Origin of the sequence: Chitinibacter sp. FCG-7 (assembly GCF_040047665.1) — a bacterium.
Classification (GTDB): domain Bacteria; phylum Pseudomonadota; class Gammaproteobacteria; order Burkholderiales; family Chitinibacteraceae; genus Chitinibacter; species Chitinibacter mangrovi.
The window spans coordinates 3,090,750-3,148,420 of record NZ_CP157355.1; the positions used below are offsets into that span (position 1 = coordinate 3,090,750).

51 protein-coding genes and 1 riboswitch (2 of these 52 cut by a window edge) are annotated in these 57,671 nt (G+C 54.6%); of the genes, 26 read left to right on the plus strand and 25 right to left on the minus strand.

Annotated features, from left to right (window positions below; genetic code table 11):
- From ABHF33_RS14590 to ABHF33_RS14605, 4 genes are all read right to left on the minus strand, one after another.
- Positions 1–919: the 5' portion of a cytochrome b gene (locus ABHF33_RS14590; RefSeq protein ID WP_348944628.1), read on the minus strand. The gene continues 440 nt to the left of window position 1, outside the view; 919 of the gene's 1,359 nt are visible here — the first part of the coding sequence; the start codon lies at positions 917–919; its stop codon lies beyond the left edge, outside the window.
- An 11-nt stretch (positions 920–930) separates the two neighbouring features.
- Positions 931–1,515 carry a ubiquinol-cytochrome c reductase iron-sulfur subunit gene (petA, locus tag ABHF33_RS14595; protein WP_348944629.1) on the minus strand — a complete coding sequence of 195 codons (585 nt, stop codon included), beginning with the start codon at positions 1,513–1,515 and terminating at the stop codon, positions 931–933.
- Between the two features lie 130 nt (positions 1,516–1,645).
- Positions 1,646–2,092 (minus strand): hypothetical protein, encoded by a 447-nt coding sequence (locus tag ABHF33_RS14600; protein ID WP_348944630.1) that lies wholly within the window; start codon positions 2,090–2,092, stop codon positions 1,646–1,648.
- Positions 2,089–2,835 carry a Nif3-like dinuclear metal center hexameric protein gene (locus tag ABHF33_RS14605; protein WP_348944631.1) on the minus strand — a complete coding sequence of 249 codons (747 nt, stop codon included), beginning with the start codon at positions 2,833–2,835 and terminating at the stop codon, positions 2,089–2,091. Before ABHF33_RS14605 ends, ABHF33_RS14600 begins: the two co-directional genes overlap by 4 nt.
- A 37-nt stretch (positions 2,836–2,872) precedes the next feature.
- Here ABHF33_RS14605 and ABHF33_RS14610 point away from each other — a divergent pair, with 37 nt between their 5' ends.
- On the plus strand, positions 2,873–4,024 hold the full coding sequence (locus ABHF33_RS14610) for a Do family serine endopeptidase (protein WP_348944632.1): 1,152 nt from the start codon (positions 2,873–2,875) through the stop codon (positions 4,022–4,024).
- Positions 4,025–4,264: 240 nt separating this feature from the next.
- On the opposite strand, the gene ABHF33_RS14615 is transcribed toward ABHF33_RS14610, so the two are convergent.
- Complete coding sequence (locus ABHF33_RS14615) at positions 4,265–6,238, minus strand: monovalent cation:proton antiporter-2 (CPA2) family protein (protein ID WP_348944633.1); 1,974 nt, start codon at positions 6,236–6,238, stop codon at positions 4,265–4,267.
- 168 nt (positions 6,239–6,406) lie between these two features.
- Between ABHF33_RS14615 and ABHF33_RS14620 the strand changes: the two genes are divergently transcribed.
- The 13 genes from ABHF33_RS14620 to ABHF33_RS14680 all read left to right on the plus strand — a co-directional run bounded on the left by ABHF33_RS14620 (position 6,407) and on the right by ABHF33_RS14680 (position 15,550).
- Positions 6,407–7,384: a KpsF/GutQ family sugar-phosphate isomerase gene (locus tag ABHF33_RS14620; protein ID WP_348944634.1), complete on the plus strand. Its 978-nt coding sequence runs from the start codon at positions 6,407–6,409 to the stop codon at positions 7,382–7,384.
- 65 nt (positions 7,385–7,449) lie between these two features.
- Complete coding sequence (kdsC, locus tag ABHF33_RS14625; protein WP_348944635.1) at positions 7,450–7,965, plus strand: 3-deoxy-manno-octulosonate-8-phosphatase KdsC; 516 nt, start codon at positions 7,450–7,452, stop codon at positions 7,963–7,965.
- Between the two features lie 10 nt (positions 7,966–7,975).
- The gene (lptC, locus tag ABHF33_RS14630) at positions 7,976–8,575 is read left to right on the plus strand and encodes an LPS export ABC transporter periplasmic protein LptC (protein ID WP_348944636.1); all 600 of its coding nucleotides are present in this window, start codon (positions 7,976–7,978) and stop codon (positions 8,573–8,575) included.
- On the plus strand, positions 8,529–9,023 hold the full coding sequence (gene lptA, locus ABHF33_RS14635) for a lipopolysaccharide transport periplasmic protein LptA (protein WP_348944637.1): 495 nt from the start codon (positions 8,529–8,531) through the stop codon (positions 9,021–9,023). Before lptC ends, lptA begins: the two co-directional genes overlap by 47 nt.
- Positions 9,020–9,742: an LPS export ABC transporter ATP-binding protein gene (gene lptB, locus ABHF33_RS14640; protein WP_157669528.1), complete on the plus strand. Its 723-nt coding sequence runs from the start codon at positions 9,020–9,022 to the stop codon at positions 9,740–9,742. Before lptA ends, lptB begins: the two co-directional genes overlap by 4 nt.
- Positions 9,743–9,765: 23 nt before the next feature.
- Positions 9,766–11,160 carry an RNA polymerase factor sigma-54 gene (locus ABHF33_RS14645; protein WP_348944638.1) on the plus strand — a complete coding sequence of 465 codons (1,395 nt, stop codon included), beginning with the start codon at positions 9,766–9,768 and terminating at the stop codon, positions 11,158–11,160.
- 30 nt (positions 11,161–11,190) lie between these two features.
- On the plus strand, positions 11,191–11,517 hold the full coding sequence (gene hpf / locus ABHF33_RS14650) for a ribosome hibernation-promoting factor, HPF/YfiA family (protein WP_157669530.1): 327 nt from the start codon (positions 11,191–11,193) through the stop codon (positions 11,515–11,517).
- A gap of 104 nt (positions 11,518–11,621) precedes the next feature.
- Positions 11,622–12,095 carry a PTS sugar transporter subunit IIA gene (locus ABHF33_RS14655; protein WP_348944639.1) on the plus strand — a complete coding sequence of 158 codons (474 nt, stop codon included), beginning with the start codon at positions 11,622–11,624 and terminating at the stop codon, positions 12,093–12,095.
- An 82-nt stretch (positions 12,096–12,177) separates the two neighbouring features.
- Entirely contained in the window at positions 12,178–13,122 is a 945-nt protein-coding gene (hprK, locus tag ABHF33_RS14660) for an HPr(Ser) kinase/phosphatase (RefSeq protein WP_348944640.1), read from the plus strand.
- On the plus strand, positions 13,123–13,977 hold the full coding sequence (gene rapZ, locus ABHF33_RS14665) for an RNase adapter RapZ (RefSeq protein WP_348944641.1): 855 nt from the start codon (positions 13,123–13,125) through the stop codon (positions 13,975–13,977). It begins immediately after the preceding gene.
- The gene (locus ABHF33_RS14670; RefSeq protein ID WP_348944642.1) at positions 13,967–14,350 is read left to right on the plus strand and encodes a NusG domain II-containing protein; all 384 of its coding nucleotides are present in this window, start codon (positions 13,967–13,969) and stop codon (positions 14,348–14,350) included. The genes rapZ and ABHF33_RS14670 overlap by 11 nt, the downstream gene beginning before the upstream one ends.
- Positions 14,331–14,921: a Gx transporter family protein gene (locus ABHF33_RS14675; RefSeq protein WP_348944643.1), complete on the plus strand. Its 591-nt coding sequence runs from the start codon at positions 14,331–14,333 to the stop codon at positions 14,919–14,921. The genes ABHF33_RS14670 and ABHF33_RS14675 overlap by 20 nt, the downstream gene beginning before the upstream one ends.
- A gap of 26 nt (positions 14,922–14,947) precedes the next feature.
- Complete coding sequence (locus tag ABHF33_RS14680; protein WP_157669535.1) at positions 14,948–15,550, plus strand: flavin prenyltransferase UbiX; 603 nt, start codon at positions 14,948–14,950, stop codon at positions 15,548–15,550.
- 62 nt (positions 15,551–15,612) lie between these two features.
- Here ABHF33_RS14680 and ABHF33_RS14685 read toward each other — a convergent pair whose 3' ends face one another.
- From ABHF33_RS14685 to ABHF33_RS14700, 4 genes are all read right to left on the minus strand, one after another.
- Positions 15,613–16,962 carry an MATE family efflux transporter gene (locus ABHF33_RS14685; protein ID WP_348944644.1) on the minus strand — a complete coding sequence of 450 codons (1,350 nt, stop codon included), beginning with the start codon at positions 16,960–16,962 and terminating at the stop codon, positions 15,613–15,615.
- Between the two features lie 6 nt (positions 16,963–16,968).
- A complete protein-coding gene (locus ABHF33_RS14690) occupies positions 16,969–17,298 on the minus strand; it encodes a hypothetical protein (RefSeq protein ID WP_348944645.1) in 330 nt (109 codons plus the stop codon).
- Positions 17,299–17,442: 144 nt separating this feature from the next.
- A riboswitch (SAM riboswitch) is annotated at positions 17,443–17,516 on the minus strand.
- Positions 17,517–17,565: 49 nt separating this feature from the next.
- Positions 17,566–18,018, minus strand: a complete 453-nt coding sequence (dtd, locus tag ABHF33_RS14695; RefSeq protein WP_348944646.1) for a D-aminoacyl-tRNA deacylase — start codon at positions 18,016–18,018, stop codon at positions 17,566–17,568.
- Positions 18,018–18,374 (minus strand): hypothetical protein, encoded by a 357-nt coding sequence (locus tag ABHF33_RS14700; RefSeq protein ID WP_348944647.1) that lies wholly within the window; start codon positions 18,372–18,374, stop codon positions 18,018–18,020. The genes dtd and ABHF33_RS14700 overlap by 1 nt, the downstream gene beginning before the upstream one ends.
- A 237-nt stretch (positions 18,375–18,611) precedes the next feature.
- Between ABHF33_RS14700 and asd the strand changes: the two genes are divergently transcribed.
- On the plus strand, positions 18,612–19,718 hold the full coding sequence (asd, locus tag ABHF33_RS14705) for an aspartate-semialdehyde dehydrogenase (protein ID WP_348944648.1): 1,107 nt from the start codon (positions 18,612–18,614) through the stop codon (positions 19,716–19,718).
- Positions 19,719–19,897: 179 nt separating this feature from the next.
- Here asd and lolD read toward each other — a convergent pair whose 3' ends face one another.
- Positions 19,898–20,593, minus strand: a complete 696-nt coding sequence (lolD, locus tag ABHF33_RS14710) for a lipoprotein-releasing ABC transporter ATP-binding protein LolD (protein ID WP_348944649.1) — start codon at positions 20,591–20,593, stop codon at positions 19,898–19,900.
- Positions 20,594–20,687: 94 nt separating this feature from the next.
- Positions 20,688–21,923: a lipoprotein-releasing ABC transporter permease subunit gene (locus ABHF33_RS14715; RefSeq protein ID WP_348944650.1), complete on the minus strand. Its 1,236-nt coding sequence runs from the start codon at positions 21,921–21,923 to the stop codon at positions 20,688–20,690.
- A 440-nt stretch (positions 21,924–22,363) separates the two neighbouring features.
- On the opposite strand from ABHF33_RS14715, the gene ABHF33_RS14720 reads away from it, so the two are divergent.
- The 8 genes from ABHF33_RS14720 to ABHF33_RS14755 all read left to right on the plus strand — a co-directional run bounded on the left by ABHF33_RS14720 (position 22,364) and on the right by ABHF33_RS14755 (position 37,728).
- On the plus strand, positions 22,364–23,014 hold the full coding sequence (locus ABHF33_RS14720; protein ID WP_348944651.1) for a TetR/AcrR family transcriptional regulator: 651 nt from the start codon (positions 22,364–22,366) through the stop codon (positions 23,012–23,014).
- Between the two features lie 9 nt (positions 23,015–23,023).
- Positions 23,024–25,480, plus strand: a complete 2,457-nt coding sequence (locus tag ABHF33_RS14725) for an acyl-CoA dehydrogenase (RefSeq protein WP_348944652.1) — start codon at positions 23,024–23,026, stop codon at positions 25,478–25,480.
- 117 nt (positions 25,481–25,597) lie between these two features.
- Positions 25,598–27,025, plus strand: a complete 1,428-nt coding sequence (locus tag ABHF33_RS14730; protein ID WP_348944653.1) for an OmpP1/FadL family transporter — start codon at positions 25,598–25,600, stop codon at positions 27,023–27,025.
- Positions 27,026–27,122: 97 nt separating this feature from the next.
- Positions 27,123–29,522, plus strand: coding sequence for a 3-hydroxyacyl-CoA dehydrogenase/enoyl-CoA hydratase family protein (locus ABHF33_RS14735; RefSeq protein WP_348944654.1), 2,400 nt, complete (start codon positions 27,123–27,125; stop codon positions 29,520–29,522).
- A gap of 13 nt (positions 29,523–29,535) precedes the next feature.
- Entirely contained in the window at positions 29,536–30,747 is a 1,212-nt protein-coding gene (locus ABHF33_RS14740) for an acetyl-CoA C-acyltransferase (RefSeq protein WP_348944655.1), read from the plus strand.
- 88 nt (positions 30,748–30,835) lie between these two features.
- Positions 30,836–31,414, plus strand: coding sequence for a chalcone isomerase family protein (locus tag ABHF33_RS14745; protein ID WP_348944656.1), 579 nt, complete (start codon positions 30,836–30,838; stop codon positions 31,412–31,414).
- A 585-nt stretch (positions 31,415–31,999) separates the two neighbouring features.
- Complete coding sequence (locus ABHF33_RS14750) at positions 32,000–33,754, plus strand: autotransporter assembly complex protein TamA (RefSeq protein ID WP_348944657.1); 1,755 nt, start codon at positions 32,000–32,002, stop codon at positions 33,752–33,754.
- Positions 33,751–37,728, plus strand: a complete 3,978-nt coding sequence (locus ABHF33_RS14755; protein WP_348944658.1) for a translocation/assembly module TamB domain-containing protein — start codon at positions 33,751–33,753, stop codon at positions 37,726–37,728. Before ABHF33_RS14750 ends, ABHF33_RS14755 begins: the two co-directional genes overlap by 4 nt.
- A gap of 19 nt (positions 37,729–37,747) precedes the next feature.
- Here the strand turns inward: ABHF33_RS14755 and ABHF33_RS14760 are convergent, their stop codons facing one another.
- Entirely contained in the window at positions 37,748–38,479 is a 732-nt protein-coding gene (locus ABHF33_RS14760; protein ID WP_348944659.1) for a ComF family protein, read from the minus strand.
- A gap of 58 nt (positions 38,480–38,537) precedes the next feature.
- Between ABHF33_RS14760 and bioB the strand changes: the two genes are divergently transcribed.
- The gene (gene bioB / locus ABHF33_RS14765) at positions 38,538–39,542 is read left to right on the plus strand and encodes a biotin synthase BioB (RefSeq protein WP_348944660.1); all 1,005 of its coding nucleotides are present in this window, start codon (positions 38,538–38,540) and stop codon (positions 39,540–39,542) included.
- A gap of 244 nt (positions 39,543–39,786) precedes the next feature.
- On the opposite strand, the gene ABHF33_RS14770 is transcribed toward bioB, so the two are convergent.
- Genes ABHF33_RS14770 through ABHF33_RS14780 form a run of 3 tightly spaced genes read right to left on the minus strand, consistent with a single transcriptional unit; the run spans position 39,787 to position 42,662 of the window.
- Entirely contained in the window at positions 39,787–40,071 is a 285-nt protein-coding gene (locus ABHF33_RS14770; RefSeq protein ID WP_157669553.1) for a metal-sensitive transcriptional regulator, read from the minus strand.
- Positions 40,055–40,276: a heavy-metal-associated domain-containing protein gene (locus ABHF33_RS14775; RefSeq protein WP_348944661.1), complete on the minus strand. Its 222-nt coding sequence runs from the start codon at positions 40,274–40,276 to the stop codon at positions 40,055–40,057. Before ABHF33_RS14775 ends, ABHF33_RS14770 begins: the two co-directional genes overlap by 17 nt.
- Positions 40,263–42,662: a heavy metal translocating P-type ATPase gene (locus tag ABHF33_RS14780; RefSeq protein ID WP_348944662.1), complete on the minus strand. Its 2,400-nt coding sequence runs from the start codon at positions 42,660–42,662 to the stop codon at positions 40,263–40,265. Before ABHF33_RS14780 ends, ABHF33_RS14775 begins: the two co-directional genes overlap by 14 nt.
- A gap of 283 nt (positions 42,663–42,945) precedes the next feature.
- Between ABHF33_RS14780 and ABHF33_RS14785 the strand changes: the two genes are divergently transcribed.
- On the plus strand, positions 42,946–45,363 hold the full coding sequence (locus tag ABHF33_RS14785) for an EAL domain-containing protein (RefSeq protein WP_348946641.1): 2,418 nt from the start codon (positions 42,946–42,948) through the stop codon (positions 45,361–45,363).
- 124 nt (positions 45,364–45,487) lie between these two features.
- On the opposite strand, the gene dnaE is transcribed toward ABHF33_RS14785, so the two are convergent.
- Complete coding sequence (gene dnaE, locus ABHF33_RS14790) at positions 45,488–48,940, minus strand: DNA polymerase III subunit alpha (protein ID WP_348944663.1); 3,453 nt, start codon at positions 48,938–48,940, stop codon at positions 45,488–45,490.
- A 105-nt stretch (positions 48,941–49,045) separates the two neighbouring features.
- Between dnaE and ABHF33_RS14795 the strand changes: the two genes are divergently transcribed.
- A complete protein-coding gene (locus ABHF33_RS14795) occupies positions 49,046–49,231 on the plus strand; it encodes a YjfB family protein (RefSeq protein WP_157669557.1) in 186 nt (61 codons plus the stop codon).
- Between the two features lie 32 nt (positions 49,232–49,263).
- Here the strand turns inward: ABHF33_RS14795 and ABHF33_RS14800 are convergent, their stop codons facing one another.
- From ABHF33_RS14800 to ABHF33_RS14840, 9 genes are all read right to left on the minus strand, one after another.
- A complete protein-coding gene (locus tag ABHF33_RS14800; protein ID WP_348944664.1) occupies positions 49,264–49,752 on the minus strand; it encodes a FixH family protein in 489 nt (162 codons plus the stop codon).
- Positions 49,752–51,197: a cytochrome c oxidase accessory protein CcoG gene (gene ccoG / locus ABHF33_RS14805; RefSeq protein ID WP_348944665.1), complete on the minus strand. Its 1,446-nt coding sequence runs from the start codon at positions 51,195–51,197 to the stop codon at positions 49,752–49,754. The genes ABHF33_RS14800 and ccoG overlap by 1 nt, the downstream gene beginning before the upstream one ends.
- A gap of 116 nt (positions 51,198–51,313) precedes the next feature.
- Positions 51,314–52,225: a cytochrome-c oxidase, cbb3-type subunit III gene (ccoP, locus tag ABHF33_RS14810; RefSeq protein ID WP_348944666.1), complete on the minus strand. Its 912-nt coding sequence runs from the start codon at positions 52,223–52,225 to the stop codon at positions 51,314–51,316.
- A 21-nt stretch (positions 52,226–52,246) separates the two neighbouring features.
- Complete coding sequence (locus tag ABHF33_RS14815) at positions 52,247–52,414, minus strand: cbb3-type cytochrome oxidase subunit 3 (protein WP_157669561.1); 168 nt, start codon at positions 52,412–52,414, stop codon at positions 52,247–52,249.
- Positions 52,415–52,419: 5 nt separating this feature from the next.
- A complete protein-coding gene (gene ccoO / locus ABHF33_RS14820; protein WP_348944667.1) occupies positions 52,420–53,034 on the minus strand; it encodes a cytochrome-c oxidase, cbb3-type subunit II in 615 nt (204 codons plus the stop codon).
- Positions 53,035–53,053: 19 nt separating this feature from the next.
- Positions 53,054–54,475 (minus strand): cytochrome-c oxidase, cbb3-type subunit I, encoded by a 1,422-nt coding sequence (gene ccoN / locus ABHF33_RS14825; RefSeq protein ID WP_157669563.1) that lies wholly within the window; start codon positions 54,473–54,475, stop codon positions 53,054–53,056.
- 244 nt (positions 54,476–54,719) lie between these two features.
- Positions 54,720–54,914, minus strand: coding sequence for a cbb3-type cytochrome oxidase assembly protein CcoS (ccoS, locus tag ABHF33_RS14830; protein ID WP_348944668.1), 195 nt, complete (start codon positions 54,912–54,914; stop codon positions 54,720–54,722).
- A gap of 5 nt (positions 54,915–54,919) precedes the next feature.
- Positions 54,920–57,361 (minus strand): heavy metal translocating P-type ATPase, encoded by a 2,442-nt coding sequence (locus ABHF33_RS14835; RefSeq protein ID WP_348944669.1) that lies wholly within the window; start codon positions 57,359–57,361, stop codon positions 54,920–54,922.
- 106 nt (positions 57,362–57,467) lie between these two features.
- Positions 57,468–57,671, minus strand: partial view of an HDOD domain-containing protein gene (locus ABHF33_RS14840; protein WP_348944670.1) — the 3' end only. 651 nt of this gene lie beyond the right edge of the window; the window shows 204 of its 855 coding nt (coding positions 652–855); its start codon lies off the right edge, out of view; it ends in the stop codon at positions 57,468–57,470.

Sequence of the window (57,671 nt, forward strand, 5' to 3'; positions counted from 1 at the left end):
CGGGTGCGATATGCGCTGGTGTTTTCAGTGCGTCAGCAGGGTCGAAATTAGGGTGTTCCAGGAAGAAGCCGCCCATTTCCGGGGCAAAGAACAGTACGCCGCAGAATACTGCCAGGAATACCGCCACGCCAAACACGTCTTTTACCGTGTAATAAGGGTGGAACGGGATACCATCGCGCGGAATGTGCGTCACCGGATCTTTGTTTTTCTTGATTTCAACGCCATCAGGGTTGTTCGAACCCACTTCGTGCAGTGCAACCAAGTGCGCAACCACCAAGGCCAGCAACACCAGCGGCACAGCAATCACATGCAGTGCAAAGAAGCGGTTCAGTGTGGCATCAGAAACCACAAAGTCACCACGAATCAGTACTGACAGATCCGGGCCGATCACCGGGATTGACGCAAACAGATTCACAATCACCTGCGCACCCCAGAATGACATCTGACCCCAAGGCAACAGGTAGCCCAGGAATGCTTCAGCCATCAAGATCAGGAAAATAAGTACGCCGAACACCCAAACCAATTCACGCGGTTGCTTGTATGAACCGTAAATCAAGCCACGGAACATATGCAGGTAAACGACGACGAAGAACATCGACGCGCCCGTTGAGTGCATGTAACGGATAATCCAGCCACCCGCCACGTCACGCATGATGTATTCAACTGATGCAAAGGCCACCGAAATATTGGTGCCCGGGATCAGGTTGCCATCGGGTTTGTAGTTCATCGTCAGGAAAATACCGGTGACGATCTGGATCACCAGCACCAACATGGCCAGCGAACCGAAGAAATACCAGAAATTGAAGTTTTTTGGTGCGTAATACTCGGAAACGTGGGCTTTCCAGGTGCTAGTGAGCGGAAAGCGCTCGTCGACCCAGTTCAATACCTTTTCCGGTACAGCGTTTAATTGAATGCTCATGACTTAGCCCCTTATTTGTCTTCGCCGACCAGAATCGTCGTGTCGGAAAGGTATTTATGCGGAGGGATAACCAAGTTGATCGGAGCTGGGACGCCAGAGAAGACGCGGCCAGCCAAGTCAAACTTGGAGCCATGACAGGGGCAATAAAAACCGCCAACCCAGTCTGCACCCAGATCGGCCGGGGCCAGATCCGGGCGGAAAGTGGGTGAACAGCCCAGGTGAGTACATACGCCTGTTGCAACCCAGATTTCCGGTTTGATCGACCGGGTTGCATTGTGGCAATACTCGGGTTGTTCGCTGGCATCCGATTTTGGATCGAGCAGCTTGGGGTCATTTTTAGGCAGGTTCTTCAGCATCTCGGGGGTGCGATTGACCACCCACACCGGTTTGCCACGCCATTCGACAGTGATCTTCTGGCCAGGTTCGAGTTTGCTAACATCGACCTCGACCGGAGCCCCGGCTGCTTTTGCACGCTCGGAAGGAAAAAAGCTGGCGACAAAAGGTATGGCTACCCCTGCCGTCGCAACCGCGCCCACTGCGCTGGAGGCAATTAATAAAAATCGCCGCTTGCTATTATCTACTTGCTGCTCACTCATAACCCAATCCCTGATTTGTAGGAACGCAATATTCTTAAACCGCCAAATTCTACCCGAAAGCAGTGCGGAACTTAAAGCTCTCTGATGCGTCTTGGCGGCGCTTTTGCAAAATAAAGTTCAAAACGCGGCTTTAATTGGTCGCGTAGCGCGCCAATTCTTCATTTAATTTGTCCTGCACATGCGCCGTTATTTCTTCGATTTTTTCTTTTTTCGTTCCCGGGTAGCTGATTTGCAGCACTTTGGCACTGAGCACCCAGCCTTGTGCGCTGCTGTTCAGTGTGTATTGGATTCGCGCTTCGGTCGGGATATTGGCCTTGCCAATTGCGGAAGAAAATTCAATATAGGTTGGCGTGCGCACCAGAATCTTCATGCCCTTGCTGCTACGATAGCTGACAATATCTTCGATAATGGCCTTGCTGCTGCGGCCAATGACCAGCACGCCTACTTTAGGGTTTGGCATTTTGGTCGTCGTGGGCGCAGGTGTGGCGCTGGGCGGCGCTACTTTGCCGGGGGAGGCGCACGCTGCCATCAGTGCGCAGCAGGTCAGCGCGATACCGTGTTGGAGTTTGATTTTCATACCGGATTGTCCAGGTCAAGATGAAGGTGTTCGAGGCCGAATTCTTCGGCCAGATGCTGGCCGAGTGCTTTGATGCCGTAGCGTTCAGTTGCATGGTGCCCAGCAGCGATATAGGCCACGCCACTTTCTCTGGCCAGATGGGTGACAAATTCGGATGCTTCGCCAGTAATAAAGCAGTCAATGTCCAGATTGCTGGCTTCCCGGAAATAGCTTTGCGCGCCGCCAGTGCACCAGGCGATGCGTTGCACGGGCTTGCTGGCCTCGCCAATCGTCAGCGGCGTGCGATTCAGTTGCAGTACAATATGCTGGCTAAAGGTATCTAGCGACATCGGGACAGGCAGCTCGCCGCGCCATGCCAGTTCCTGCTCACCAAACCGCCCAGTTGGGATCAACCCCAGTTTTTGCGCCAGCTGGGCGTTATTGCCCAAGGTTTCGTGTGCATCCAGCGGTAAGTGATAGCCAAACAGATTGATGTCATTGAGCAACAATTTGCTGATTCTCTGCTTTTTGGTGCGGGTAATGATTTGCTCTTCGCCTTTCCAGAAATAGCCGTGATGAACCAGAATTGCATCGGCGCCGTGCTCAATGGCTGCTTCAATCAGCGCAAGCGATGCGGTGACGCCGGTCACGATCTTGTGAATCTGGTCTTTGCCCTCAATTTGTAAACCATTGGGTGCGTAATCTTTGAATCGTGCCACTGCAAGCAGTTGTCCGATATAATTTTCCAGTTCTTGACGTTGCATTTATTTATTTGAACCTGCGCATAAAGATAAACGTGATATGAAAAAACTTTGGCTTATTTTCGCACAAACCACCACGATCGGTCTGGCGGTCTGGTTTTTGCTGACGCTATTAAAGCCTGAATGGCGCTTTCCGGTGGCTCCACAGACCCCGGTTGTGACGGTAAAAGAGACACTTGCCGCCGCTTCTGCGCCCGCCGAGCTTTCGTATAGCGCCGCCGCCAAAAAAGCAAAACCCTCGGTGGTGAATATCTTTACCTCGCAGCAAGCCCGCCAGCCGCGCAATCCTTTGCTGAATGATCCTTTGTTCCGGCGCTTTTTTGGCGAGCGTGGTCTGGGCGACGAAGCCCAACGGCCATCCAGCCTCGGTTCGGGCGTGCTGGTGTCCGAACAGGGCTATATCGTGACCAATAATCACGTGGTTGAAGCCGCTGATGAAATTGAAGTGGCGCTCTCTGACGGGCGAACGGCCTCAGCCAAGCTGATTGGCAGTGACCCGGATACTGATATTGCGGTGATTAAAATTGATTTACCCGATTTGCCTGCCATCAGCTTTGCCGATGCTGACAAAGTGGAAATTGGCGACGTGGTTCTGGCCATCGGTAATCCGTTTGGCGTCGGTCAGACGGTGACGATGGGGATTGTTTCGGCGCTGGGGCGCTCAGAGCTGGGCATTAATACCTTCGAGAATTTCATCCAGACTGATGCGGCGATTAATCCGGGCAACTCGGGTGGCGCGCTGATCGATACCCGTGGCGATTTGCTGGGGATCAATACGGCAATTTATTCCAAAACCGGCGGCTCGCTCGGCATTGGCTTTGCCATTCCAGCTACGACAGTCAAGCAGATTATGGAAGCGCTGATCAAGGATGGCAGTGTGACGCGCGGCTGGCTGGGCGTTGAGGTGCAGGACGTGAGTGCCGAGCTGGCTTCATCGTTTCGCTTGAAAGACACGCGCGGTGCGCTGATTGCTGGGGTGGTGCGCAATGGCCCGGCGGCGAAGGCTGGTATCAGACCGGGTGATGTTTTGCTGTCGATTGATGGCAAGGAGGTGGGTGATTCGGCCAGAATGCTCAATATCATTTCTGCGCTCAAGCCCGAGCAGGATGTGCCGCTGGTGTATGTGCGGCAGGGCGAGACGGTAGAAGCCCGTGTGCTCATCGGCAAGCGACCCAAGTTCAATCGCAACTAAGTGCTTGCTCAAATCGCGATCAGGCCTGATTGGTTTTAATCATCAGGCCTGTTTTATTGAGGGGCTTTTGTTTTTTGTTAGGGTATTGCTCTGTACATCATTCTGCATTTTGCTTGTAGCGATATACCCACGGTGGTGGTGTGTGCGGCTGCTTATGTCAATTCAGCGTTCAAACCCCTTATGCGCCAGAGTGAGGGCATCGCCATCGGAGTAGTCAATCGACTCGAAGATCAAGTAGCCTTAGCGATTACCTTGAAGCAGCAGTATTTCGGCGGCGGCCAGATTTTCGGGCACACCCAGTAGCACCATCACATCGCCGTTTTGTAGCTGGAAATCGTTGCTAGGCTCGGTAGAGGCCTGGTTTTTACGCCGGATGCTGCGCACTTCCACATGCAGCTGGTTGAGCGCCAATTCGCCGATGGTGTAACCAATCGCATGTGCGCTTTGTGTCAGCTGCACCGTATGCAGGCGGGGCTGGTGGCGATCTGAATCTTCGTTTTCTTCGTTCGAGCCGCGATAAAAGCCGCGAATCAGCTGGTAGCGCGCTTCCCGCACTTCACGAATCCGGCGCACCACCCGGTTGAGAGGTACACCCAGCAGCATCATCGTATGCGAGGCCAGCATCAGGCTGCCTTCCATGATTTCGGCGACCACTTCGGCCGCGCCGGCATTTTTAAGCAAATCAATGTCGTTATCATCCTGCGTGCGCACAATCACTGGCAGCTCAGGGCGGATCTGGTGCACCATTTCCAGTATTTTCATCGCCGAATGCGTATCGGCATACGTCACAATCAAGGCGCGGGCGCGCATCAGCCCTGCGGCAATCAGCACTTCACGCTTGGCAGCGTCGCCAAACACCACTGACTCGCCCGCTGCACCCGCTTCACGCACTTTTTCCGGGTCCAGATCGAGCGCGAAAAAATGGATATTCTCCGAGTGCAGAATCCGTCCCAAGGATTGACCGCTACGCCCATAGCCGCACAAGATGACATGCCCGGTATTGGCCATGCTGCGCACGGCGATCTGATGCAGATTGGCGGCCAGATTCATCCATTCTGAGCTGGCCAGCCGCAGTACCAATTTGTCTGAATGCTCGATCAGAAATGGCGTAATCATCATCGACAGAATGATCGCCGCCACCGTGCTTTGCAGTAGTGCGGAGGGCATGAAGTTCTGCCCGGCGGCCAGTGCCAGCAAAACAAATGCAAACTCGCCACCCTGACCCAGGGCAAACCCCGTGCGCCAGGACGTGCCGGGAGAATGATCAAACAGGCGGGCCAAGCCAGCGATAATCATGATTTTGACCGGGCCGAGCAAGACCACCAGCGCCAGAATGAGTGGCCACTGCGCCAGCAAAATTGCGAAATCGAGGTTCATTCCGACGGTGACAAAAAAGAGGCCGAGCAATAAATCTCGGAATGGGCGGATGTCGTCTTCAACCTGATAGCGATATTCGGTCTCGGCAATCAGCATGCCCGCCAGAAACGCGCCCAGCGCCAGCGAAAGCCCCGCCAGTTCGGTCAGCCAGGCAATCCCCAAAGTAATCAGCAGGATGTTGAGCATGAACAGCTCGCTCGAATGCTGTTTGGCCACCAGATTGAACCAGGGCCGCATTAGTTTTTGTCCCAGCCAGAGTAATAATGTAAGTACAACGATGATTTTAAGCGCGGCAAAGCTCAGCGAGGCGGCCAATTGCTCGGTCGGTTGACTTAGAACCGGGATCATGATCAGAAAAGGGACCACAGCCAGATCCTGAAACAGCAAAATGCCAAACGCATTCTGCCCGTGCGGCGCGTTCAATTCATTCCGATCTGAGAGTAGTTTGGACACCATGGCGGTTGATGACATCGCCATGGCTGCGCCCAAAGCCAGCCCAACCTGCCAGCTCATGCCAAACAGCATGACAATGGCGCCAACCAGCAGCAGAATGGATAGCACCTGGCTCAGACCCAGGCCAAATACCGTGCGGCGCATGGCCTTGAGTTTGGCCAGATTAAATTCCAGTCCCAGCGTAAACATCAGAAAAACCACACCAAATTCGGCTAGATGGCTGGCTTCTTCACTGGAAGGAATCATCCCCAGTGCATGAGGGCCAATCACCATGCCGATCAGCAGATAGCCCAGCATCGGCGGCAGCTTGATTTTGCGGCAGATGACCACCGTTACGACGGCAATCGCCAACAGAAGGAGCAAATTTTGCAAAATGGACGACATGCCGCTGGACGCTTCTCAGTGAGTCAGGATGAAGGAGGGATCAGCCTGTAAAAGGATTGGAAGGCCGATTTGTTTGATGTAAGTATAACTGAAGAAAATGGTATTTATAGCGTATGGCTGTCATCAAGTGCCGAGGTCTTTTATAATTCGGGCTCAAAAATTAAGGCCATGGTTGAAGTGATGCAAAATGCTTATCGTTGCGCCCGCCGGGTTTTGGCGGTGGAAGCTGCGGCAATTGAATCGATTTCCGCGCGGCTGGATGAAGCGTTGTTTAATCGTGCCTGTGAATTAATCCTGTCGATCACAGGGCGAGTTGTGGTGATGGGGATGGGCAAATCCGGCCATATTGCCCGTAAAATTGCGGCAACGATGGCCAGCACTGGCACGCCAGCAATGTTTGTTCATCCGGCGGAGGCGGCGCACGGCGATCTGGGCATGATTACCCGGCAAGATCTGGTACTGATCTTGTCCAACTCGGGCGAAAGCGACGAGTTGCTGGCTATTTTGCCCAGTTTGAAGCGTCTGGCGGTGCCGATTGTCTCGATGACCGGGCAGGCCAAATCGACATTGGCGGTGGAGGCCCAGGTACACCTGGATGTGGCGATTGCCGAGGAGGCCTGTCCGCACAATCTGGCGCCAACCGCCAGCACGACGACGGCTTTGGCGCTGGGTGATGCGCTGGCGATTGCCTTGCTGGAGGCGCGCGGTTTTCAGGCTGATGATTTTGCCTTGTCGCATCCGGGCGGCAGTCTGGGCCGTCGCCTGCTGGTGCATGTTCGCGATTTGATGCACGGTGGCGCTGCTTTACCGGTGGTGCAGGAGAATATGAGCTTGCGCGATGCCTTGCTGGAAATCAGTCGCAAAGGCATGGGCATGACGGCGGTCGTTGACGCTGCTGGCCATTTGCAAGGCATCTACACCGATGGCGATTTGCGCCGCACACTGGATCACGACTATGACTTGCGTGCCACGTCGGTTGCGACGGTAATGACGCGCAATCCTGCTACCATAGAGGCTCAGCGCCTGGCCGCCGAGGCGGCGGCCATTATGGAAGAGCGGCGCATCAACGGTTTGCTCGTTCTGGATGAGGGGCGGCTGGTCGGGGCAATCAATATGCACGACCTATTGCGTGCTCGGGTGGTTTAGCGGGGTATTGCCCTGTACCGTATTGTTCATAATGCTTTCAATGATATACCCTGAGTAAAAGAAAAATGATCGAGCAAGCCAAGCAAGTAAAATTAATGATTTTTGACGTCGATGGTGTCATGACCGATGGCGGTTTGTATTTCACCGATGCGGGCGAAGAGCTCAAGGCATTTAATTCGCTCGATGGTCATGGCCTGAAAATGCTGCAAAACAGCGGCGTTAAGCTGGCCATTATTACCGGACGGCAATCGCAGCTGGTCGCGCATCGCGCACGCAACCTGGGGATTGATTATGTTCATCAGGGGGCGCACGACAAGCTGGCGTCATTTCAGTCCCTGCTGGCCGAAGTGGGCCTTAGCGCGCAGGATTGCGGCTATATGGGCGACGACGTGATTGATCTGCCCGTGATGCGCCGTGTGGCATTTGCCGTCTCGGTCCCGGCTGCGCCAGAGCTGGTGCAACAGTACGCCCACTATGTAACCGGGCGGCAGGGCGGGCATGGCGCGGTGCGTGAAGTTTGCGAGCTGATCATGCAGAGTCAGAACACTTGGGATGCCGCCATGGCTCCTTATCTGGAATAAGGCACTCATTTTGCGCAGTTTAACCATATGGGCTTTGCCCCTGATGCTGCTGCTGCTGGTTGCGGCACTCATTTGGGGTTTGAGTCGTGCGGCCATCGACGTTGTCGCGCAAAAAGCGGTGAGCCCAGATTCGCCCGACATGATTACCCAACGTGGCGTACTGGTGCGTTTTGACGAGCAGGGTTTAAAGCGCTCCGAGTTGATCGCGGCAGAAGTAAGGCATATTCAGCAGCAAGACACCATGTTGTTTGAGCAGCCCAAACTGATTCAGACCGAGCCGGGAAAACCAGTAATCACTGTGACTGGCGAGCGTGGTAAAAGTATTTTGAAAGCATCTCAGGTCTGGTTTTATGGTCAGACCCGCTTAGAGCGCGCGCCCTTTAACGGGCAAGCGGCCTTGCTGATCCGCAGCCGGGATATCTGGCTTGATCAGGCCAGTCAGCAAGCCAGCTCAAATGCCCCGGTAGTTGCCGATATGGGCCCGCATCATGCTGAAGCTGTCGGATTTGTCGCTGACAACAATGCACAAACGCTAATTTTAAAATCTAAGGTAAAAATGACTTATGTTCCGACCGCTCGTACTGCCCTTGTTGGCACTGCTGCTCAGTAATCTGGCTGTTGCAGAAACGGCTGACCGTGACAAGCCGATGAATATCGTGGCTGATAATTGTGCGCTGGACCAGAAAACCCAGCAAAGCGTCTGCACCGGCAATGTGGTCGTCACTCAGGGAACGATGATTATGCGTGCTGACAAACTCACTACCCGTCAGGATGAACAGGGTAATCAGTACGCCAAAGGTGAGGGGCGTCCGGTACGCTTCAAGCAAAAACTCGACTCGGGTGAAATGCTCGACGCTGAAGCGCTGCGCTTTGACTATGACGGTGCCAAAGGCCTGATGGTGCTGATGGATAAAGCCTGGATCAAGCGTAATCAGGATATGGTCGTTGGCGACACCATTACCTACGATATGAATACCGAGTATTACCAAGCGCTGAGCAAGGCAGGTGGCCGCGTGAACATTACTTTGACTCCGAAAAAGAAAGACGCGTCGCAATGAGCACATTAAAAGCCCAGCATTTGCAAAAAACCTATAAAAAACGCACCGTAGTCCGCGATGTATCGCTCGAAGTCAGCCGCGGTGAAGTGGTTGGCCTGCTTGGCCCCAATGGTGCGGGCAAAACCACCAGCTTTTACATGATTGTCGGGCTGGTCAATATGGATCAGGGCTCGATTGAGCTCGATGGTGTCGATGTCAGCCGCCAGCCCATCCACAAACGTGCTCGCTTGGGGCTGGGCTATTTGCCGCAGGAAGCGTCGATTTTTCGCAAAATGACCGTGGCCGAAAATATCAAAGCCGTGCTGGAGTTGCACTATGACGACAAAGCGCAAATTGACGAGCGGCTAGATGAGTTATTGCACGATCTGCACGTCGGACATTTGCGCGACAGTAGCGCGATGAGCTTGTCGGGTGGCGAGCGCCGTCGGGTTGAAATTGCCCGTGCTCTGGCGTCCAACCCGCAGTTTGTCTTGCTCGATGAGCCCTTTGCCGGCGTTGACCCTATCGCGGTAATCGATATTCAGCGCATTATCGGTTTTCTGAAAGAGCGCGGTATCGGTGTGTTGATTACCGATCACAATGTGCGTGAAACCCTAGGGATTTGCGATCGCGCCTATATTATCTCGGAAGGTGCCGTGATGGCCGCTGGCAAACCGGCCGAGATCGTGAATAATGAAGAAGTCCGCCGCGTGTACCTGGGCGAGCATTTCCGCATGTAGTTTTTTATATTATCGCTGGATTTATGAAGCAATCACTGCAGCTGCGCATGTCGCAGCAGCTCAATCTCACGCCCCAGTTGCAGCAGTCGATCAAGCTGCTGCAACTGTCTACGCTCGATTTCAATCAGGAAATCGAACAATACCTCGCAGATAACCCTTTGCTTGAACGTGAAGACACGGCTGATCAGCCTGAAGCAGCCGAGCAGGCACCAGATACTGCCGAAACCAGTGCCGAGCAGGGCGATGATCTGGATGGTTTGCGCTGGGACGAAGTCAAAAGCGGGGCTTCTTTTGATGATGACGATGAGCATGACCCAACCTTGCGTGTCGCCATCGAGGTGACTTTACGCGACCATTTGCTGCAGCAGGCACGCCTGCTGGGTTTGTCGGCGCGTGATCATGCTTTGCTCGCTTTGCTCATTGAAGCGCTGGACGAGGATGGTTTGCTGACGCAGCAGCTGGACGAGATCTTTGCGCAATTGCCCGACGAGCTGGTGCAGGAGTTTGAACTGGAAGTTGATGAGCTGCGCACCGCCCATCAGTATCTGATGCAGCTGGAGCCACTGGGAATCGGCACGCGTTCTTTGTCCGAATGCCTGCTTTTGCAATTGAAGTCCGCACCGCACTTGCCTGAGTATGAATTGGCACGCCAGTTGATTGATGCAGGATTGGAATTGTTGGCGGTGCGTGACTTTGCACGGATTAAAAAACAGTTCCATTGTGATGAAGATCAGTTACGGCAGGCACAGCAGATTATTCGCAGCCTTAATCCGCGGCCCGCAGCCAACTGGGGTGCGGATACAACACGTTATGTGGTGCCGGATGTGCTGGTGCAAAAGTTGCGTGGCCGCTGGACTGTACGCTTGAATCAGGCCGCTCAGCCCAAAATTAAAGTCAATGAAATGTATGCGCGACTCTTGCAGGGTGAAGCTGGCGAGAGCATGGCTGGCGCTTTGCAGGAAGCTAGGTGGTTGATTAAAAGCATAGAACAGCGTGGCAGTACCATTTTGCGAGTAGCCCAAGCGATCGTCGCGCGACAGCAAGCTTTCTTCGAGCATGGCGAAGTAGCCATGAAGCCCATGGTCTTGCGTGACATTGCTGACGAGCTGGAATTACACGAATCGACAATTTCTCGTGTGACAACGCAAAAATTTATGCTGACACCGCGCGGCGTTTTGGAGTACAAATACTTCTTCGGCAGCCATGTTGAAAACGACAGCGGCGGCGAAAATTCGGCTACATCGATCAAGGCTTTGATCAAACAGCTGGTAGCGCAGGAAAATCCGAAGAAACCCCTATCGGATAGTGCTATAACTGAAGAACTCGCAAGGCAAGGTGTCGCAGTAGCGCGGCGCACCGTGGCCAAGTATCGGGAGGCGCTGAACATTGCGCCTGCCAGTCAGCGCAAAAGCCTGTAGCAGGGCGATATAAATCGAAGGAGCAATAATATGAACCTCAACATCAGCGGTCATCATCTTGAAGTTACTCCAGCTATCCGTGAGTATGTCAGCAGCAAAATCGAACGCGTAATCCGTCATTTCGACAACGTCATCGATGCGTCTGTGATTCTGACGGTAGACAAACTGCAGCACAAAGCCGAGGTCACAGTGCATGTGAGCGGCAAAGACATTCACGTTGAGGCGATTGAGGAAGATTTGTACGCCGCGATCGATGTCCTGATGGACAAGCTGGATCGTCAGGTGGTCAAACACAAAGAAAAAATGTCTTCTCATCGCAATGAAGCGATCAAACACCAAGCGGTGATTGAAGAATAATTCGTTGCGTAAGCAAGACAACGGGAACGCCGCGAGTCGTTCCCGTTTTTGTTTCTGAGCAAGGCAAGTACAATACCCAGTCCACTAGGGAATACAGACAGACCATGAGCCTGATTACCAAAATTCTGCCAACGAGCAATGTTTTTCTCGATCTAGACGTTGGTAGCAAAAAACGCGTTTTTGAGCACGTGGGCATTGTGTTTGAAAATAGCCACGGCATTGCGCGCAGCGTGATTTTTGACAGCCTGTTTGCCCGCGAAAAGCTCGGTTCTACCGGCTTGGGGCAGGGCGTGGCAATTCCGCATGGCCGGATTAAAGGCCTGAAAGAAGCCACGGGTGCTTTTGTCCGCCTGAAAGAACCCATCCCGTTTGATGCGCCCGACGGCAAGCCGGTGTCGCTGATTTTTGTCTTGCTGGTGCCTGCCAATGCCACTGATCTGCATTTGCAGATTCTGTCCGAGCTGGCACAACTCTTTTCGGACAAGCAATTGCGCGAAGAGCTCAATACCTTGCCAGAGCCGCATCTGGTGTGGGAGCGCATCGCAAACTGGCTGCCGTACGGCGCCGATTTTGCGTAACTGCATTGAGCTAGACTCCGTTTGCTTAGCTGGTTAATATCAAGACTGCATCTCATCGGTGCAGTTTTTTTTTGAGAATCGTATGCCCCAGATTACCGCCCGCCAATTATTTATTGATAACGCCGAAAAACTGCGCCTGACCTGGGTTGCGGGTCAATCTGGGGCCAATAATCTGCTCTCGAATGACGCCAGCGAGCAAAAACCGTCGCTCTCGTTAGTTGGCCATTTGAATTTTGTTCACCCGAACCGGATTCAGGTGCTGGGGATTGCCGAGATTGCCTACGTCAACAGCCTCTCGCCTGATGTACAGCTCAATAGCCTCAATCAGCTTTTTGCCAGCGAAATGGCGGCGATGATCGTGGCCAATGGGCAGGTTGTTCCTGATGCGCTGCGCGACGCGGCCGAAAGGCACCATGTTCCCTTATTGACCAGCCCGGAGCAGTCTCCGTATTTAATGGAGGTATTGCGCTACTACCTAAGCAAGGCACTGGCTGTATCGACACACCTGCATGGGGTATTTCTGGATGTGCTGGAGGTCGGCGTTTTGCTGACTGGTGAGTCATCAATGGGTAAATCCGAGCTGGCGCTGGAGCTGATTTCGCGCGGCCACGGTCTGGTGGCCGATGATGTGGTCGAGGTCTATCGGACCAACCCGGAGACGCTGGAAGGGCGCTGCCCGCCGATGTTGCGCGATTTTCTCGAAGTGCGCGGGATCGGGGTCTTGAATATCCGCACCATCTTTGGCGAAACCGCCGTGCGCCCGAAAAAAACCCTGAAGCTGATTATCCATCTGGCCAAAGCCGGTGGCGAATCGCTCGCGCCAGTCGATCGCTTGCAAATGCAGGCGGCCACGCAGGCGATTCTGGATGTACCGATCCGCAAGCTGGTGATTCCGGTGGCCGCCGGGCGTAATCTGGCGGTGCTGGTTGAATCGGCTGTGCGCAATTATATTTTGCAGCTGCGCGGGATTGATTCGACGCGCGAGTTTATCGAACGGCATCAGAAATTTATGGAAATGGGCGAATAAATGCCGACTCCACAGCAAGTCGTTCTGTTATCTGGTTTGTCCGGCGCTGGCAAATCGGTGGCTTTGCGGGCGCTGGAAGATCTGGGCTATTACTGCCTCGACAATCTGCCCGCGCCTTTGTTGCCGCAAGCGGTGTCCATGCTGGATCTGGATGGTTATCCGCGCGTGGCGATTGCGGTCGATGCCCGTAGTGCGCATAACCTGACCAGCCTGCCCGAACATCTGGATGCCTTGCTGCAGCTGAACGTGGATGTGCGCGTGCTGTTTCTGGAGGCCAATGATGAAACCATCATCAAGCGCTACTCCGAAAGTCGCCGTAGCCACCCGCTGTCCAATGGCCAGCTCACTGTGAGCGAATGCATTGGGATGGAGCGCGAAGTACTCGGTGATATTCGGGAGATGGGGCATTGTATTGATACCAGTGGTATGGCTGCGTCCAAGTTGCGGCAGTGGATCCGTGATTTTATTGTCTCGGATAAGGCCAAGCTGACGCTGATTTTTGAATCATTTGGCTTTAAGCACGGCATTCCGCTGGATGCCGATTTTGTGTTTGACGCGCGTTGTCTACCCAACCCCTATTACGACCCCGATTTGCGCCCGCTGACGGGCATGGATCAGCCGGTGGCCGATTTCCTAATGCGCCAGCCCACCGTGGGCCCGTATCTGACGCATATTCTGGGCTTTCTGGAGCGCTGGTTGCCCGAATTTGAGCGCGACCAGCGCAGCTATGTCACCGTGGCGATTGGTTGTACTGGCGGTCAACACCGCTCGGTGTATCTGGCTGAGGAGCTTAAACGGCATTTTGCCCGTTCCCGGCAGGTGATGATCCGCCACCGCGAGCAAGATGGTTATTGAAAGCTGGCGGCTGCTGAAATGGGGCGATGTGCTGTGTCTATTGCTACTGGCCGCGCTATGGGGTGTGCTGACTTATTGGAGCTGGGCGCAGCCACGGGCAACGCGGGTCCGGATTTATCAGGATGGCCAAGTGTATGCCGAGCTTGATCTGATGGCCGCCAAAACCTTGCACGTGGCCGGGCCTTTGGGTGAAACCGTGGTTGAAGTCGCGGCGGGCAAGGCGCGGATTGCCGCTGATCCTAGCCCGCGCCAGTATTGTGTGCGGGCCGGGTGGTTGCAGCAAGCCGGGCAGAGTGCAATTTGCCTGCCCAACCGAACCAGTATCGAACTCGTCGGCCATCAGCCGCGCGCTTATGACAGCCTCAGTTACTAAGCGTACTACCAACAAGCACACCACCGCGCCCAAGCGTATCCAGATTACGCCGCAGGACGCTTATATTGCGCGCCTGGCCGCGTATGCCATTGTGTTGAGTGTGCTCGAGTCGGGCATTCCATCGCCGATTCCGGGCGTGAAGCCGGGCCTGGCCAATATTGTGACGCTGATTGCACTGGAGCGTATGGGCTGGAAAGCCGCTGCCTGGGTGAGTATCCTGCGTATACTTGGGGCTAGTATTGTGCTGGGCGGCATATTTTCGCCAGGTTTCGCACTCAGCCTGGCGGGCGGTATATTGAGCTTGCTGGTGTTGGCGCTGTGCCAGTGTTTGCCCCGGCGGCATTTTGGGATGGTAAGTATTTCCTTGCTCTCCGCGCTGGCGCATACCGCAGGGCAATTGCTGCTGGCGCGGCTGTGGCTGATTCCGCACGATGGCATTATTTATTTGATCCCGCTGTTGAGCGGCATGGCGCTGGTATTTGGTTTTGTGAACGGCGTGATTGCCGAGCGTTTGCTCAGGCAATATCCGGCGCAAGCCCCGACATCAATCGCTAGCGCTCACACGCAGTAGACACACTGACCCGGACAGGATTTGGCATGAAAACGATTACTCTGGCTTTTACTGGCGCATCCGGTTTGCCTTACGGACTGCGCACGCTGGAATGCCTGCTGGCTGCAGGCTGCACAGTGCGTTTGGTGTATACCTCGGTGGCGCAGATTGTGGCCAAGCAGGAAATGAACCTGAGCTGGCCCTCGCGTGCAGCCGATCTGGCCGAGCTATTGCGCGCGCAGTACCAATTGGCCGATCCGGCGCAATTGCAGGTTTATGGCCAGCAGGAATGGTTTGCACCGATGGCTTCGGGCTCCAATCCGGGCGACGGTATGGTGGTGGTGCCGTGCACGATGGGTGCGCTCTCGGCGATTGCCAATGGCGCTTCGGATAATCTCTTGGAGCGCGCCGCCGATGTGATGATCAAGGAGCGCAAAACGTTGATCGTTGTGCCGCGCGAGACACCGTATTCGGCAATTCATCTGGAAAATATGCTTAAGCTCGCCCGGCTGGGCGTGGTGATTTTGCCGCCCAACCCAGGTTTTTATCACCATCCGACGCAGGTGTCGGATCTGGTTGATTTTGTTGTGGCGCGCATACTGGATCAGTTGCAAGTGCCGCACCAGTTGATGCAGCGCTGGGGAGAGTAGGGGGTATTGCCCTGTAGCCTATGATTAGAATTGGCCGTAGGCATATACTCTGAATTAATGTTTTAAGAGCTTGAAAGTCGGCTGAGGCTGACGCGGCGGAATAGCCAGAGTAAAGACAAGGCGGCAAAGGTTAGGGCCACCACCAGCGCCAGCCAGTAGCCTTGAGCGCCATGTGCGGTGAACGGGCCAACGCCAAAAGTGAGTGCATAGCCCAGCGGCAGGCCGATTAACCAGAAAGCCAGCAAATGCAGCATCATCGGCAGCCGGGTCGATTGGTAGCCGCGCAAGACGCCGCTGGCGACCACTTGGGTGGCATCGGAAAACTGAAATAATCCGGCAAACACCAGCAATTGCGTCGCCAGCGCCAGCACGGCGGCATCCTGGGTATAGAGCCGGGCAATCTGGCCGCCCAGTAGCATCGTCAAGCCGCCGCCCAGAGCGGCCACAATCAGGCCCAGCCGAACGCCATTCTGGCCGATCAGCCGCGCTTGGGCCCAGTCGCCAGCACCTGCCGCATGGCCTACGCGCACCGTGAGCGCTGTCCCAATCGCCATTGGAATCATAAACAGCAGTGAGGCAAAATTAAGCGCCACCTGATGCGCTGCCACCGCCGTGGTGCCAAGGCGGGCGATCAGCAGGGCAATCAGGCTGAAGGCACTGACTTCGATAAAGAACATCATCCCAATGGGTATGCCCAGCTTGGCCAATTGCCACTGGGCCTGCCAGTCAATACCCCTGAGTTTATCAAAGGGATGAGTACCCCGATATACCGGCGCATGCCGAATCCAGATCAGCCACATCAGCGCACTGACCCACATGCACAAAGCCGTGGCCCAGCCGCAACCGACTGCACCCAGCGCTGGAAAGCCAAAATAACCGTAAATCAGTACCCAGTTGGCTGGAATATTCAAGGCCAGCGCAATCAAGGCAATCACCATCATCGGTTTGGTTTGATTGAGCGCCGAGCTATAGCCATACAAGACCCGGCTGATCGCCAGCGCGGGTAGACCCCAGCTCACTGCGGCTAGAAAACGTTTGGCTTTATCGGCGACTTCGGCTGTCAAGCCGAGGTGATCAAAGACCGGCAAAACCGCATGTGCAATCAGCATGGCGATCCCACCGGCCAGAATGGCCTGATACAGGGCCTGCTGGGTTAGGCCGGGTAATTCGGCCTGGGCATTGGCCCCCACTTTTTGCGCCGCCAGCGGGCTGATGGCCAGCAATAAACCCATCAGCGTGACGATCAGCGTGGTCCAGATCGACGCCCCCACCGATACGGCGGCCAGATCAGCCGCCGAGACATGGCCAGCCATCACCGCATCGACAAACGCAGTTCCTGTTTGCGCCAGCTGGCCGACCATAATTGGCCAGGCCAGTAACCAGGTTGCTTTGGCGTCTTTTCGTAGTGACATGGTGTCCTAAGTACTGTGTGGCGTATGTCGTGCGGGTTCGTAGTGGGCCAGCAGATCGGCAAAGCGCAGCTGGAACGATAGCGCCTGATCCAGATTGAGCTTGAAAATCAGCACACTGCCATTGGGTAAATTCTGCGTGGCCAGCCCGGCGCTGAGCGCTGCGGCATACGCCAGACCAAGCTGCGCAGGCGAAGCGTCTGGTGCCAGTTTGAGCAGCAACCGCGAATGTTCCCGGTAATGCAGGTGCAATTGAAAGTGTACGCCGGATGGTAGGGTTGGTTTTGTCACTGCGGGTATGGCGCGTTTTACACTGGTATCGTCTAAACAGTCGTACATTGGGCAAACTCCTGAATGAAGTTGCCGGCAGCCTTTGCTGCCGACGCTTTAGCGGTATTTGGACCGGATTGGCCCGCGCGCCCCGCAAGTTGTCGATTAATAGGCGCAACAGCACGGCAATAAAAAAGCCACGGCTCGCGTGGCTGGATGCTATGCACGCTTTAGCAGATTATTTAAAGCGCCCTGCAAGCTGTTTTCAACTCAGCGCTGGTTTTATTCTGCCCCGCACCGCAAGCAGGGTCAAGATTAGTAGTTTCCCGTACGTGCTTAATCAGGTTGCTTCGAGTCCAGCCAGATGGTAACTGGCCCGTTATTGGTCAACGAGACCTGCATATCGGCACCAAACTGCCCGGTGGCGACGGGACGCCCCAGTTTTTGCGCCAGTGTGGCTACAAATTGCTCGAATAAAGGTTCGCTGATGGCACCCGGTGCGGCGGCACTCCAGCTGGGGCGATTGCCTTTTTTGCAGCTGGCGTACAAGGTAAATTGACTCACCGCCAGTACTTCGCCTGCGACATCAATGACCGAACGGTTCATGACCCCCTGTTCATCGTCAAAAATGCGTAAGTTACTAATTTTATTAGCCAGCAGTTCAATGTCTGCGGTGGTGTCCGTATGAGTGACGCCCAGCAGTAGTAGCAAGCCGTGGTCAATTTTGCCGATGACATGCTGTGCAACAGTAACCTGAGCCGAACTAACCCGCTGAATGAGAATACGCATTAACGTACAGCCAAAGAGGAAAGATGCGGATACTGCGATATCTTGAGCTGGCTGTCAAAAGCGTCGTGGCGTCCGTCTGGCAAGCCCTGCAAGAGGCGATCTTGCAGACTGGCGGCTTCACGCGGCGCATGTTGATGCAGTTGCCGCAAATCCTTGAGCAAATGACGCAGGAAGAACGTCAGCCCTTCGCTGTCTTCAAGAAATAGCGTCAATTGCCGCGACTGCCCCGACATCAGCGCCATTTCGATCCGGAAGGCAAGATCATCCTGATCGCGCTGGAGCTGCTGCGTGACGAGCTTTTGCTGAGCCTCGATCAACATTGGATGCTTGAATTTTCTGGGTGAAGCTTCTTGCATGTTTTGACCTCGCTCCATGTTTTTACTTACTAAATTCTTTTGAATTTTAAAATTTTATATTAATTTTAGGGTAATTTGTGAGTTGGGGAATGATTCTTGCGTTTTTCCAACTAGCCATATATACGGAATTTCTCTAATATCAAGGGCTTGCTCTGAAGCACAGACAAAAGTCTGGATTGCAGTCGCAAATCACAGATGGCAGTGCTTGGTATTTTGTTATCGGATAAGGAAAAGAACATGAAACGGGTTGGTTTAGTCGGTTGGCGCGGTATGGTGGGCTCGGTCCTGATGCAACGTATGCAGGAAGAACGCGATTTTGATGTGATTGATCCCGTCTTTTTCACCACATCGCAAGCAGGTCAGGCTGCGCCTAATTTTGGCAAAGACGCTGGCACCCTGAAAGACGCTAACGATATTGCACAATTGGCCGAGATGGACGTGATTATCTCTTGCCAAGGCGGCGACTACACGACTGCGGTATTCCCGAAATTGCGCGCGGCTGGCTGGGAAGGCTACTGGATTGATGCGGCTTCAACGCTGCGTATGGAAGAAGACGCAGTCATTATCCTTGATCCAGTGAACGACGACGTGATCCAGGGCGCTTTGGCTAAAGGCGTGAAAAACTACATCGGCGGTAACTGTACCAACTCGATCATGCTGATGGGCATGGGCGGCTTGTTTAAAGCAGGTCTGGTTGACTGGGTGTCGTCAATGACTTACCAAGCTGCTTCTGGTGGCGGTGCGAACCATATGCGTGAATTGCTCAAAGGCATGGGCGTGGTTTACAACTCGGTAGCCGATGCGTTGGCAACGCCATCGTCAGCAATTCTGGAAATCGACAAAAAAGTGGCGCATACGATTTCTAACGACGTACCAACCGAATTCTTTGGCGCGCCATTGGCGGGCGGCTTGATCCCTTGGATCGACAAACAACTCGATAACGGTCAATCAAAAGAAGAGTGGAAAGGCCAGGCTGAAGTGAACAAAATCCTCGGCACGGATGCAACGATTCCGGTTGACGGTTTGTGCGTACGTATCGGCGCGATGCGTTGCCACAGCTTGGCATTGACGATCAAACTGAAACGCGACCTGCCTTTGGCTGAAATCGAGTCGATTATCAAATCAGGTAACGATTGGGTGAAATGGGTGCCGAACGACCGCGAAGTCAGCGTGAAAGAGCTGATCCCAGCGCAAATCACCGGCAAGCTCGATATCGGTGTTGGCCGTGTACGCAAGCTGAATATGGGCCCGGAATACATCAGCGCGTTTGTGATTGGCGATCAATTGCTGTGGGGCGCTGCTGAGCCGCTGCGTCGCATGTTGCGGATTTTGCTGGCTAAGTAATTCGGCTATTTAATAAAGTCCTTTGAAGCTGCTCGTTCCCTCGATCTTTATGATTGCGGGGCGAGTAGCTTGATCGCATCCCAAGATTATTCTAGTTCTTTATGCCTTGCTCAAACTGGCTGCAGCCTAGCCAATCAGACTCACACTCTCCATATCACCAGCAATACATTCAAATCTGATTAACTGATTTCTTCTGCATCAATTCGGCCATCTGTTATTTTGCAAATGCGCTGGCAGCGCTCGGCCAGTTCAATATCGTGCGTAACGATCACGAATCCGGTACCGGTGTTCTGGGCCAATTCAATCATCAGATCAAAAACGGCCAGCGCGTTGCTGCGGTCCAGGTTGCCTGTGGGTTCATCAGCCAGCACGCAGGCGGGTTGGGTAACCAAAGCTCTAGCGATGGCAGCTCTTTGCCTTTCTCCACCCGATAGCTCGCTAGGCTTGTGTTCTAGCCGGTGTTCAAGCCCTACTTGTGTGAGCATTTTGCCCGCTTGCGCTAAGGCGGCAGCCTTGTCCATGCGTCTGATCAACAAGGGCATGGCAACATTTTCTATTGCGCTAAATTCGGGCAGCAAATGATGAAACTGATAAATAAAGCCCAGATGTGTATTGCGTAACTGGCCGCGGGCAGTTTCACCCAGTGCAAACGGATCTTGCCCCATCAGCGCTATGCTGCCGGCGCTGGGTTGATCCAGCGCGCCCAGCAAATGCAGCAAAGTTGATTTGCCCGAGCCGGACGCGCCGACCAGTGCGGTAATTTCGCCCCGGTTCAGGCTGAAATTGATGTCGTGCAGCACAGGCGTACTCAGTTTTCCGCTTTGGTAGCTTTTGCATACATTGCGGGCACTGAGAATGATGTCAGAAGTATTCATGATGAACTCATCAAAATAATAGCTAAGCAGCTCACGCAGTCAGCCCTAGTTGCGTGCGCAGCTTCGGCGCGGTGAGCGTTTTGTGCATCGAGGTCTATTCGTAGCGCAAAGCTTCGGCCGGGTTGACTCGGGAAGCACGCCAGCTTGGGTAGAGTGTGGCCAGCAGAGCCAGCAACAGTGAGATCACGCCAATGCTGATCACATCGCTGCTAATCACTTTGCTGGGCAATTCGGTAATCAGATAAACATCGGCGGACAGAATCTGGCTGCCGATCAGCCGTTCAATAAACGGGACAATCGTGCCAATATTGAGCGCAACCAGCACGCCGCCCGCTACGCCACTGGCCGTGCCTATCACGCCTGACATGGCGCCCTGAACCAGAAAGATCTTCATGATCGAGGCGGGAGAGGCACCCAATGTCCGTAGGATGGCAATGTCGGCCTGCTTGTCGGTCACAACCATCACCAGCGTGGAAACCAGATTAAACGCCGCTACCGCCACAATCAGTGTCAGGATAATAAACATCATGCGCTTTTCGATCTCAACCGCCCGGAAATAGCTGGGGTTTTCCTGGCTCCAGTCGGCAACAATCAGTTCGGGCAGGCTGCGGTTGATTTCCCTGGCCACTTGCCGTGCCTGGAATAAATCGTCCAGTTTGACCCGCACGCCAGTCACAGCATCGCCAGTGCGATAGAGCTTTTGGGCGTCCGATAGGTGAATGAGCGCTAGATTGGCGTCGTATGGGTAGTAATCAGCTTTGAAAATGCCAACGATCTCAAATTGGCGCAGGCGTGGAATCAGCCCGGCTGGCGTGACTTGGCCCTGCGGCGTAATCAGCGTGACCTTGTCGCCCATGGTTACGCCCAGCTCCTGCGCCAGATTCCAGCCCAGAATTACCGAAAACTCATTGGCGCGCAAATCGGCTGCCGAGCCCACCAGCATTTTGTCGGTGATCTCGCTGACTTTAGGTTCCTGAGCCGGCTCAATGCCTCGTACCAGTACGCCTTTCACCTGGCTGCCATTGGTAAATAATCCCTGGCCCAGTACATACGGCGCAGTTCCTTTGACATGCGGGTTCTGCTCGGCGGTTTGCGCGGCGGCTTGCCAGTTGCCCAGCGCGCTGCCTGGGCCGGTAATTGTAATGTGCGAGGCCATGCCCAGAATGCGGTTGCGCACTTCTTCCTGAAAGCCATTCATCACCGACAGCACAATAATCAGCGCGGCAACGCCCAGCCCGATGCCGGCAATCGAAATCAGCTGGATAAAGGAGATAAAGCCATTGCGGCGTTTTGCCCGTGTGTAGCGTAAGCCGATGAGTAGTTCAAACATAGCGCTTGCCAAAGTCAAAGTGGTGGCAGTTTAGCACAGGCTGCCGCATTGCCCGGCAACGCTTGTGTCGTCGGGTCGAGCCGCATCACGCAAGGCGCGCTAAATCCAGGGTGGCCAGCAGGGGGTGATTGCTTTGTGTCTGGCTTAGATTTTATATGGCAGGTATAGCTCTGTATGTATTGATAAATATGCTCTATAGATCAATACCCTAGTAGATTGATCTGTGTACGAAAAAACGGTTCTTTGTAATTGCCATGATTTGCTGACCGAGTGGTTTGGGTGTGCCGTGTGAGCTCGTGTTGGTTTTGCCACGTTCTGCTAGGCAATTACCTGTATTTAAGCGTTTGCTACTTGACAAGACTTCAGGCTGGATTTAATTTTCAAACACTTGTTTGAAATTGATTTTCGTCAACTACAAAATCTAGTCGCTGGAGCGCACGATGGATGCAGTAAAAAACCTCGATACATCGACCCGGATTTTAAATGCCGCCGAGCTGCTGTTTATCGATCATGGCTTTGATGGCACTTCAATGCGGCAAATCACTGCCGCGGCCGAAGTGAATATCGCCGCGGTCAACTATTACTTTGGTTCAAAAGATGGCCTGTTTCAGGCGGTGTTTGAACGTCGTGCCGAGCCATTTGTCCGGCTTTCGCTGGCCAAGCTGACCGAGCTGGAGTCTACCGCACAAGCCAATGATCCAATCGCGATTGCCGAATCATTTTTATCGGCAGCGCTCGAAATGGGGAGCAAGCCGGAGTACGGCGGCCTGGTATTTGTCCGGCTGCTGGCGCGCACCTACATCGAGCCGCGCGCCATTTTGAAAGAAAAAATCCCGCAGCGCTATGGTGAGTTGACTCGCCGCTATCAGCAGGCGCTAGAGCGCGCTTTGCCCGAATTATCGGCAGCAGAAGTCGCCTGGCGCTTTCACTTTATGACCAGTGCAATGTTTAACGCTTTTGCTGGCAATCATGTGCTGCGCCTGTTTACCGCCCAGCCCATGGTCAATGCGCGTGATCCGCAGCGCGTGGCGCAAATGCTGCTTCCCTTCATTTCTGCAGGCTTAACCAGCCCGGCAGCTGTTCAGGCCTAGGAGGCTATCATGACCCTCGTTATTTGCATGGCAGTTATTGTGGTTTTGCTAGGGGCGCTAGCGTACTTGCGTGCGCCGCTCTGGCTGAGCTCGGTGCTGATTCTGGTCGGTGCGGCGTATGGCACATTTGTTCAGGGCGCATCGCCAATCTGGTTTTATCTCTTACTGACCGTCGCGATCATTCTGAATCTCAAACCGCTGCGCCAGATTATTCTGACTGGCCCCTTGTTTGGCATTTTCCGCAAAATCACGCCGCCGATGTCGCAAACCGAACAGGAAGCCATCGACGCCGGTACGGTGTGGTGGGACCGTGAGTTATTTAGCGGTAAACCCGATTTTGACGAGCTGCACAGCTATCCCGAGCCCAAATTGAGCGCCGAAGAAGAGGCGTTTATTAATGGGCCAACCGAAACGCTGTGCCAGATGCTCGACGACTGGGACATCACGCAAAATCGCAAAGACCTATCGCCCGAAGTGTGGGATTTCATCAAGCAAAACGGCTTCTTGGGCATGATTATCAAGAAGGAATACGGCGGTAAACAGTTTTCCAATTACGCCCACGCGCGTGTTGTGACCAAGATCGCGACGCGTTCGGGCAGCGCCGCGGTAACGGTGATGGTGCCCAATTCGCTCGGCCCAGGCGAATTGCTGCAACACTACGGCACTGAAGCGCAGAAAAACTACTATCTGCCGCGCTTGGCCAAAGGTGAAGAAATCCCATGTTTTGCGCTGACTAGCCCAGAAGCAGGCTCGGACGCGGGCGGCATTCCCGATTATGGTGTTGTCACTCGCGGCAGTTATACCGATAAACGTACTGGCGAGCGCCATGAGAACGTCCTCGGCATCCGCCTGAGCTGGGAAAAACGCTATATCACGCTCGGCCCAGTGGCGACGATTCTGGGTATGGCGTTCAAGTTGTACGACCCCGATCATCTGATCGGCACCAAGGACGACGTGGGCATTACCTGCGCGCTAATTCCAACCAATCACGACGGCGTCAATATCGGCCGCCGCCATTATCCGGGCACCAGCACATTCCAGAATGGCCCGAACTGGGGCAAGGACGTCTTTATCCCGATGGATTGGGTGATTGGCGGACAGGATTACGTCGGTCAGGGCTGGAAAATGCTCGTTGAATGCCTGTCGGTCGGCCGCTGTATTTCGCTGCCTGCGATGTCGGTGGCATCGGGCAAGCTCGCTGCGTATACCACTGGGGCTTATGCGCGGATTCGTAGCCAGTTTGGCCTGTCGATTGGTCGCTTTGAAGGCGTCGATGAAGCTTTGGGTCGCATCGGTGGCTACACCTATCAGATGGATGCCGCGCAACGCCTGGCGCTGACCGCGCTTGATATGGGCGAAAAACCCTCGGTCTTGTCGGGGATTTTGAAGTATCACAATACCGAACGCATGCGTAAAACCATCAATGACGCGATGGACGTTCACGCCGGTAAAGCGGTATGTATCGGTCCGCGCAACTACTTGGCATTGGGCTACCAGGCTATACCCGTCGCTATTACGGTGGAAGGGGCGAATATTCTGACGCGCAGCATGATTATTTTTGGTCAGGGCGCGATCCGTTGCCATCCCTTCGTGCTCAAAGAATTGCGCGCGGCAATGAGCAAGGATTTGAACGCCTTTGACGACGCAGTGATCGGCCATATCGGCTTTGCGATTTCCAATAAAGTGCGGGCTTTCTGGTTGGGGTTAACTGGCGCACGCTTTGTTGTCTCGCCAAAAGACGGCCCGACTGCACAGAATTATCGTGACATTGTGCGTTTTTCCAGCGCTTTTGCTTTCCTTGCCGATTTGGGTATGGGGACGCTCGGCGGTAGTTTGAAATTTAAGGAAAAACTCTCTGCGCGCTTGGGCGATATGTTGTCCAACCTGTATATCGCCACCGCCGCACTGAAGAAATTTCACGACGATGGCGAGCCCAAAGAAGACCGTCCATTGGTGCGCTGGGCTGTTGAAACGGCGCTCTACGATTGTCAGGAAGCAATGAATGGCTTTCTGGCCAATCACCCGAACCGCTTTATCGCCTGGTGCGCCCGCCGGATTGTTTTTCCGTGGGGGATGAGCATGAAAGCACCAGCCGACCGCGTTGGTACACGCATCGCGCGCAATCTGATGGAGCCATGCGCGTCGCGTGATCGTCTGGTGAAATATATGTACCGCCCGAATGATGAGCACGATGCGGTCGGCGTGCTGGAGTTTGCCCTCAAAGCGGTGATCGAGACCGAAGGCGTGGAAAGCAAATTGCGCCGTGCGCAGCGTGAAGGCCAGCTCAAAGCATTCACTGGCAGCGAGCGTTTGCAGGAAGCACTCGATCAGGGCTTATTGACGCAGGAGGAATTTGCTGCGGTAACACGCGCCCGTCGCCTGAAACGCGAAGTGATTATGGTCGACGATTTTGACGCCCATTTAAGCAACCCGGACCCTGATGCCATTCGCCGGACGATCGTTTAACGACTGCGTAGCTGCGTCTTGTGCAGCGAGAGCCTTTTTAAATAAGTAACTTAATACTGAAATAAGGGCCGGCCAAAGAGCCGGCTCATTGATGCACTGCCTCTTGGAGAAACGATAATGACGCAAAGCGCTTTTTCACTCAAAACCACGGTACGTTCGCTACAAATGATAGGCCTGCTGGGCGCTTTGCTCGGCTCTGGTCAGGCGCTGGCTTCGGGCTATAACTTTGGTACGCAAAGTGCCAGCAATCAGGGCGTGGCCAATTCGGGCGCAGCGGGGATGAACGATGCCTCGGTCTTGTTCTATAACCCGGCAGGGCTGGCTCAGGTTGAAGGCACGCAAGTGGCAGGTGTGATCAATTACATCATGCCTGACGGCAAATTTAGCGATACCGGATCAACCAATGCCGCAGGCCGCCCGATTGTGGGCAGCAATGGCGGCAGCTTTGGCGTGAGCACGCCGGTGCCGCATCTGTATCTGTCGCATCAGCTGAATGATCGCCTGACCGTGGGTGCCGGGCTATTTGTGCCGTTTGGTTCGCACACCGATTACAGCAAGGACTGGGTAGGGCGCTACAACACGACCGAAAGCTCGCTGTCGACGTTTAATTTCAATCCTTCGCTGGCCTACAAAGTGAACGAGATGCTGACGATTGGTGCCGGGGTGAGCGTGCAGTATATCGACGGCAAGTTGGCCAAACAGCTGGATCTGGGCTCGTCGGCTGCACGTTCTGCGCTGACCAATGTGTGTACGCCAGCGCCATTGTCGCCACAATGTACCTCAGTGCGTGCCGCCGCGGCGCAGATTTCCAGCAATACCGCCTACGATGGTAGTAGCGAGGTGACGGGTGATGACATCGGGTATGGCTTTAACCTTGGCGCAACCATTAACTTCTCGGCCGATACCCGTATGGGTATTGCGTATCGCTCGGCGATCCGCCACAAGCTGGAGGGCAACGCCAAATTTAATGTGCCGCAAAACTTCGCCAGCAGCCCATTGGGGCCAGTGCTGGGCGGCGGCATTCAGGCTGGCCTGAATGCCCAGCTGACCAATAGCAAAGCCACTTTGCAGGTTGAAACCCCGGAGTCTTTCTCGATTAACGGCTTTCACCAGATCAACGCGCAATGGGCAGTAATGGCCGATTACACCTGGACCCGCCACTCACGCTTTCAGGAAATCCGCATTAAGCTCGATGGCAAGGCCGATTCAGTCACGCCAACCAACTGGAACAACACCAGCCGTTACTCAATTGGCGCAACGTATAAAGCCAGCGAAAAATGGCTGATCCGTACCGGTCTGGCCTACGACAATGCGCCGGAAAACGACGCTAACCGCATTGCCAGCATCCCTGACAGCGACCGGATCTGGGTGGCGCTGGGTGCCAACTACGCCATTTCGCCAAACCAGTCGATTGACGTTACCGCGATCTACGTTGATCTGGCCAAGGCCAAAGTGGCGCAAACCGACCAGAACGGCGCAACAGTACGGGGCAATTACGATGTCAGCTCCATCACTCTGGGCGCGCAGTACAACCATCGTTTCTGATTGTTAACGCCATCCGGGGCGCAGGCCGCTGGCCGCCCCCGGATCAATCAGGCAGGGCAAAGCCCTGTGTTACACAACCTCTGCCGAGGCCATCACAATGACAGTATTGAAACAACAATCAACGCCGCAGATCCGCCGTGTCGCCGTGCTGGGCGCTGGCGTGATGGGCGCGCAAATCGCCGCGCATTTATCCAATGCCGGGATTGCCACGGTGCTCTTTGATTTGCCTGCTCCGTCGGGCGAGCCCAATGGTATTGCGCTTAAAGCGATTGAAAACCTGAAAAAACTCAAACCGGCCCCGTTGATGTCGGCCAGCCGCGTCGATGGCATTACGCCCGCCAACTACGGTAGCGACTTGGCGCTGCTCGCCGATTGCGATCTGGTCATCGAAGCGATTGCCGAACGGCTCGATTGGAAGTCCGATCTGTACGCCAAAATCGCACCACATCTAGCGCCGCATGCGATTTTAGCGACCAATACCTCGGGTCTGTCGATTGAGAGCCTGGCGCAAGCCGTGCCTGCCGAGTTGCGTGAGCGTTTCTGCGGCATCCATTTTTTCAACCCGCCGCGCTATATGTATCTGGTTGAACTCATTGCTACGCAAGGCGTACACGGCGATACCCTCGATGCTTTGGAGACTTTCCTGACGCTGCGGCTGGGCAAGGGCGTCGTTCGCGCCAAAGATACGCCGAACTTTATCGCCAACCGCATCGGTGTATTTTCGATGCTGGCAACGATCAAGCATGCGCAGGATTTTGGCATCCGTTTTGATGTGGTTGATGATCTTACCGGCCCGCGCTTAGGTCGCCCTAAATCGGCCACTTTCCGTACTGCCGATGTGGTCGGCCTGGATACTTTTGCGCATGTGGTCAAAACCATGACCGATACGCTGGCGAGCGATCCATGGCACAGCCTGTTTGCTACGCCTGATTGGTTGCAAAAGCTGATCGCCGCTGGTGCTTTGGGGCAGAAAACCCGGCAAGGTATTTATAAAAAAGTCGGCAAGGATTTGCTGGTGCTTGACCCGGTTGCAGGTGATTACGTCGCTAGCGGCCAAAAGGGCAGCGATGCCGTTAAAGCCTTGCTCAAAATCACCGATCCAGCCGAACGGATTTGCGCGCTGCGCGAGTCTGAGCTGCCCGAGGCGCAATTTATCTGGGCTTGCTTGCGCGATGTGTGGCATTACATCGCCGTGCAGCTGGAGCATATTGCCGACAACGCCCGCGATGTTGATTTTGCGATTCGTTGGGGTTTTGGCTGGGCGCAAGGCCCATTTGAAATGTGGCAAGCCGCTGGCTGGAAGTCCGTTGCTGAGGCGATCAATGCCGACATTGCGGCCGGTAAAACACTGTCAGCTACGCCATTGCCTAACTGGGTAATGAACCGCGATGGTGTGCATGGCGAGCAAGGCTCATTCAATGCGGCGACTGGCGCTTTGATGGCGCGTTCAAGCCTGCCAGTTTATCAGCGCCAACTTTATCCGCCGCAAGTGCTCGGCGAAGTCGCGCCCGATTTTGGGCAAACCATTTACGAGAACGACAGCGTGCGAATGTGGCTACCGCCCGCATCAACGGGGGGTAACGATGTACCCGTGCTGTCATTCAAAACCAAAGCGCATTGCATCGGCGCTGGGGTATTGGCCGGAGTGCAAGAATCCATAAAGATTGCAGAGCAATACTATCAAGGCTTGGTGATTTGGCACCCGGAAGCGCCATTCTCGGTCGGCGCTGATTTAATGAGCATGGGCCCGGCGTTTATGACCGGCGATTTTGCCGCGATTGAAACCATGGTGGCGGAATTTCAAAACACCTCGCAAGCGATCAAGTACGCCAAAGTGCCGGTCGTTGGTGCTGCGCAAGGCTACGCCTTTGGCGGCGGTTGCGAGTTTCTGATGCATTGCGCCCGCGTGGTCGCGCACGTCGAAACTTATATCGGTCTGGTCGAAGTCGGCGTTGGCTTGTTGCCTGCTGGTGGCGGTTGCAAAGAGTTCGCGCTGCGCGCGTCCAAACTGGCCCGCAATGGCAATATTCTGGAAATCTTAAAAGATTATTACCTCGCGATGGCGACAGCCAAAGTCGGCACCAGTGCTGAAGAAGGCCAGCAGATCGGTTACTTGAAAGAGTCTGATGTGATCGTGATGAACGCCAATGAGCTGCTATTTGTCGCCCAAGCACAAGTACGCGCAATGGCGGCGACTGGTTACCGCGCGCCGGTGCCACCGAAGGCTTTTGCGGTAGCAGGGCGCTCGGGCGCAGCGACGATCCGTGGCCAGCTCGTGAATATGCTCGAAGGCGGATTTATCTCCAAATACGACTACCACATCGGCATGCAAATCGCTGACGTGGTCACCGGCGGTGACGTTGAGGCGGGTACGCTGGTTAACGAGGATTGGATCTTGAAGCTGGAGCGTGAGCGCTTTATGGGTTTGCTGAAAAAAGGCAAAACGCAAGAGCGGATCATGCACATGATCGAATTTAACAAGCCATTGCGTAATTGAGTTGGGGAACGTCATGAAACAAATTCAAGAAGCTTATGTCGTTGCCGCAGTGCGCAGCCCAGTGGGTAAGGCGCCGCGTGGCATGTTGAAAAATGTTCGCCCTGATGATCTGCTGGCGCATGTGCTGAAAGCGGCGATGGCGCAAGTGCCGGGCTTAGATCCTGCCTTGGTCGAAGACGTGGTGGTCGGCTGCGCGATGCCGGAAGGCGAGCAGGGGATGAATGTGGCGCGCATCGGCGCGCTGCTGGCGGGTCTGCCCAATACCGTTGGCGGGATCACGATTAACCGCTTCTGCTCTAGCGGTATTAACGCGGTGGCGCTGGCGGCCGACAAAATCCGTCTTGGCGAAGCCGATGTGATGATTGCGGCGGGTACTGAATCGATGTCGATGGTGCCGATGGGCGGCAATAAGCTCTCGCTTGGCAGCAGTATTTATGAGCGTGATGAAAATGTCGCCATCGCCTACGGCATGGGTTTGACGGCGGAAAAAATCGCTACCCAGTGGGGGATTAGCCGCGAAGACCAAGATGCATTTGCGCTGCAGTCGCATACCCGTGCTTTGGCTGCCGCTGCCAATGGTGCATTCAGCGATGAAATCGCACCACTGGATGTGACTTATCGCGTACCCAATTTAGCGACTGGCGAAGTTGAGCTGGTCAGCAAAACGCTGATGCAAGACGAAGGCCCGCGTGCAGACACCAGCATCGAAGGTCTGGCAAAGCTGAAAACTGTGTTTGCAGGACCGTCGAAGAATGGCTCGGTCACAGCAGGCAATAGTTCGCAAATGTCCGACGGTGCTGCCGCGCTGATTCTGGTGTCCGAGAAAATCCTTAAGCAATTCAATCTGACGCCACTGGCCAAGTACGTGACCTTTGCAGTTAAAGGCGTGCCACCCGAAATTATGGGCATCGGCCCGAAAGAAGCGATTCCGGCGGCTTTGAAACAGGCTGGTTTGGGCTTGCAAGATCTGGAGTGGATTGAGCTTAATGAAGCATTCGCCGCACAAGCGCTAGCGGTGAGCCGTGATCTGGGGTTGGACATGAGCAAGGTGAATCCAAACGGCGGTGCAATTGCCTTGGGTCATCCGCTGGGCGCTACCGGTGCGATTCGTGCCGCGACGATGATTCATGGTCTACGTCGGCAAGGCAAAACCGGTAGCTACGGCATGGTGACGATGTGTATTGGTACCGGTATGGGTGCGGCGGGGATTTTGCAGGTGCTGTAAGTTAGTGCGACTTTTTAACCTTCAACCCGCTTCGCGCGGGTTTTTTTCCGTTTTCAATGGGCTTTTGTTCTGTATTCAGGAGTGAGCAATGAAACATACATTATTGATGGCAGTGATTTTGGGCGCTTTTCAGCTGGGTGCGGTGCAACTGGCGGCTGCGGCCGAGCTTGAAGGCGTCAAGCTGGCCGATCAGCTCGAGCTGGCCGGGCAGACCTTGCAGCTCAATGGCGCAGGACTGCGCAAGAAAATGGTCTTTGATGTCTACGTTGCGGCCTTGTACGCCACCAGCAAAAGCAACGACGCCGCGCAACTGCTCAATGCCAGAACGCCAAAACGCATGCAGCTGACCTTGCTGCGCAGCGTAGAGGGCAAAGCGCTGGCCGAGGCGCTGCGTGACGGCTTGCAAGACAATCTGAGCACCAGCCAGTTTGCCGCACAGGCAGGACGGATTGCCGAGCTGGAGAAAATCCTGCTGGAAACCAAGGTGGCGAACAAAGGCGATGTAATCAATCTGGATTTTATTGCCGGGCAGGGCACACGCATCCAGTTTCGCGGCCAGCAAATTGGCAGCATTCAATCTGATGAATTTGCCCGGGATCTCTTGCTGATCTGGCTGGGCAGCAAGCCGGTTCAGGAGAATCTGAAGGCCAGATTGCTGGGGCGCTAGGCGGCATTGCGCCTAGTTTTACACGTTTTGCCGTGGTGGAAAGTATGTAGTTTAGTTACGATTCGGTTTTGGATTTGATTTGCTGTAATTACGGTTTAATGACGTATTTGCTAGTGTTTGTGCCTATCTTTGTAGTTGTTGTGAATATTTGTTACAAATATGTACGTAGCAATACTACAAAAAGACTTGCGTTAATTTCGTAGTTTTGATAAAGTTCACTCATCGAAAGAAAAGACAGCTACCTCAGTGTGAGGCGGCGCTAATGCAAGGAGATAGACCATGCGTTCAATGATGAAATTTTCCAAAACTGTAGAAGCTTTCCAGCAATTGCTCGTTAAATCGTACGGCTGGACACTGACTCTGCCTCGCTAAGCGAGTGGCAAACCGGTTTCGTAGTGTGTAGTAAATCGTAGTGTTGTAGTACCCGCGACGAAAGTTGCGTTATCGACTCCATCCTCCTGTGCCCGATTCAGTCAACATCGCAAGATGTTTGCTAATCGGGTTTTTTTTGTCCAAATAACGGCGCTTTCCATTGTGGCGAGATAGTTTTTGGTAAAGTGATGTTTTTCCCTGCGAGCTTGTTCTGTGCGATTGCTTACCCTGCTCTGTGCCATTTCGACTGCTATTTCGACAACTATCGCCGCGCCGGCGTGGGCAGAGACAGAGACTTTCCGCTATGACATCCGGCTGGAAGCGCCGTCCGCAGCACGCGATTTGTTGGTCAAACATTTGAATATCTACAAATGGCAGCAGAAAAACCGCTTTACCCCCGAGCTGTTGCAGCGTGAACTCAGCGCGCTGCCTGCCGCCGCCAGCGATCTGTTGGCTACCGAAGGCTATTTTGATGCCAAGGTGGAGGCCACACTCAATGAAGATACCGCCACGGTGTATATCAAGGTAGACCTTGGTGAGCAAACGATGGTGGGCAATACCTCTGTTGTTTTACAGGGTGCTATTGTGGATGATCCCGAACGCTACGCCACTTTGATGCAGCGCTTTAGCCGCCGTGGCGATTTGCTGGAAGACGGGCCGTTTAGCCAGTCGATCTGGGATGATTTCAAAAAGCGCGCTTTGCAAACCGTGCAGGCGCGGGACTACCCGGCGGCCAGCCTGCTCGATAGCGAGGCGGTGATTGATCCGGTACGCAAAGAAGCCCAATTCAATCTGCTGATCGATAGCGGCCCGGCCTATGTGTTTGGTCCGGCTACGATTAACGGTTTGTCGCGTTACCCCGAAGGCCTGGTGCAGGAGAGGATCAAAATTGCCGAAGGCAGCCGCTATAGCCGCTCGGCGCTCAATGAGTTGCAGGCCGATCTGCAAAGCATGCCGCACTTTGCCACCGCGCTGGTCGATGTGCAATTACCGCAACAAGCACCCTATGTGGCACCGATTCGCGTTGACGTGCAGGAAGTGCCATTCAAGCGCTGGAACGGCAGCCTGGGTTACAGCACCAATACGCGCTTCAAGTCCGAAGCTGCTTACCGCTACCATGATTTGTTCGACAAAGGCTGGGTATTTGACGGCCGCGTGCGGCTGGAGCAGCTGGAGCAGGCCGCCGAAGCCAGCGTGACTTTTCCGCGTGGCGCGAGCAATTGGGAGCATCGCGTCTGGGGCTCGGTGCTGGCGCAGGATTTGCAGGGTTTGAACTCGCATTTATATAAAACCGGCATTTCGCGTGTGCAGAAAAAGGATGAAATCGAGCGCTTTTTTGCCTTGCAGTACCAGATCGAGTCGCGCAAATTCGACGGCGGTGGCGAGGAATACCCGCAGTCATTTACGCTCAATCATGTCTGGACCCAGCGCAAGCTCGATAACCCCAATAACCCGCGCAATGGCTATCTGCTGCAGCTGGAAGCGGGTGGCGCGCTCAAGCAGATTTTGAGCGATGCCAGCTTCTTGCGGCTGTATGGCCGTGGTGTTTATTACTCGCGCATTGGCCAGCAGGGGCAGTTTATCGGGCAGGCCAGCGTAGGGCAGACGTTCTCGGGTTCGCCCGCCGGGATTACCAGTGATTGGCTATTCCGGGCTGGTGGCGCGGGCAGTGTGCGCGGCTATGATTATCAATCACTGGGTGTACAGAGTAATGGCTCAACTGTGGGCGGGCGTGTGCTGGCCACGGCCTCACTGGAATACCAGCATCCGGTGATTCGCGATTGGCGGGCAGCGGCTTTTGTCGATTACGGCGGTGCAGGCGCCGATTGGCAAAGCCTGCAGCCGGTCACTGGGCTGGGGCTGGGTGCGCGCTGGAATAGCCCGGTTGGGCAGGTGGGGATGGATCTGGCTTATGGCGTGGATTACCAGCAAATTCGTTTCCACTTTGCGATGGGGTTGGCATTTTGACGACATCCGGCCTGCCTGATCCGGCAACACCTGCTTCTGAACTGCAGGAAAACCTCACCGTGCCCGCAGCAGAGCCACAAGCTACTGGCCAAGCGGGTCAAGGCCGCAAACCTCGGTATGGCTTTGTGCGGCGTTTGCTTCGCGCCGTGTTCTGGAGCACCTTAGTTACTTTCAGCCTGATTGCCTTGCTGTTGTTTCTGGCGCTGAGCTGGTTTAATTCGGCCTCCGGCCGTTATTGGCTGACCGATGCGATCAACCGCAGCCAGATTGTCAGCGTAGCGGCGATTGAAGGCTCGTTCTGGTCCGAGCTGCAGATCAAGCAGCTTAGCGTGAAGACCGACGATCTCACTCTGGTGCTGGACTATGGGGTATTGGAGTGGGAGCCATATATGCTCTTGCTTCGCGACTTATACCTGCCTAGAGTGTCTTTGGGCGAATTATCCATTCAAACCAAAGCTGCGCCGCCCAATGCGCCACCCACGCCTGCGCCCGATAGCCTGTCGCTGCCTTTTGGCATGCATCTGGACGAGTTTTCGCTCGCCAAGCTCAATATCAATGGCAATCTAATCACCGATATTCGCGGTCGGGTATCGAGCAATGGCCGTTTTCACCGCCTGCAGCTTGAGCAGTTGCAAGTGCCACAAGGGCGTCTGGCCGCTGCGCTCAATATCACCGGCAAAAAACCGTTTCAAAGTGCGGGCTCTTTTGTTTTAAGCGGGCAGCTGGAGGGCGAAGCGATTCAGGCCGTTGGCCAGCTGGAAGGCCCATTGCGCGCGCTGATGGTGCAGGCCTCGGTGAGCCATCCACGGCTAAGCGGGAAAATCAGTGTGCAAGCCGATGTGTTTGCGCCGTACGCTTATCAGCTGGTTCGTCAGGGGCAGATCAATGTACGCGGCCTTGATCCATCGCTGTGGCAGCGCGACGCGCCGCAAGCCCGGCTGGATCTGGATGCCCGTTTTGAGCCGGTGAAAGACGGGGTGGATGGGCAGCTGACGCTGAAAAATCACCTACCGGGTGCGCTCGATCAGCATCAATTGCCGCTGCAACACGCCACGCTGCAATTTGCCCTGCGCGATCAGACGCTGAATATTGCCCGCCTTGATGTGCAGTTGCCGGGCAAAAGCAGCGTGCAGGCTCGCGGCCAGATTGCACAAGGGACGCTGGATTTGCAACTGCAAGCGCAGCAGATCGACCCGCAAACGCTGTGGTCGCCGCAGCCCAAGGGCGAAATGAACGGCAAACTGCAGCTTAAAGGCCCATGGCTGACGCCGGGTGTGCAGGGCGAGATTAGCGATGTGCAAAGGCAGGCCAAATTAAAGCTCGATATTGGCTGGATCAAGCCCGAAACCGAGCGCCGCCTGGCGATTCGCGAGCTGCAATTGAGCCGGGGTGCCAGCCAGCTGGCGGCCAAGGGCGAATTTAATCTGCAGGCGCTGCAGGATTTTGCCGCTGAGCTCACGCTGAAAAACATCAATCCGGCCGAGTTTGCCCAGATACCTGCTGGACGTATATCCGGGCAGGCCAATATCAAAGGGAAGTTGCAGCCTAAACCCCTGCTGGATCTGCAATTCCAGCTGCAGGACAGCGTATTTAACCAGCAAGCGCTGACCGGGCAGGGCCGTGTTCAACTGAGCGCAGAGCGCCTGAGCCAGAGTGATTTCTGGCTGGCGCTGGGCAATAACCGCATTAGTGCCAGCGGTGCGCTGGGCCTGCCTGCCGATCGCTTGCAGCTGGAGCTGGATGTGCCCAATCTGGCCGTGCTGGGTAGCCAATTTACTGGCCGCATCGACGGTGGCGCGACGCTCTCCGGCGCATTGCTGCATCCGCGAGTGGACGCCCAGCTGCAGATCAGGCAGCTGGCCACGCCTTTTGCCGCGAAAGTGCAGCAGGCCGATATTGATCTGGCGCTCAGCAGTGATTTGCAAGGCGCGATTCGCGTTGGTGGCAAAGTTCAGCAGCTGGTTTATGCACAAACCCGGATCGATCAGCTGACGCTGGCGATCAATGGCACGATGCAGCAGCATGATTTTAATCTGCAGGCGACTGGTAGGCAGGCGATGGCTCCGCCTGACGCTGGCAAAGCCGAATCCGGCGAAACCAAACCCGACGAGACTGTCGCGCTGGCGCTCGATTGGCAATCGCGGGGTGGTTTTGACGCGCAGCGGCGCTGGCAAGGGCAAATTCTGGCATTGTCAGGGCAGGCCGGTTTGCCGTTCAAATTGCAAAACTCACCCAAGCTGGTCTTGGCCAGCGATGAGCTGGAGCTTGACCCGGCCAGCCTCGCTATTGGGGCAAGCCAGATTCAGTTGCAGCAAACGCAGTGGAAAAAAGGCACTTTTGTCTCCAGCGGCCAATTGCGCTCGCTGGCGCTGGCTGAATGGTTGAAGTTGGGCAAAATGATTCACCCCGCCACAGCTCTGGACACGGATCTACAACTGGCAGGCGATTGGCAAATCAGGCAGAGCGGGGTTTTAAACGGCACATTCAATCTGGCGCGTGTGAGTGGCGATGTGCGCTGGCAGGATGCGCAGCGGGGAATGATCCCACTGACCTTGCGCAAGCTAAGCGCAAGTGGCCAGCTGGAGATGAACCGGCTCACTATTCAGGCGCAGCTCGAGAGCGAGAAATTTGGCCAGCTGGGTCTAACTGGCTCGGCGCTGGTCGACCTGGCGCAAGGTGGGCTAGATGCTGCAGCGCCAGTGAGCGCCAGCGTTAAGGGTACATTACCTAATTTGAGTGTGTTTGCGCCTTTTCTGGGGCCGGATACCAAGCTGGCGGGTGATGCGGTGCTTGATGTGCGCGTGAGCGGTAGCGTCAGCCAGCCCCAATTGGGCGGCAGCATCCGCGCTGCGCATCTGCTTTACGCCGACACGCAGGCCGGGATCAAGCTGCAGGACGGTGAGCTGGAGCTTGTGCTGAGTAATCAGGATGTGATTTTGAAGTCGTTCTCCGCCAAAGGCGTATCCAAAGGCGGGATCAAGGTTTCGGGCTCGCTCAGTCTGACCGGTGGTAAACCCAATGGCCAGCTCAAGCTGCAGGCCGAGCGCTTTACGCTGATCAGCAAGCCGGAAATGCTGCTGGTGCTGAGCGGGCAGGGTGGTTTGAGCGTAGCGGACGGTGTGCTCAGCGTGAACGGCAGCTTTAAGGCCGACGCGGGCGATATTCAGTATCAGTCTTCCGATGTGCCCAAGCTGTCAAATGATGTGCGCGTGATTGGCAGGGAGAATAAAACCCGCTCGGCGAATGTGATGAAGCTCAATATGCTGCTCGATTTTGACCTAGGCGATCAGTTTGTTTTCCGTGGCTACGGGCTGGAAAGCCGCTTGCTGGGTAAGCTCAGGTTAAAAGCTGTGCCCAATCAGTTATTGACAGCCTCGGGCACCATTACCACCGAGGGCGGCGAATATAAGGCCTACGGGCAAAAACTGGTGATTGAGCGCGGCATTTTGTCGTTTCAGGGCGCGGTAGATAATCCATCGCTTGATATTCTGGCCATGCGCCGTAATCAGGCGGTTGAGGCCGGCGTGCAAGTCAGCGGCAATGCCTATGCGCCACGGGTTAGCCTGTATTCGGAGCCCAATGTGCCGGACGCGGAGAAAATCTCCTGGCTGCTGTTTGGTCACGGCAGCGATAGCATGGCCAAATCCGATGGGGCGCTGGTGCTGCAGTTGCTTAACGCAATGGCGAGTAATGGCGCCAGCGGCAAAGGCCTGACCGACGAAATTCTGGGGAATTTTGGGATTGATGAAGTGGGCTACAAGTCCAAGGAAGAGGACGATGGCACGACGACGCAGGTGGTGACGGTGAGCAAGCATTTGAGCAAATCACTGCGCGTCTCGCTGGAGAAAAGCTTTAACGGGCTGAGTGATGCGGTGAGTTTTACCTTGCAGCTATCGCGCAACTGGTCGCTGGTGTCCCGCATTGGCGTGGATAATAGTGCGGTGGATGTGAAATACACGCTGACTGCAGACTAAACAACAGAGCCTAACCTGCCTACTTAAACGGCGTTCTGGCCAGCACCAGATTGATCACGCGTGCGGCTCCGGCTTGCTTTAAGGCCTTGGCCGCCGCTTGCAGGCTGGCACCGCTGGTTATTACATCGTCCACCACGATAATCACCTGCCCGCTGCAATTGCCCCGGCATGCAAAAGCGCCGCGCAGATTTTTCCAGCGCGCTTGTGCGCTCAATCTGCTTTGATGCTCGGTATCGCGCACGCGCAGCAACAGCTCGCGCCTGAGGGCAATGCCGGACAGCTGGCTGAAGGTGCGAGCAATTTCCAGCGACTGATTAAAGCCGCGCTCGCGCAAGCGCTGCCGGTGCAGCGGTAGTGGCAGCATGCAATCGGCGTTCAATCGGGCAAGTTCGTTCAATCGAGCAAGGTCAGTATCCAGCTGCCCAGCCAGCGCCGGGAAAATAGCCCACTGCCGGGCAAATTTGGCCGCATGGATCATCGATTGCAAGGGCTCGACAAACAGATACAGCGCCAGCGTCTGATCAAAAGCAGGAGGCTTGCGCAGGCAGGCCCCGCATACATGACCCTGTGTGTCGGGTCGAGCGCAGCGCGGGCAGCTCTCGGCGGCCTGCCAGCGCGGCAAAGCCTGCTGGCAGGGCTGACAAATGGCCGAGTTCGCTACTCCCGATTGCGCCTGATTGAGCAGGCCACGGCAGACCAGACATTGTGCCGGGATATAGTTGTTCAAAAAACGGCTGAATAAATTTGACAAGTTATCCTCCCGCTCGGACAATCCCTCCAGAATAGAATCTATCTGGATAATCTGCCGCATGAGCCAAGCCACCTGTACTTCAACTTCAACGCAAACGATCGAATTCAAACGCCACACGCCGCACCCCGAGCAAGATCTGTGGTCGCGCGAGGCCATTCAGGCGCTATTTGATTTACCGCTGAACGATCTGCTGTTTCAGGCGCAAGTGGTTCATCGCGAAAATTTCGATCCAAATAAGGTGCAACTATCGACGCTGCTGTCGGTAAAAACCGGCGGTTGTTCGGAAGATTGTGGCTATTGTTCACAATCCAAACGCTACGACACCGGTCTGGAAGCGCAAAAGCTGATGGATGCCGATGACGTGATCGCCGCAGCCGCGATTGCCAAAGAAAACGGCTCGTCGCGCTTCTGTATGGGTGCTGCATGGCGCGGTCCGAAAAACCGTGATCTGGAAGAAGTGAAAAAAATGATCGCCGGCGTGAAAGCGCTGGGGCTGGAAACCTGCGCGACCTTTGGCATGCTCAAAGAAGGGCAGGCCGAGCAGCTAAAAGACGCGGGTCTGGATTACTACAACCATAATCTCGACACGTCGGAAGAAAAATACAGCGACATCGTCAGTACGCACAGCTACGCCGACCGCCTCGATACCTTGGGCAAGGCGCGTAAAGCGGGCTTGAATGTGTGTTCGGGTGGGATTGTCGGCTTGGGTGAAACGCGACTGGACCGCGTGGGCTTGATCGGCCAGCTGGCCAATCTGGACCCGCAACCTGACTCGGTGCCGATCAATAATCTGGTGCAAATCGACGGCACGCCACTCGATGGCTCGGAAAAAGTCGACTGGACCGAGTTCGTGCGCACGATTGCCGTTGCGCGCATTACGATGCCCAAATCATTCGTTCGCCTGTCGGCAGGTCGTCAACAAATGCCCGAGGCGATGCAGGCTTTGTGTTTCCTCGCTGGCGCGAATTCGATTTTCTACGGCGATAAATTGCTGACGACAGGCAATCCAGAAGTGGAAGGTGATAAAGCGCTATTCAAAAAATTGAATCTGCAGCCTTTGTGATCTTTTGTATGGGGTATAGCTCTCTGAGTCAATTCAATAATGGGCTTAAGAGATATACCCAGTGCAATAAAAAACCACGCTATCCAGCGTGGTTTTTGTTTTGACATTCTCGCGAAGCGAGGCACCCTCTCAAGGAGAGGGCGGGGGAGTGGGTATAAAACATGAGGCTGCAGGGCTTGCATTTATGCCTCTAGGGCTCGGCTTTGCCGAGACCTGCGCTATAAACCACAACCGTTCGTGCAGCCTAGCCGCGTACTTTCTTGATCACTTGCAGCAATTGCTCAACCGCGTCGTCAGCTTTGCCGGATTTCAAGGCTTGGGCGATGCAGTCTTGTGTTTGCTGTTCGAGCAGGATCAGGCCCAAAGCGTCGAGCGCCGAGCGCGCAGCAGCCACTTGATTGAGCACGTCGCTGCTGGTGCGGTCTTCTTCGATCATGCGGGTGATGCCTGAAACCTGGCCGACGATGCGGTTCAGGCGTTTGATCAGTTGGTCTTTGTTTTGGCGCTCTTGCTTAAGGCTTGATGTCATATCCAGCTTCCTCTATCTTGGTTTCCAGCTCTGCGCGGCTGGTTTGCGTGGCGTCGAACACAATGCGTGCTGTGCCGGGGTTTAAGGTGACGGTGGCACTGTGCACCCCCGCAACCGCTTCCAAAACACGCGTTACCGCAGCCGAACAGCCGCCGCAACTCATGCCTTCGATTTTCAATTCAATGGTTTCTTCAATTGCTTGCATCGGATTTCTGCCATTTAAAACGTTTCAATAACAGGGCATTGCTAATTACCGAGACCGATGAGAGCGCCATGGCGGCACCAGCAATCATCGGGCTCAAGAGGCCCAATGCGGCCAGCGGAATGCCCAGAATATTGTAAATAAAAGCGAAAAACAGGTTTTGCCGGATCTTGCGCAGCGTGGCGCGCGAAAGCGCAATCGCCGCGCTGATATGGGCAATATCGTTGTGCATCAGCGTAATGTCGGCGGTTTCCAGCGCCACGCTGGCTCCGCTTTTCATCGCAAAGCTGACATCCGCAGCGGCCAGCGCGGGGGCGTCGTTCACGCCATCGCCGGCCATGGCGACGCGTTTGCCGGCTTTTTGCAGTGCCAGCAAGGTCTGGTATTTGTCATTGGGCGAGCAGCGGGCGTGAAACTGGCTAATACCCAACGCTTTGGCGACGCGTGCGGCGCTGTCCGGATGATCTCCGGTCAGCATCAGCACCTCGACGCCATTCGCTTGTAAGCCCTGAATGGCGGCCAGGCTGCCGGGGCGAATTTGGTCCTGCAGCATGAATAATGCGGCAGGCAGGGTATCGACTGCTAGAGCAATCACAGTATGACCTTCAGTCTGATACCGGGCTAATGTATCTTGCAAGCTGGCGATGGTTTCGGCGGGGAAAACCCAGTCTGGGCGGCCAATCTGGAGCTGATGCCCAGCAACGAGTCCGCGCAAACCAAAACCAGCCGTTGATTCAATCTCGCTGGCGTCGAGTAAAGACTGCTTGGGCGATTGCTGGCTGAGCGCCGCTTGAAAAGCGTGCGCCAGCGGATGTTGCGAGTGCAATTCCAGGCTGGCTGTCCACAGCAGAATATCTTGCGGCGTGAAAGTGGTCGCAGCGAGGTATTCGGTGGCGATCAGCTGCGGCTCGCCAACGGTCAGCGTGCCGGTTTTATCAACGATCAGCGTATCAATATGGCTGCCCAGTTCGAGTGCACTGGCGTTGCGAAACAGGATGCCGTGCTGGGCACCCAGACCGACGCCGACCATGACGGCCGCTGGTGTCGCCAGCCCCAGCGCGCAAGGGCAGGCAATGACCAGTACTGCCACCGCATGAATAATGGCCGTGCTGCTCTCTTGCGTCAGCAGGTAGGTGGCGATCAGTGTGATCAGCGCAATCAGCAGAATAACGGGCACAAAAATGGCCGAGATGCGGTCGGCCAGTTGCTGAATCGGTGCCTTGCTGCCTTGGGCCTGACTTACCAGATTGACGATTGCAGCCAGCTGAGTCTGGCTGCCGATGGCGGTGGCTTTGATTTGTGCGCTGCCCGCCAGATTACGTGTCCCGGCATACACGGTGTCGCCCGGTAATTTGCTGATGCTGAGGGATTCACCGGTCAACATGGCTTCGTTCATTTCCACCTGGCCCTGGATGATTTCACCGTCAATCGGGGCGGTTTCGCCATCGCGTAATTGCACAATATCACCGGGGACAATCTGCCCAAGCGCAAGCGCCACCCACTGACCATCACGCAGCACACTGGCCGTTTGTGGCTGCAGCGCGAGCAGGGCCGACAATGCGGCACCGGTGCGCTGTTTGGCGCGTGATTCCAGCCATTTTCCTAGCAAGACCAAGGTAATGACGCTGGCGCTGGCTTCAAAATACAAGGTATGCAGCCCGCTAAAGTACGCCCAGGTGCTGTAACCCCACGCTGCGCTAGTGCCCAATGCCACCAGCACATCCATATTGGCGGCGCCACCGCGCACGGCCAGATACGCGCCACGATAAAACCGCCAGCCAGCGATAAATTGCACCAGACTAGCGAGGACTAACTGCAGCAGTGGTGACAAAGCACCGTGCTCGCCAGTGATCATCAAAAGCATGTCATATAGAAACGGCAAGGTGCCGATCACGGCCAGCCAGAGTGTCCACGGCTGTTGTCGGCTTAGTGATGGCTGTGCTGCACTGGCTTCGCTAACCGCATTGGCCGCGTAGCCAGCACGGCTAATCACCGCCTGAAAATCACTGATTTGAAATTGCCCGGCTTTGGCGGTGATGGTGGCGGTTTCAGTGGCGAAATTGACTTGCGCATGCTCAATGGGCAATTTGCGCAACTGTTTTTCAATTCGCGTCGCACACGCTGCGCAAGTCATACCGCTGATCGCGAATGTGAAATTTTGACTGGGAATTTGAAACCCGGCTTGGTGAATCGCCGCCTGTATGGTTTTCAGCTGCGAGGTATCGGCAACGATGCTGGCACGCTCGCTGGCAAAATTGACGCTGGCTTGTACGCCATCGAGGCGGTTGAGCACTTTTTCCAGCCTGTTTGCGCAGGCAGCACAAGTCATGCCTTCGATAGGTATATCGAGGTGTTCATGATTGGAAGCGGTGTGTGCATGAGTACCCATAGGGGTATGGTAGCCACAATACCCAATACCCGCAAGGGGTATTTGCGCGTAGCAAAAGTCATGCAAATTGATCAAAAAGACCGCGTTAGCAGTTTGAAGATCATCGCGGCTGTCTGCTGGCTTGTTAATTTTTACAGGAAAATGAATCGGATAAAGCTAAGCAAAATATGTGTCGTTTTGCCTATGGCGTCTATCAGTGAATGCTTGTTTCCTTACAGTCTAGCGTTTATGCTGACCAAAGACGTTTCAACCGGTTCAGTAAAAATTGGGTAATCAATTCGTGATGGTTTCTTTTTTTCAGCGCATCGGACAGTTCTACAGCGCTAATCGCCTAGCCTGGCACTTGATTATTGCAGTTTTTCTGACCGGCCTGGTGGTGACGGTGGCGATGACTTTGTTTTTGCTCAAGCAAGAATACGATCGCAGCCTGGCGCAGACGCAGTCCGATTTGCTAACACTGGGCAAAAGCGCCACGCCACAGCTGGCTAGCAATCTGTGGCTGGTCAATACCGATGCCATTCATGGCCAGCTCAATTCCTTGCTGCAAACGCGCGTTGTGCAGCATGTGCTGCTGATTGAAAGCGATGGCCAGCAATACAGCGCGGGCCCCTCGCTCGAATCCGATAGCAATAAAGTAACCAAGACCTTTCCGGTGGTCTATCTGCACCCGCTGACCAATAAGCAGGTGGTGCTTGGGCAATTGCAGATCAGTACCACCTTGTCCGAAGTCGAATCGCGCCTCTATGCCCAGTTTTTGCGCCTGCTGATTTTGCAGGGTTTGGGCATGGCGACGGCCGCGATTTTCTTCCTGATTCTGTACCATCGCTTGATCGCCCGCCATTTGAGCCATATTGCTGAATACACGCGGCGTTTTAACTACCAGCAATTATCCGAGCCCTTGCATTTATTTCGCCGCAGCAATAAGCCCGACGAGATGCAGACTCTGGTCGATGCGATCAATGAAATGCGCCGCAATATCCGGCGTGGTCATCAGGAGCGCGAAGAGGCCAGACGGGCTTTGTATGTCGAAAAAGAGCTGGCCGAGGTGACGCTGATTTCCATTACCGACGCCATTTTAACGACCGATAGCGATTTCAAAATCAAGCTGATCAATCCCGCAGCCGAAGCGCTCACTGGCTGGAATGCGGCCGATGCGCGCGGGCGCGAGGTGGCTGATCTGCTGTGTCTGGGCGGCGATCTAACACCGGAAGAATTGCACAGCACCTTGCTCAGGGCACGGGATAATCTTAAAGCGCAAGACGGGCAGAAAGCCATGCTGCTCAATCGCGAAGGCGCCAAACTCAATGTGGAATACGCCGTCGCGCCGATTTCCGACCAGGATGGTCATGTTGTCGGCTTGGTACTGGTATTGCACGATGTGACCGAATCGCAGGCCTTGACCGAAAAGCTGGCTTATCAGGCCGAACACGATTACCTGACTGGGCTGACCAACCGCCGTGGTTTTGAAAATGCACTGAATCTGGCGCATCAGCAGGTGCTCTCGGGTGGCGAGCCTCAGGTGCTGATGCTGCTGGATCTGGATCAATTCAAGCTGGTTAATGATACTTGCGGGCATCTGGCTGGTGACGAGCTGCTGCGGCACGTTACCTCACTCCTACAGGGATTGATGCTGCCGGGGCGTTCGGTGCTGGGGCGTCTGGGGGGCGACGAGTTTGGCGTTTTGCTCTCCAATGTCACCAACGCTGAAGCCCAGATGCTGGCCGAGCGTATTTTGCACGCACTGGCTCAGTTTCGCTTTGTCTGGCAAGACCGGCCGCATGGCGTGACGGTGAGTATTGGTCTGGTTAAGCTCGACCAGCGCTGTGCAACGCCGCAAGAGGCCATGAGTCAGGCCGATGTCGCCTGCTTTGCCGCTAAAGACGGCGGGCGCAACCAGTTAAGCTGGTACAGCAGCGAAGATCAGGATTTGCAAGAGCGGCATAATGAAATCCAGCTATTGGCGACTTTAAAAGAAGCGATTGAGCAAAATCGCTTCCAACTGTATTGCCAGGCGATTGTGCCGATGAATTCGCGTACCAGCGAAGTGCATCATCTGGAAATTCTGCTGCGGCTGGTCGATGGCGCTGGCAGGGTGATTGCGCCGGGCGCCTTTATTCCGGCTGCCGAGCGTTTTGACATGATGGCGCAGGTTGATAAATGGGTGGTCGAAAATAGCATCGCGTATTTGGCGCAGTGCCAGCAGGCCAATCAGCCGCTGCCGCATATTGCGATCAATTTATCGGGGAAATCTCTAAACAAGCAGACGCTGGCGTTTATTTTGCAGCAGCTGGATCGCACACAGGTGCCGCCGTATACGATCTGCTTTGAAATTACCGAAACGGCGGCGATTTCCAACCTGAAAGAATCGTCGATGTTTATCGAAACCTTGCGCACCCGTGGCTGCAAATTTGCGCTGGATGATTTTGGCAGCGGTTTTTCATCGTTTAATTATCTGAAAACCTTGCCGGTGGATTTTCTGAAAATTGACGGCAGTCTGGTGACCGATATCGCTGAAGACAAGGTCAGCCGCCAGATGGTGATTGCCGTCAACGATATTGCGCACAGTCTGGGTTGTCGCACGATTGCCGAATTTGTTGAAGATGAAAGCATTCTGGCCGAGCTGACTGCGATTGGCGTTGATTATGCGCAGGGCTATTACTTTGGCAAACCGCAGCCCTTGCCGGTGATTGCTGCGGCTTAATCGCACTGGTCATAGCATACAAGGTGGAGTATTGCTCTGTAGCTAGCTCCGATATTGTTCTACAGGGCAATACCCCTTGTTTGATGCTGGTCGGTGAACCGGAATCGGTGATAAATCAATCGACCTAGAATTTAACTTCTACCGCATTGGCATCCAGCGCCGTTTTCAAATCGCTAATCAACTCATCGCGCAATAATACCCGCCACTGATGGCCCAGCCTGACCATGCAGCTGGCCAGCTCGTTCTGGTACTGCACTTCAACAGCGCACCCTTCCTCGCTGCAGTGGGCTGACAGCAGTGATTTCAGTTTCTCTGCGTCGTTCATCGTGCCCAGATTCAATTTCAGCGCGCGGGCAAAGTGGCTGCGCGTTTCGGCAATGTCAAAAACCCGTTCGGCGACAATGCGCTGACCGCCAGAAAAACGGTCTTCCGATACCTTGGCTTCAACCACAATCAGCGCGTCGTCCTTGACCTTGGTGCGGTTGGCTTCAAAAACATCAGAAAACAGCGCCACTTCGACTTTGCCATTGCCGTCGTCCAGCTGGACAAAACCCATCCGGCCGCGCTCGCCGTTTTTAACGCGCATGCCTGCCACGATCCCGGCGATAAACTGCGGTTCACGCTGGTTTTGCAGCCGATCGAGCCGGGTTTTGATTAGCCCTTTGATGGCTTTGGCGTGAGCGTCAAACGGGTGGCCCGACAAGTAGAAACCAATCGCGGTTTTTTCTTCTGCGAGCTGGACTTTATCATCCCAGCGCGGCGCTTCGATGGTTTCAAATTGTGGCGCTGCCGCCGGTTCCAGCATGTCAAACAGGCTGATCTGATTGGCGTTGGCGTTGGCGGCTTCGGCCACCGCCATCGCTTGCTCGACATTGGCCATTAGCCGGGCGCGATGATCGTCGATTGCATCAAATGCGCCACCACGTATCAGCGCTTCCAGCACGCGTTTGTTGACTTCTTTCTTGTCGGTGCGGCTGCACAAATCGTAAATCGACGTGAACGGGCCGTTTTTCTCTCGTTCGGCGACGATCATATTGACTGCGCCTTCGCCTACGCCTTTGATCGCGCCCAGTGCATAACGAATTTGCCGTTTGCCAACTGGCATAAAGCGATAAAAGCTTTGATTGACGTCGGGCGGCAGAATTTCGAGTTTGTTTTTCTCGATGCAATCGTCAAAAAACACCTTGAGCTGATCGGTGTTATCCAGCTCGGACGACATCGTCGCAGCCATAAAGGCCGCGGTATGGTGTGCTTTGAGCCAGGCCGTGTGATACGACACCACGGCATAGGCGGCCGTATGCGACTTGTTAAAGCCGTACTCGGCAAACTTGGTCATCAAGTCAAACAGCTGCTCGGCCAGCGCCGGATCATAGCCTTTCTTGGCCGCACCCTCAGCAATCGTCGCCCGGTGTTTGGCCATTTCTTCCGGTTTTTTCTTACCCATCGCCCGGCGCAACATATCGGCGCCACCGAGTGTGTAGCCGCCGATAATCTGCGAAATCTGCATCACCTGCTCTTGGTAAACGATGACGCCGTAAGTCGGCTCCAGACATTTTTCCAAGTCAGGGTGGAAGTAGTCGGGCTGCTCAATGCCTTTTTTCCGGTTAATAAAGGTATCGACCATGCCTGAGCCCAGCGGGCCGGGACGATACAGCGCCAACACCGCAATGATGTCCTCAAAACGGTCAGGCGCAAGTTTTTCGAGCAGGCGTTTCATCCCGTCCGACTCGACCTGGAATACGCCAGTGGTGTTGGCATCGCGGAAAACCTGATACGCAGCCTGATCGTCAAAGCCTAGGCTCATCAGATCAAGGTATTCACCAGTCTGGTTTTTGATGTATTGCAGCGCCAGCTCGATAATTGTTAAGTTGCGCAGACCCAAGAAGTCAAACTTGACGAGGCCCACCGATTCAACGTCGTCTTTATCGAGCATCGACACCGGCGAGGCATCTTCGCCGCTGGCCTGGTATACTGGGCAAAAGTCGGTAATCTGCCCCGGAGCGATCAATACCCCCCCCGCGTGCATACCGATATTACGCGTCAGGCCTTCGAGTGTTTTGGCCAGCTCCCATAGCTCGCGCAGCTCTTCCTCACGCTCAATGCGCTCGGCCAACTCGGGTACCATTTCTACCGCATCATCAAGGCTGTATTGCTTGCCCGGTGCGGCCGGGATCAGCTTGGAGACGCCATCGCAGAACATATACGGCAGATCCAGCACACGGCCGACATCACGAACCACGGCTTTGGCGGCCATCGTACCGAAAGTCGCAATCTGGCTAACGGCTTCGGCGCCGTATTTTTCGCGGACATACTCGATTACGCGCCAGCGGTTTTCCTGGCAGAAGTCAATGTCAAAGTCCGGCATTGAAACGCGTTCTGGATTCAGGAAACGCTCGAACAGCAGGGCGTAGGCCGTTGGGTCGATATCGGTAATGCCAAGGCTATACGCAACGAGCGAACCCGCACCTGAGCCACGGCCAGGCCCGACCGGGCAGCCGTTGACCTTACCCCAGGCGATAAAGTCGGCAACGATCAGGAAGTAGCCCGGAAAACCCATCTGGATAATGGTGTCGGTTTCAAATTTGAGCCGGTCGTAATAGCGCGGCCGCTCGGCTTCGCGTTTGGCCTCGTCGGGATAAAGCTGCGCCAGACGCATCTCCAGGCCGCGTTTGGCCTCATATACCAGAAAGTCATCCAGTGTCATGCCATCCGGTGTTGGAAACAGCGGCAGATAGTTTTTACCCAGCACAATCGACAAATTGCAGCATTGCGCAATGGTGACGGTATTGGCGAGCGCTTCGGGCAGGTCGGAAAACAACTCCTGCATTTCGGCCATCGATTTGAAATATTGCTCTTCGGTAAAACGCTTGGGGCGGCGTTTGTCGGCCATCACGAAGCCTTCGGCAATGCAGGTACGGGCTTCGTGGGCTTTAAAGTCTTCGCGATTCATAAATTGAATCGGATGCGTGGCGACGACCGGCAGATTCAGCTGCTCGGCAAGATCCAGATGGCCTTGCAGGCTTTTCTCGCTGCTTGCGCTGCCGGTACGCTGGAGTTCCAGGTAGAAAGTACCGGGAAACAGGGCAGACCACCACTGCGCTGCTTGCTGCGCCGCCGGATGATTATTGGCCAGAATCTGCAGGCCAATTTCACCATGTTCGGCGCCAGAGAGGCAGATTAATCCACTATTGTCGCCCTGAGTCAGCCATTCTTTTTTCAGTTCACCCCGGCCGCGATACTGATTGCTTTTATAGGCTTGCGTGAGTAATTCGCACAATCGGCCATAACCTGCGCGGTTTTTGCAAATCAGCAAAATGCGCGATGGTTTATCGCGGCCATCTTCGTTTTCCACCCAGGCATCCAGGCCGACAATCGGTTTAAGCCCGGCATTGCGGCAAGCTTTGTAGTGCTTGACCAGGCCAAACAGATTCATCAGGTCAGAAACACCCAGTGCTGGCATCTGTTCGGACTTGGCGCGTTTAACCGCATCGTCCAGCCGAACAATACCGTCGGTCACGGAAAACTCGGAATGGAGGCGCAGGTGAATAAAAGAGGGGGTAAAGGAAGGCGTATTCATGCCGATATTTTAACACCAGCGCTTCTTTGCCGTTGGCGTTTTAGCTGATCTTTATCGTGGCCGGGGGTATGATGGTTGCGATGAGCACAAATAAGGGAGTTTGGTATGGATGCCGGTTTAGTGAATGCCGCCAGTAGTGCAGGGCCCAGCGATGTGGCCCCGCTGATGATGCTGAAAAAGGCGATGGATATTCAGGCGCAGACCACCTTGAGCCTGCTGCAAAGCATCCCTCAGGCACCCGCGACGAATAATCCGCCCAATCTGGGGCAAAACGTCGACGTTAAAGCCTGAAAAAAGCCCACTATTGAGTGGGCTTGGGGGTATTACTTGCTAGGGCTTAGTGTAACTGGCTCATCGGGCAATACATGCCATTCTTTAACTAGGCGCCAGCCGTTTTTACTGTCACTAATTTCAGCTTGCCAGCGCTCAAGCGCCAGCGGGTGTGCCAGTTTGCCAGCAAATAGCGTTGGTGCTTGCGGTTTCAAATTGAGCGTCTGATCAATACCCACCCGGGTTGGGTGCGAGAGTTTTAACGTCAATTCCCCTTCAAAAGCCTGATTCAGAATAATGCGCACACTCTGCTGATCGCTTCCCAATAGCAGTTGAGCCTGTAATCCCTGCGCTGCCGCATGCTGATCCTGAGCGAGGCGCTCATTAATCCGCTGGCCGTCTTTGTAGTAGCTGTCGCTAACCAGCCCATCTTTATTGGTATAAGCCAGATAGGCCATATTGATCCCACCTATAATCGCCAGGGCAGGGAACAGGATGATTAGCCAGACAAAATAATGTTTATACCAGGGTTTTTCGTCCATCAGTCTCTTCCAATAAAAGTGGCTTTTTCGCTTACGGTAATGCCGTGTTCATCCAGTGAGTTCACCGTGATCATGATCGGGTGACTTCCCGCTTTGGCTTTGCCCGGGGCGACTTGCAAGCGAACTGAGACATTGGCGGTGGCTGTTGGTTCCAGTTGGTACTGACCAGTACCCTCTGGCACAATTTTCATGCCGTCCAAGCCCGTTGCGCTGATGACATAGGTGTGCGTTTTCTCGCTGGCGTTCTGGATTTGTACGCGGTAGCTGTTTTCCAGCCAGCCGTCTTCCACTTCCCGCACCAGCGCAACGCGATCACGCTCGATATTAACCTTGATGGGTTGGCGGGTATAAAGCGAATAAACCGTTGCGCCCAGAATAATGGTCAATACCAGCGCGTACATGATGACGCGCGGTCGTTTGAGCTGCTTGTGGATGTCTTTTTCCGGGTATTTGTGTTCCAGCGCGTTTTCTGTTGTGTAGCGGATCAGGCCACGTGGGTAGTTCATTTTGTCCATGACTTCGTCACAGGCGTCAATACAGGCGGCGCAGCCTATGCATTCGTATTGCAGACCATCGCGGATGTCGATCCCTACCGGACAGACCTGCACACAGATCGAACAGTCAATACAGTCACCCAGACCCTGTGCCTTGTAATCCGCGCCTTTCTTGCGCGTGCCGCGTTGCTCACCGCGCCCGCTGTCGTAGCTGATGATCAACGTATCGGCGTCAAACATCGCGCTCTGAAAGCGGGCGTAGGGGCACATATACTTGCAAACCTGTTCGCGCATCCAGCCAGCGTTGCCGTAGGTGGCAAAGCCGTAAAACAGAATCCAGAATATTTCTGTGCCTGTGAGTGTGAGCGTAATCAGCTCAAGCCACAGCTCGCGGATTGGCGTGAAGTAGCCCACAAAGGTAAAGCCAGTCCACAGGGCAAACAAGATCCATAGCGTATGTTTGCTGGTTTTAAGGCGGATTTTTCGGCCATTGAGCGCGCCGTTATCGAGCTTGATGCGCGCTGCACGATCGCCTTCAACCCATTTTTCTATCCACAGGAAAATTTCGGTGTACACCGTTTGCGGACAGGCGTAGCCGCACCAGAGGCGGCCACCTATCGTCGTCCAGGCAAACAGGCCAAATGCGGACAGCAAAAGCAGGGCGGTTAGGTAGATAAAGTCTTGTGGCAGAAAAATCAGGCCGAAAATGTAGAATTTGCGCTCGACTAGGTCAAAAAGCAGAGCCTGGCGTTCATTGATCTGCAGCCAGGGTATGCCGTAGAAAAACAGCTGCGTGGCGATCACAAAAAAAATCCGCCACTTGTTCCAGAAACCATTGATCCAGCGCGGGTAGATTTTCTTGTGCGCGGCGTACAGCATCACTTCTTCAAGCTCGCCATCGTCTTTGACGTTGACCACATGTACTGGAATGTCTTTGAGTTTCTGGCTCATTTCTCGCTCCGGTCAGAACATTCATTAAACGGCGTTCGTTTAATCAAGGCACTGCAAGTAAATACAAGTAAAAACGGGCAGGATGAACCTGCCCGGCTATTCAATTTAAATTGAAATTACTTTTTGTCTTGGCTTAGGCTGTAAACATAAGCTGACAACAGATGAACCTTACCGTCGCCCAGGAATTCCTTCCAGGCTGGCATCACATTGGTACGACCATTGGTCACTGTTTCAACAATGGTCGCCTCAGAGCCGCCATACAGCCAGATTTTGTCAGTCAGGTTGGGCGCGCCCAGATCCTGATTGCCTTTGCCTTCTGCGCCGTGACATGCCACACAAACCTGTTTATAGGTTTCTGCACCGCGAGCTGCACGCACGTCGTTAAACGCCGCATTGCCCGAGATTTTCAGCACGTAGTTAGCCACGTCGCGTACTTTCTCTTCACCGAATGCTGCACCGAATGCGGGCATCTGACCTTGACGGCCTTTAACCAGAGTTTCCTTGATCTTGGCTGGGGAGCCACCGTACAGCCAATCGTTGTCGGTCAGATTAGGAAAGCCTTTGGCGCCGCGTGCGTCCGAGCCGTGGCACTGTACGCAGTAGGTCTGGAACAGGCGTTTGCCCATTTCATTGGCTTGCGGGTCTTTGGCAACGGCTTCAATTGGCATGGCAGTGTATTTGTCGTACAAAGCCTGATACTTGGCATCAGCTTTAGCCACTTCTTCCTTGTGCTGGCCTTCCTGTGACCAGCCCTTGGCATTACCCATGACCACCAGGCCAGGGTAAAGCCACAGGTAGCCAAAGGCAAAGACGATCGTGAGCACGAACATGCCAACCCACCAGCCTGGTAGCGGGTTGTTGTACTCCTCCAGATCGCCATCCCACTTGTGGCCGGTAACCTGTGCTTTTTCGCCTTTCTTGAGCTTGACCTTCATTTGCGTGATCAACAAATACGCACAGAAGACGATGCCCAAAATTGACACTGTGGCAATAAAATAGCCCCAGAAACCGCTAGTAAAGTCTGTCATTCTCTATTCTCCGTTAGCCGGTCAGGACTGCTTGCCCGACGATGGCAAATCATCGTCGAGGAACGGTTGTTGCGCGGCTTCATCAAAGTGCTGCTTGCTTCCCCTGCTGTAGGCCCAGAAACAGATGCCGACAAAGAGGATAAATCCCATCACAGTCACAATGACACGAACTTCGTTCTGCAGATCCATCGTGCTTACCTTTTATTTTTCAGTGCGAGACCAAGGCCTTGCAGATAGGCGATTACTGCATCCATTTCGGTTTTGCCTTCAACTTCTTTGCTGGCATTGGCAATGTCAGCATCGGTATAAGGCACGCCCAGTTTGCGCAGCGCTTCCATTTTCTTCGGCGTCATTGTCGAATCAATGGTGCTGGTCAGCAGCCACGGGAAGGCTGGCATGTTCGATTCCGGCACGACATCACGCGGATTAATCATATGGGCACGATGCCATTCATCCGAGTAGCGACCGCCAACGCGAGCCAGATCTGGGCCCGTACGTTTTGAGCCCCACTGGAACGGATGATCGTAAACTGATTCGCCTGCCACAGAGTAGTGACCGTAACGCTCGGTTTCCGAACGGAAAGGGCGGATCATTTGCGAGTGGCAGTTGTAGCAGCCTTCGCGGATATAGATGTCACGACCTTCAAGGCGCAGTGCGCTGTAAGGTTTGACGCCTGCGATAGGCTGGGTCACCGTTTTGCTGAACATCAGCGGCAAAATCTCGACGAGCATCGCCACGCTAATGGTCATCAGCGTGAGGATGATCAGTGCCGCGACGTTTTCCTCGATCAGTTTCTGAATTTTATTCATTGTTATTGTCCTTCCCTAATCAGGCGTGTGCTGCAACAGCCGGGATTTTTGCATCAACAGCTTTGCCGTCAAATACAGTACGCAGCACGTTGTAAAGCATCAAGACCATGCCTGACAGATACATCAGACCACCCAAGAAGCGGATGAAGTAATACGGGTAAGACGCTTTGACTGCATCAATAAATGCATAAGTCAGCGTGCCGTCCGTATTGATTGCGCGCCACATCAGGCCCTGAGTTACACCAGAAATCCACATTGAAGCGATATACAGCACAACGCCCAGCGTAGCGATCCAGAAGTGAACTTCGATCAGTTTCACCGACCACATTTGTTCGCGGCCAAACAGGCGCGGGATCAGGTAGTAGATCGAACCGATAGAAATCATGGCTACCCAGCCCAAAGCACCAGAGTGAACGTGACCTACGGTCCAGTCGGTGTAGTGGCTCAGTGCATTGACCGATTTGATGGCCATCATCGGGCCTTCAAACGTTGACATGCCGTAGAACGACAGCGCCGTTACCATAAATTTCAGGATCGGGTCAGTGCGCAGTTTGTGCCATGCGCCAGACAGCGTCATGATCCCGTTGATCATGCCACCCCAGCTTGGTGCCAGCAGAATCAGTGAGAACACCATGCCCAGCGACTGAGTCCAGTCAGGCAAAGCGGTGTAGTGCAGGTGGTGAGGACCGGCCCACATATAAGTGAAAATCAGCGCCCAGAAGTGAACAACCGACAGGCGATACGAGTAAACAGGGCGGCCAGCCTGTTTTGGGATGAAATAATACATCATGCCCAGGAAGGCCGCTGTCAGGAAGAAACCAACCGCATTGTGGCCGTACCACCATTGCACCATGGCATCCACTGCACCTGAATACGCTGAATATGACTTCATGCCGCTAACTGGCATGGCTGCGCTATTAACCAGATGCAACAAGGCAACGGCCAGAATGAAGGCACCGTAGAACCAGTTGGCCACATAAATGTGTTTAACCTTGCGAATCGCAATTGTGCCAAAGAAAACAATGGCGTAGGCAACCCAGACCACAGTAATCAGAATGTCGATTGGCCACTCCAGCTCGGCGTACTCTTTGCCGCTGGTATAACCCATTGGCAAGGTGATGGCGGCGAGCACAATAACGAGCTGCCAGCCCCAGAAAGTAAATCCGGCCAGTTTGTCGCTGAGCAAGCGTACATTACAGGTACGTTGAACGACGTAGTAAGACGTGGCGAAGAGTGCACAACCACCAAAGGCAAAAATAACCGCATTGGTGTGAAGTGGACGCAAACGACCAAAGTGAAAGTATGGCCCGATATTGAGTTCCGGCCAGTACATCTGGGCGGCGCAAATTACGCCAACCAGCATGCCGACAATGCCCCAGACGACCGTCATGATGGCAAATTGCCGCACCACTTTGTAATTGTATGTGGCTTGGTTTTCCATTACAGCGCTCCGATTGATCTCCAACTGCTTGGAATTAAAATTAAAATAAGGTATTGAAAAATAAAAAATAATCGCAAATTACATTCAAATGAAAAATAATTTGCGATTATAGGTTGAGGGAGAGCACCCCCAAACCGGGTACAAAAGTGCCTACTGGACTATACGCAGACTTGCTGCGCAGTTTCTTGACGGATATCAAGCAGACCGGTCGACAATCTGGGTGATTTTACCTTGTTGCTGCCGCTCAGTCAGGGTTTTTTTCCGCGGCATGCCGCGTTTTCTCATCCTGGCTGCGGATTGAATCGTCATCCTGAAGAATGCGCCAGCCTGGCCCTTCCAAATCATCCGACTGCCCGCTGCGTATAAACCACCAGAAGACAATCGCAATTGCCGCTGCAATCAGAATCGATAGCGGGATGAGTAAATACAGACTTTCCATTGAATTTATTCCGCTTTTTGCTGCTTGCCGAGCAAGCGTAGGGCATTTAATACGACGCAAAGCGAGCTTAATGCCATACCCAAACTGGCCAGCCACGGCGTGACCAAACCCGCTAGGGCAATCGGCAGTGCAATCAGGTTATAGATCAGAGCCCAAGCCAGATTTTCGCGAATGATGTGGCGGCATTTTTTTGCCAGCTCAAGTGAGCGTGGCAGCGCGCTTAGCTGATTGTTCAATAGCACCATGTCGCCAGCCGCGTGCGCAATATCAACGCCGCCGCCCATGGCAATAGATACATTGGCCAGCGCCAGTACGGGCGTGTCATTAACGCCGTCGCCCAGCATGAGTACCCGATGTCCTTTGCTTTGCAGTGCCTGAATGTAAGCCACTTTCGCTTCAGGGCTGGCAGCCGCCCGTAGTTGGGTAATACCTAGCTGTTCAGCCACCTGATTGACAATGGGCAGCTGATCACCCGAGAGCAGATGCACGCGGTAGCCTGATTGCTGCAAGCGCTTGATCAGGCCGTGTGCCTCGGGGCGAAGCTGGTCGGCCAGCACAAAAGCGGCGGCAATCGCCGTTTCGTCGGCCAGATAGATTAGCGTGCCTTCTTGCTGATGCGCTTTGGTGCATTCGGGCTCATGAAACCCCAGCGCTTGTCGGATAAAGTCGATCGAGCCCAGCCAATAGCTTTCGCCGTTGACTTTGCCGCTAATCCCGCCGCCGGGATGATTTTTGAATTCGCTCACGATGTTGCTGCCCAAGCTTGGCGATTTCTGGGCGGCAAAGGCTTTGGCAATCGGGTGTTCCGATTGCGCTTCCAAGGCGCAGGCCAGAGCCAGCGCCTCGTCGGCAAACGCCGCTAGCGGAATGACTTTCACCAGCCGAGGCTCGCCAAAGGTGAGCGTGCCGGTTTTGTCAAAAACGATGTCACTGATTTTGGCCAGATTTTCCAGGCTATTGCCACGCGTAGTCAGTAAGCCGATTTGCGCCAGATGCCCGGTAGCCGCTGTAAGCGCCGCAGGCGTCGCCAGCGAGAGCGCGCAAGGGCAGGAAATTACCAGCACGGCAACGGTATAGGGCAGGGCGTGGACCGGGTCATGGATGGACCAGTACCAGTAGCAGCCCGCAGCCGCAAGCAGCAGCCCCAGCACAAACCAGCCTGCTACCTGGTCGGCCAGCTGCGCCAGCCGTGGTTTGTGCTGCAGCGCCTGATCAAGCAGCCTTACCATGCTGCCCAGTCGGGTGTTATTGCCAACGGCCTTCACTTCAATCGTGAGCGCCGACATCAGGTTCAGGCTGCCTGCAATCACAGCACTGCCGGATTTTTTGCTAATCGGGCGGCTTTCACCGCTGAGCATGGCCTCGTTGACCTCGCTTTCTCCGTCCAGTACCACACCGTCCACCGGAATGGTTTCCCCGGCTTTGGCCAGAATCAGATCGCCTGCGTGCAGGCGGTGTACCGGCATTTCATGCACGCTTTTATCGTGGCTGATCCGGTGGGCAAAGGCGGGTACGAGTTTAACCAGCATCTCGGCTGCGGCACCGGCGCGGCGGCGTGCTTTGAGTTCCAGATAGCGACCGCCCAGCAGCAAAAAGACAAACATCGAGACCGAGTCAAAGTAGATTTCGCCATGCTCGGTAATCAGCGCGTACAGGCTGGCGGTGAAGGCCGCGACGACGCCGATGCTGACCGGCAAATCCATGCCTGCCCGGCCATGCTTGAGCTCGCGCCAGCTGTTCTGATAAAACGGCCAGCAGGAATACAGCACGACTGGCAAGGTCAGGATGGCGCTGCTCCAGTGCATCATGGTCAGCCAGACGGCTTCGATTTCGCCATCAGGTGCCATATACATCGGCACGACAAACATCATCACCTGCATCATCGACAGCCCGGCGACCCAAAGCCGCAATAGTGCCGATTTGCGCTCGCTTTGCCATTGCGCTTCATGGCGCTCGTGATCGTAGGGGTGGGCACGATAACCAATCGCGGCAATGTGCTGCAAGATGGTCGATAGCTTGACCTGTTTTTCATCCCAGCGAACGCGGGCGCGGTAGGTGCTGTAATTGATCGACGCCGAGATCACGCCGGGCAATTTGGCCAAGTGCTGCTCGTTGAGCCAGATACAGGCCGCGCAGCTGATGCCTTCCAGTATCAAAGAGGCTTCGCGGGTGTCGTCGGCCAGCTGCTGGACAAAATCAGTTTGCAGATACTGATCGTCATACAGCTGCAGTTGCTCGCGGATTTCGATGGGTAATGGCTCTGAGCGGCTGGCGTTTTCGGTGCGCTGCTCGTAATAGCTCTCCAGCCCGCTGGCCAGAATGGTCTCGGCCACCGCCTTGCAACCGGCGCAGCAGGCCGCTTGATTGACCTGACGATACAGAATGGAAAACTGCGCGGGGTCGGGGCAGTCGTTGCCGCAGTGGAAGCAGGGGTTGTTTGCACTCATGCCGCTATTTTATCGAAAAAGCACCTAGGGCTGAGGCTGTTTTTATTGTTGATGGGTATATGGCTGCAGGTTATATTCATAATGAGCTGTGTGCCTATACCCCCTCTTAAAAAAGTGAAACCTTGTCGACCATGTCTTCAAATTCTTCCAGTTTAAGCGCCAGATGATTCAGCAGCAGTGGTTCGATACGCCGCCATTCCGGGTGCTCAAACTGGTGAACGTGCATTTTCAGGATGTGTTCGGCTAGGCTGGCAATGGCAATCAGGGTGCAGACATGGTGCCACTCACCGTACATGGCTTGCTCGAACAG

Bases quoted from the DNA above. Each gene is read 5' to 3' on its own strand.
- petA (WP_348944629.1), bottom strand. From the start codon at position 1,515: ATGAGTGAGCAGCAAGTAGATAATAGCAAGCGGCGATTTTTATTAATT.
- ABHF33_RS14600 (WP_348944630.1), bottom strand. From the start codon at position 2,092: ATGAAAATCAAACTCCAACACGGTATCGCGCTGACCTGCTGCGCACTG.
- ABHF33_RS14605 (WP_348944631.1), bottom strand. From the start codon at position 2,835: ATGCAACGTCAAGAACTGGAAAATTATATCGGACAACTGCTTGCAGTG.
- ABHF33_RS14610 (WP_348944632.1), top strand. From the start codon at position 2,873: ATGAAAAAACTTTGGCTTATTTTCGCACAAACCACCACGATCGGTCTG.
- ABHF33_RS14615 (WP_348944633.1), bottom strand. From the start codon at position 6,238: ATGTCGTCCATTTTGCAAAATTTGCTCCTTCTGTTGGCGATTGCCGTC.
- ABHF33_RS14620 (WP_348944634.1), top strand. From the start codon at position 6,407: ATGGTTGAAGTGATGCAAAATGCTTATCGTTGCGCCCGCCGGGTTTTG.
- kdsC (WP_348944635.1), top strand. From the start codon at position 7,450: ATGATCGAGCAAGCCAAGCAAGTAAAATTAATGATTTTTGACGTCGAT.
- lptA (WP_348944637.1), top strand. From the start codon at position 8,529: ATGTTCCGACCGCTCGTACTGCCCTTGTTGGCACTGCTGCTCAGTAAT.
- lptB (WP_157669528.1), top strand. From the start codon at position 9,020: ATGAGCACATTAAAAGCCCAGCATTTGCAAAAAACCTATAAAAAACGC.
- ABHF33_RS14645 (WP_348944638.1), top strand. From the start codon at position 9,766: ATGAAGCAATCACTGCAGCTGCGCATGTCGCAGCAGCTCAATCTCACG.
- hpf (WP_157669530.1), top strand. From the start codon at position 11,191: ATGAACCTCAACATCAGCGGTCATCATCTTGAAGTTACTCCAGCTATC.
- ABHF33_RS14655 (WP_348944639.1), top strand. From the start codon at position 11,622: ATGAGCCTGATTACCAAAATTCTGCCAACGAGCAATGTTTTTCTCGAT.
- hprK (WP_348944640.1), top strand. From the start codon at position 12,178: ATGCCCCAGATTACCGCCCGCCAATTATTTATTGATAACGCCGAAAAA.
- rapZ (WP_348944641.1), top strand. From the start codon at position 13,123: ATGCCGACTCCACAGCAAGTCGTTCTGTTATCTGGTTTGTCCGGCGCT.
- ABHF33_RS14670 (WP_348944642.1), top strand. From the start codon at position 13,967: ATGGTTATTGAAAGCTGGCGGCTGCTGAAATGGGGCGATGTGCTGTGT.
- ABHF33_RS14675 (WP_348944643.1), top strand. From the start codon at position 14,331: ATGACAGCCTCAGTTACTAAGCGTACTACCAACAAGCACACCACCGCG.
- ABHF33_RS14680 (WP_157669535.1), top strand. From the start codon at position 14,948: ATGAAAACGATTACTCTGGCTTTTACTGGCGCATCCGGTTTGCCTTAC.
- ABHF33_RS14685 (WP_348944644.1), bottom strand. From the start codon at position 16,962: ATGTCACTACGAAAAGACGCCAAAGCAACCTGGTTACTGGCCTGGCCA.
- ABHF33_RS14690 (WP_348944645.1), bottom strand. From the start codon at position 17,298: ATGTACGACTGTTTAGACGATACCAGTGTAAAACGCGCCATACCCGCA.
- dtd (WP_348944646.1), bottom strand. From the start codon at position 18,018: ATGCGTATTCTCATTCAGCGGGTTAGTTCGGCTCAGGTTACTGTTGCA.
- ABHF33_RS14700 (WP_348944647.1), bottom strand. From the start codon at position 18,374: ATGCAAGAAGCTTCACCCAGAAAATTCAAGCATCCAATGTTGATCGAG.
- asd (WP_348944648.1), top strand. From the start codon at position 18,612: ATGAAACGGGTTGGTTTAGTCGGTTGGCGCGGTATGGTGGGCTCGGTC.
- lolD (WP_348944649.1), bottom strand. From the start codon at position 20,593: ATGAATACTTCTGACATCATTCTCAGTGCCCGCAATGTATGCAAAAGC.
- ABHF33_RS14715 (WP_348944650.1), bottom strand. From the start codon at position 21,923: ATGTTTGAACTACTCATCGGCTTACGCTACACACGGGCAAAACGCCGC.
- ABHF33_RS14720 (WP_348944651.1), top strand. From the start codon at position 22,364: ATGGATGCAGTAAAAAACCTCGATACATCGACCCGGATTTTAAATGCC.
- ABHF33_RS14725 (WP_348944652.1), top strand. From the start codon at position 23,024: ATGACCCTCGTTATTTGCATGGCAGTTATTGTGGTTTTGCTAGGGGCG.
- ABHF33_RS14730 (WP_348944653.1), top strand. From the start codon at position 25,598: ATGACGCAAAGCGCTTTTTCACTCAAAACCACGGTACGTTCGCTACAA.
- ABHF33_RS14735 (WP_348944654.1), top strand. From the start codon at position 27,123: ATGACAGTATTGAAACAACAATCAACGCCGCAGATCCGCCGTGTCGCC.
- ABHF33_RS14740 (WP_348944655.1), top strand. From the start codon at position 29,536: ATGAAACAAATTCAAGAAGCTTATGTCGTTGCCGCAGTGCGCAGCCCA.
- ABHF33_RS14745 (WP_348944656.1), top strand. From the start codon at position 30,836: ATGAAACATACATTATTGATGGCAGTGATTTTGGGCGCTTTTCAGCTG.
- bioB (WP_348944660.1), top strand. From the start codon at position 38,538: ATGAGCCAAGCCACCTGTACTTCAACTTCAACGCAAACGATCGAATTC.
- ABHF33_RS14770 (WP_157669553.1), bottom strand. From the start codon at position 40,071: ATGACATCAAGCCTTAAGCAAGAGCGCCAAAACAAAGACCAACTGATC.
- ABHF33_RS14775 (WP_348944661.1), bottom strand. From the start codon at position 40,276: ATGCAAGCAATTGAAGAAACCATTGAATTGAAAATCGAAGGCATGAGT.
- ABHF33_RS14780 (WP_348944662.1), bottom strand. From the start codon at position 42,662: ATGGGTACTCATGCACACACCGCTTCCAATCATGAACACCTCGATATA.
- ABHF33_RS14785 (WP_348946641.1), top strand. From the start codon at position 42,946: ATGGTTTCTTTTTTTCAGCGCATCGGACAGTTCTACAGCGCTAATCGC.
- dnaE (WP_348944663.1), bottom strand. From the start codon at position 48,940: ATGAATACGCCTTCCTTTACCCCCTCTTTTATTCACCTGCGCCTCCAT.
- ABHF33_RS14795 (WP_157669557.1), top strand. From the start codon at position 49,046: ATGGATGCCGGTTTAGTGAATGCCGCCAGTAGTGCAGGGCCCAGCGAT.
- ABHF33_RS14800 (WP_348944664.1), bottom strand. From the start codon at position 49,752: ATGGACGAAAAACCCTGGTATAAACATTATTTTGTCTGGCTAATCATC.
- ccoG (WP_348944665.1), bottom strand. From the start codon at position 51,197: ATGAGCCAGAAACTCAAAGACATTCCAGTACATGTGGTCAACGTCAAA.
- ccoP (WP_348944666.1), bottom strand. From the start codon at position 52,225: ATGACAGACTTTACTAGCGGTTTCTGGGGCTATTTTATTGCCACAGTG.
- ABHF33_RS14815 (WP_157669561.1), bottom strand. From the start codon at position 52,414: ATGGATCTGCAGAACGAAGTTCGTGTCATTGTGACTGTGATGGGATTT.
- ccoO (WP_348944667.1), bottom strand. From the start codon at position 53,034: ATGAATAAAATTCAGAAACTGATCGAGGAAAACGTCGCGGCACTGATC.
- ccoN (WP_157669563.1), bottom strand. From the start codon at position 54,475: ATGGAAAACCAAGCCACATACAATTACAAAGTGGTGCGGCAATTTGCC.
- ccoS (WP_348944668.1), bottom strand. From the start codon at position 54,914: ATGGAAAGTCTGTATTTACTCATCCCGCTATCGATTCTGATTGCAGCG.
- ABHF33_RS14835 (WP_348944669.1), bottom strand. From the start codon at position 57,361: ATGAGTGCAAACAACCCCTGCTTCCACTGCGGCAACGACTGCCCCGAC.